Genomic DNA, 57,102 nt, shown 5'->3' with positions numbered 1-57,102 from the left:
AGCATCAGTGTGCGGCCGTGGCCCCGGCCCCGGTGGGCGGCGTCCGCCTCGACGTCGTACACGAAGGCCCGGTCGTCGGTCAGCCACAGCCAGAGGGTGCCGACCCTCGTGCCCTCGTGCTCCAGAACGCTGCACAGGTTGTTCGGGGAGGCGACACCCTGCGGGAGACAGCGCTGGTAGTCCAGGGCGGCCTTCGCGTACGCCTCCGCCTCGGGCATGCCGCGGGCGATCCAGTCCTGGGCGTAGCCCTCCAGCCCGGCTTCCTTCCAGGGCCCGTACTCGGCCTCCGTCATGGGCCTGCCCCTGCTGCCCTCGGGCAGTTCGGGCGCGGTCCCGCCGAGGGCCTTGCTCATGTTCCGGTTGCGCAGGACGTACCCGAGCGTCTGGGCCAGCCGCAGGGCGGGCTCGGCGTCGGCCGGTACGGACACCTCGATCCGCCGGCAGCCCCAGCCGCGGGCCACCTCCTCGGCGGCGAGCGCCGCGACGGTGGCCCGGCCCCGCCGCCGGTCCGGTTCGTCGATGCGCAGGTCCAGGATGCGCGCGGCCGTCGAGCCGGGGTCGGGGCGGGTGCCGAGGTGTATCTCGCCGACGGGACGGCTGTTGACACACACCTGGTAGCGACGTGAGCGCGTTCCGTCGGCGGCCTGTTGAAGCGGCTCGATGGGCCGCAGGGTGGTGGTCATCAGCAGTGTTCTACCCGCCGCGAGGCGTGGAGTCCGCTGAATATCGTCAGCATTCTCGGGACCGCGTGAACGGGTCCCGATCACGGATCCAGGTCGTCGCCGGACCGCTCGTCGAAGACACGCATCGCCTTGGCCGTCACCGGGCCCGGGGCGGCCGACAGCTCGCGGGCGTCGACACGGTGCACGGCCTGTACATCGCGCAGGCTCGACGTCAGGAAGATCTCGTCGGCGCGGTCCAGGACGTCCAGCGGCAGGTCGGTCTCGCGGGCGCCGGTCCACTCGACGACGAGGGCGCGGGTGATGCCCGCGAGGCAACCGGAGGCGACCGGCGGTGTGTGGAGCTCCCCGTCGAGGACGACGAAGACGTTGGAGCCCGTGCCCTCGCAGAGCTGCCCCACGGTGTTGGCGAACAGCGCCTCGGTGGCGCCCTGTTCGTGGGCGCGGGCGAGGGCGACGACGTTCTCGGCGTACGAGGTGGTCTTCAGGCCGGTGAGGGCGCCGCGCTCGTTGCGGGTCCACGGGACGGTGATCGCGGCGGTGGAGTCCGCCCGCCGGGCGGTCTCGCCGAGGGCGACGACGAGCGTCGGGCCGTGGTCGCCGCGGTCGGAGCCGAGCGGGGAGAGGCCGCCGGTGTAGGTGATGCGCAGCCGGCCGAGCGCGACCGGTTCGGCCTCCAGGACTGCGGAGCAGGCGCGGCGCACCTCGTCGAGGTCGGGCTCGGGCAGACCGAGTCCGCGGGCCGAGAGGGCCAGCCGGTCGAGGTGGCGGGTCAGCGCGAACGGCCGGCCCCCGACCGCCTTCACGGTCTCGAAGACGCCGTCGCCCACGGTCAGTCCGTGGTCGAGGACGGAGACACGGGCGGAGTCGGTGTCCTGCAGTCCGCCGTCGAGCCAGATCTTCACGTAAGGGTCCTCCCACTCGCCTCGTACGTCCCCGACGCTACCGCGAGCAGCCGGGCGGCCTTCAGCTCGGTCTCGCGCCATTCCGCCTCGGGGTCCGACCCCCAGGTGATGCCGGCGCCGGTGCCGAAGCGCAGTTCGCCCGCCGCCCGGTCGATCCAGAAGGTGCGGATGCCGACGGCCAGCTCGGCGGTGCCCCGGTCGGCGTCGACCCAGCCGACTCCCCCGCAGTACGGGCCGCGCGGCGCGGTCTCCAGGGCGTCGATGATCCGCAGGGCGCTCGACTTGGGCGCCCCGGTGACGGAGCCGGGCGGGAAGGCGGCGGCGAGCAGTTCGGGCCAGCCTGCGTGCTCGCGCAGTTCACCGCGCACCAACGACACCAGGTGCACCAGCCCCGGGTGCTTCTCCACGGCGCAGAGGTCGGGGACGGTCACGGTGCCGGTGGCGCAGACCTGCCCGACGTCGTTGCGGACGAGGTCGACGATCATGACGTTCTCGGCGTAGTCCTTCTCCAGGAGGTCCGCCTCGGTCGCTCCGGTGCCCTTGATCGGACCGGATTCGACGAGCCTGCCGTCGCGGCGCAGAAAGAGTTCGGGGGAGGCAGTGGCGATCTCGACACCGTGCGCCGGGAGGCGAATCGTTCCTGCAAAGGGGGCCGGGTTGCCGCGGGCCAGCAGCGCGGTCAGGGCGTCCACATCCGCGTCCGGTGCGACGGGCGCCGAGAGCACCCGGCAGAGGTTCGCCTGGTACACCTCGCCGGCGGCGATGTGCTCACGGATGCGGCGTACACCCGCCGTGTACGCGGCGCGGTCGAGCGAGGACGTCCAGTCGTCGACGCGCGGCCCGCGCCACTCCCCCGGCGCGGGGGCGGGCGCGGGCGCGCGACGTACGTCACTGAAGCGCGCGCACACCAGACCACCCTCGTAGTCCGCGCAGACGGCCCAGAAGCCGGAGGAGTCCAGGGCGGCGGCGTCGCTGGTCACATCGGTGAGACCGGTGGCCACGAGGTTGCCGAAGCGGGCGAGCGGAGAGAGGGCGGGCACGCAGTCGAGTCTAGGACGGGTGCCTCGCGGGCGGGCCCGGCCGGGTCCCGGACTGGACGCAGCGCAGCACGCTGCACAAACGCGTTTTTGTACTGGCCCCGGAATCCGCTAGAGTTCAACTCGTCGCCGGGACGCGGAAGCGAAACGGAAACGACAAGCGGACGTAGCTCAGTTGGTAGAGCGCAACCTTGCCAAGGTTGAGGTCGCCAGTTCGAACCTGGTCGTCCGCTCGCAGGAACGTGGGGGATCTTCACGAACCCCCGCACTCCTGGTGGAGTGGCCGAGAGGCGAGGCAACGGCCTGCAAAGCCGTCTACACGGGTTCAAATCCCGTCTCCACCTCCAAGGACGATTAGCTCAGCGGGAGAGCGCTTCCCTGACACGGAAGAGGTCACTGGTTCAATCCCAGTATCGTCCACTGAGGCCTGTCGGCCTCTGGAGCCGTACGGCTTCGCCCCGCGCGATTAGCTCAGCGGGAGAGCGCTTCCCTGACACGGAAGAGGTCACTGGTTCAATCCCAGTATCGCGCACGCAAGATCCACAGCCTCGGCTGTGATCCCGAGGACGATTAGCTCAGCGGGAGAGCGCTTCCCTGACACGGAAGAGGTCACTGGTTCAATCCCAGTATCGTCCACACACACCGAGCCCCCGGCCGTCTTGTACGGCCGGGGCTTCGTCGTGCGAGCACTCGTCGTGCGAGCGAAGGGCGCGGGTGCGCCCCGCGCGCCTCAACTGGAGAACAGCATGTGACCGAAGCCTCGGTTGTGGTGACCCCCGTGGTGGCCGCCGTGGCGCCCACCATGGTGGCCGCCGTGCGGGGCGCCCCAGGCCGGGGCGTTGTGGCCGCCGCCCGCCGGGTACTGCGGAGCGGCCGGCGGCGGGGGGACGCCCGGGCCACCGGCCCACTGGCCCTCCAGGCGGGTCAGCGCCTCCAACTCACCGTAGTCGAGGAAGATCCCGCGACAGCCGCTGCACTGCTCGATCTGGACGCCACTGCGGTTGTAGGTATGCATCGGCGCATGGCACTTCGGACACTGCATGTGCATGGTTCGGCTCAACTCCTCGCCGTTCGATCCTGCTTCGCGATACGCCAGGACAGACATCGTCCGGCTGCGGTCGGTTGCACCCTACTTCGGGAAAGGCTCCACCAACTCCGGCGGGATGCTTCCTATTCGGTCACATGCGTCCACAACGGACTGCTGCGCGTCGTCGAGGGGGTGACCGGCAGCGGTGGACTTCGCGATCGCCAGGGCCGCGGTCTGCACGGTCAGTGCGCGGGCCGGTACGTCCAGTGAGGGCCAGGGGTCCCCCTGCGGGGGGACCGCGGGGCCGTCGGCCCGCTGGTACGCGGTGAGGAAGCGGGTCCAGTCGTCGGGGTGCAGGAGGCCGCAGGCGAACCAGGCCGCCGGGCGGGCGAGGTCCCAGGTGGGGACTCCCACGCCCAGGTCGTCGACGTCGATGAGGCGCCAGGGGCCGGTGGTCGCGGGGTGGCGGACCAGTTGCCCGAGGTGTAGATCGCCGTGGCAGAGGGTGGTCGTGTCCGGCATGGGTGCCTCGTTCCTCGCCCAGGCGGGGAGGGTGCGCCAGGCGCGGAGGATCGATGGCGTGGCGGGGTGGTGGGGTGCCGTGGCTTCGAGGCGGGCGATGGCCGGGCGGCCTTGACCGGGCCGCGCATGGGCGGCAGGCCCGGGGTGGGGTCTGCCGGTGGAGGCGGGCGAGGAGGGTGGCCGCCTCCACCCAGGGGCGGCCTCCCGGGGTGTCGGGGTCGACTGGGGTGCCGTACGGCCAGAACGTGACGAGGCGGCCGTGGAGGTGGGGGTTGGATCGAGGGGCGCCAGGAGGGTGTCGGGGTGGGCGGCGGCGACGGTCAGGCGGAGGGCCAGCCGGGTGGGGTCGGTGTTGGGGGGCGTGGGCCTTGGCGACGGTGTTCGCGTGGCGGACGACCGTGCCGTCTGCGCGTGCCGCGAGGACCGTGTCGGGGTGGGCGCAGGGGTGGGGTGGGGTGGGTCGCGCGTCGCACCTTGGCCCTGAGGGCGGGGAGTACGTCGGCGTCGGCGTCGGTTGTGGCGGTCATGGGTCCCCTGCGGATGTCGTACGGCGCTGCGGGTGAGCGTACGTCCGGGTGCGGGGTGGTGGGGCGGGGAGGTCCCGCTGCTCGGCGGTCACGAGGCGCCGCCTGCGCCCACCCGTGCCGCCCCAGCGGCACGATTGCCCGCAGGAGGGTGGAGTGGGGTGGGGTGGGAAAGGCAGGGGCCGCAGGGCCGCAGGGGCCGCAGGGCCGCAGGGCCGCAGGGCAAGCTTGGTCGTACGGGACCGTAAGCCGACGGGAGAGCGAGGCCGGCGGGGAGCGCGACGGGGGTTGGTTTTGGGTAGGACAACGCCCGCGCAGCTCCCCAGCTGCGCGGGCGTTTATTTGCCGTCCGCCGCACCCCCGTCCCCACGGGGTTTCATGGGTGGATGTCCCCGCCCGGACCGCTCTTCCGGGCCTGGGGTCGCCGCTCAGCGCCCCAGCATCACGCCCACGGACGACGCTTGTGTGACCACTGCTTCCCAGCCGCCGAAGGCGTACACGAGCAGGGCCGCCAGGGGGAGGACCATCGCGGTCGCGACCAAGGGGTGGCGACGACCCGCGCGGCGGTCGGCGGTGAACACCCTGCGCTCCCGTGCGCGGATCGCGGTCCGCGGTGCCGTGTGGGCCATGGTCCCTCCTCTGACTTCTCGTAGGTCTTGCTCTGTCGTTGGCAGCGGCGGGTGTCTGAACCTCGGGGGACGAGTGCTGCACCCGCCGCTTGACCTCAAATCTAGGCGCGCGGCCCGTCCGGGTCGTCATGCCCTCGTACCGATTGCCGGGCCTCCCCGAGGATGAGCGGTGGCCTGCGACGTACTCCCCAGGGTGGAGACGGGGTCCTAGGTCTCGGGGTCTTCCCGGAAGGGACGTCCGGTCTGCCCGCTGTTGTCACTCTGTCGTCACGCGGTCGTCACGCCGTTCGCTCCGAGCCGTCCTCCCGGGGCACCGGCTGTTCGACGAGGGCCAGGACCCTGTTGGCCATGAACCTGGCCGTTCGTACGACAGAGCCGATGGGGGTCCCCCCGCGCGAGCGAAGCCGAGCGTGGGGGAGGGTGACTTCGCTCACTTCCACTACACCTCTGCGTACCGCCGTCTCCACCCGGCGGCCCGCCCTGCTCGCGATCACCTCGTAGGTGCGCGTCGTGTCCCCGGCGTCGACGACTATCTCCACACGGTCACCCTTCACGGGTTCAATCCCCCTTCTGTGGTGGGTGGTTGGGATCACAGGCAGCCCAACACCGGCCCGAACTCCTGTTCCCTGACCACCCTTCAAGTTTCCCACCCGGCACTGACAATCGATCGGGTCGTGAGGGCGCGGCCTCTGCGCACGCCCGGCCCTGGAAACGTAAGCTGTGGCTCGTCAGACGGAACGGGCAGCGGGGATGAACATGGCGATGATGCGCCTGAGGCGCGAGGACCCGCGCGTCGTCGGCTCGTTCAGGATCCACAGACGGCTCGGCGCGGGCGGAATGGGCGTCGTCTACCTGGGCTCCGACCGGCGTGGACAGCGCGTCGCGCTCAAGGTGATCCGGCCGGATCTGGCGGAGGACCAGGAGTTCCGCTCGCGGTTCGCGCGCGAGGTGTCGGCGGCGCGGCGGATCAGGGGCGGGTGCACCGCCCGGCTGGTCGCCGCCGATCTGGAGGCGGACCGTCCGTGGTTCGCCACGCAGTACGTGCCGGGGCCGTCGCTGCACGACAAGGTCGCCGAGGAGGGGCCCATGTCGGCCGCCGACGTGGCCGCCGTCGGTGCCGCCCTCTCCGAGGGGCTCGTGGCCGTGCACGAGGCCGGGGTCGTGCACCGGGATCTGAAGCCGTCCAACATCCTGCTGTCCCCGAAGGGACCGCGGATCATCGACTTCGGCATCGCCTGGGCGACCGGGGCGTCCACTCTGACCCATGTCGGCACGGCCGTCGGGTCGCCCGGGTTCCTCGCGCCCGAGCAGGTGCGCGGGGCCGCGGTCACACCGGCCACGGACGTCTTCTCCCTCGGGGCCACCCTCGCCTACGCGGCGACCTCCGACTCACCCTTCGGACACGGCAGTTCGGAGGTCATGCTCTACCGGGTGGTGCACGAGGAACCGCAGCTGCGCGGCGTGCCCGACGCGCTCGCCCCGCTGGTCCGCGCCTGTCTGGCGAAGGACCCGGACGAGCGGCCCAGCACCCTGCAACTGTCGCTGCGGCTCAAGGAGATCGCCGCACGCGAGGCGCAGGGGCTGGCCGATGTCCGCCCGCCCGCGCCGCGCGGCGATCCGGACCGGCCCGCGGGGCGGCTCACGGAGCAGTACGTAGACCAGCGGACGTTGCGGCAGCCGCCGGAGACCCGTCGGGCGCAGCCGGGTGCGGCGGGTACGCCGTCGTCGCGGACCGGGAGTGGCTCCCGGACGGGCGGGGGCGGCGGTGCACGCACCGGTGGCGGCTCGCGGTCGGGGGCGCGGCCCCTGCCGTCGCGCAACACCGCCGGGTCGTCGCGCAACACCTCCGGGTCGGGGAAGCGGCCCGCGCCGCGCAGTGGTGCGGGGCGGCCGGGGCCGCGGACCAACGGGACCGGGCGGCGGCCTGCCAATCCCCGGCTGCTGCGGCAGCGGCTCTTCGTCTTCGTCGTGGTGACGTTGCTGGCCGCGCTCGGGATCGCCACGGCCCAGGGGTGCCAGGGGCCGTCGCGGGGCCTCGGGGACAACGGTCTCCGGCCCGAGCGGGCGGTTGTGGAGTCGGGCGGCAGTTGAGAGGCGCTCCGGGCGGTCGGAAGACCGAGCTCGGAGCTGCTGTTCGGTTGTTCGCCGCGGGTGCGTGGGCGCTGGTCGGGCGGTTCCCCGCGCCCCTTACGGGGCCGGGTGTGGGCGGCCCGTCGCCACCGCGTAGAAGGCGACCGCCGCCGCCGCGCCCACGTTGAGGGAGTCGACCCCGTGGGCCATCGGGATGCGGACCCATTCGTCGGCGGACATCAGGGCCTTGGTGGAGAGGCCGTCGCCCTCGGCGCCGAGCATCAGGGCCACGCGGTCCATACGGTGCGGGGCAGCCTCGTCCAGGGACTTCGCCTTCTCGTCCGGGGTGAGGGCGAGGAGGGCGAAACCGGCGTCGCGTACGGCGTCGAGGCCCTTGGGCCAGGTGTCGAGACGGGCGTACGGGACCGAGAAGACCGCGCCCATGGAGACCTTGACGCTACGGCGGTAGAGCGGGTCGGCACAGTCCGGGGAGAGCAGGACCGCGTCCATGCCGAGGGCGGCGGCGGAGCGGAAGATCGCGCCGATGTTGGTGTGGTCGTTGACCGACTCCATGATCACGACCCGGCGGGTGGCCCCCAGGAGCTGGTCGGCCGTCGGCAGCGGCTTGCGCTGCATGGAGGCGAGGGCGCCCCGGTGCACGTGGTAGCCGGTGACCTGTTCGGCGAGCTCGGGGCTGACCGCATAGACGGGGGCCGGGAGTTCGTCGATGACGTCGCGCATGACGTCGACCCACTTCGCGGAGAGCAGCATCGAGCGCATCTCGTAGCCGGCTTCCTTGGCCCGTCTGATGACCTTCTCGCCCTCGGCGATGAACAGGCCCTCGGCGGGTTCGCGTCTGCGGCGCAGCTCCACGTCGGTCAGGCCGGTGTAGTCACGCAGGCGCGGGTCGTCGGGGTCCTCAACGGTGATGAGATCGGCCACAGGGTGATACTGCCTTGTCCTGGGTGTGGTGCCAACGGCTCGGGACGGATGGGTTACCGGTGGTTACAATTCCGCTCCCCTTGCTCCGGGGGGTCTGCCGGGATTACGCGTGTGTCCCGGGGCCCACCTTCACCACCTCGCCGATGACGATGACCGCCGGCGGCTTGACCTCTGTCGTCCGCACGGTCTCGGCGACGGTGGCGAGGGTCGCGTCGACCCGGCGCTGGGCGGCCGTGGTGCCCTCCTGGATCAGGGCGACCGGGGTGTCCGGGGACTTGCCGTTCGCCACCAGGGTCTCCGCGATCCGGCCGATCTTGTCGACGCCCATGAGGATCACGAGGGTGCCGGTGAGGCGTGCCAGGGCCGGCCAGTCCACCAGGGAGCGCTCGTCGTCGGGGGCCACATGGCCGCTGACCACGGTGAACTCATGGGCGACGCCCCGGTGGGTGACCGGGATGCCGGCCGCGCTCGGGACGGAGATCGAGCTGGAGATGCCGGGGACGACCGTACACGGGATGCCGGCCTCGGCGAGGGCCTGGAGTTCCTCCATGCCGCGACCGAAGACGTACGGGTCGCCACCCTTGAGGCGGACGACCGACTTGCCCTGCTTCGCGTGTTCGATCAGCGCGTTGTTGATGGCCTCCTGCGCCATGAAGCGGCCGTACGGGATCTTCGCCGCGTCGATCACCTCGACGTGGGGCGGGAGTTCGGCGAGGAGGTCGCGGGGGCCGAGGCGGTCGGCGATGACGACATCGGCCTCGGCGAGGAGGCGGCGTCCGCGCACGGTGATCAGGTCCGGGTCACCGGGACCACCGCCGACGAGGGAGACGCCGGGGGTGCGGGTGCGGTGGTGGGGGCGACGAGGGTGCCGTCGCGCAGGCCCTCGACGACCGCGTCACGGATGGCGGCGGTGTGGCGAGGGTCGCGGCCCTCGGCGCGGGCGGTGAGGACGGCGACCGTGACGCCCTCGCTGTGGCCGGTCGCCGGGGTCCAGGCGGTGGCCTCCTCGGCGCTGTCGGAGCGCACGCACCAGATGCGGTGGCGCTCCGCCTCGGCGGACGCGCGGGCGTTCGCCTCCGGGTCGCCGGTGGCGATCAGGACGTACCAGGCCTCGGCGAGGTCGCCCTCCGCGTAGCGGCGCTTCTCCCAGGTCAGCTCGCCCGCGTCCACCATCGCCTCCACGGAGGGTGTCGCGCTCGGCGAGACGAGGACGATGTCGGCGCCGGCCGCGATGAGGGCGGGCAGACGGCGCTGGGCGACCTGGCCGCCGCCGATGACGACCACTCGGCGGCCGGCGAGGCGGAGGCCTACGGGGTAGGCGGGGTGTTCGGCCATGAGGGTGCGGCTCCCTGCGGGGCTTTGTGCGGGTGAGGTGCGCTGCGGCTTTGGAGCGCCTCTGACGTGCGGAATTCTAGAGTGCGGGTCTGGTGGGCGGCTTGCTGGGCCGGTGGCTGAGCCCGTTGCCGACTGAACGTCCGTGGGTGGTCGTGCCCACCCTCCCCCACTCTCGGCTTCGCTCGAGCGGGAGGCGCCCCCGTCGCCCCAGCGGAACGGCTGCCCACGACCACGGCCCTGCTGAGAACGAACCCGGCGCCCACTCGTCCTCTACTTCTCGGTCACCCCCGCCGAGTCGAACGTCGCCACCTCGTGCATCGCTCGTGCCGCGCTCTGGACCACCGGGAGGGCCAGGAGGGCGCCGGTGCCCTCGCCGAGGCGGAGGTCGAGGTCGACCAGGGGGCGCAGGCCCAGTTTCTGAAGGGCGGCCACATGGCCCGGCTCGGCACTGCGGTGGCCCGCGATGCACGCGGCGAGGACCTCGGGGGCGATGGCGCGGGCCACCAGGGCGGCGGCACCGGCGCTGACGCCGTCGAGGATCACCGGTGTACGGAGGGAGGCGCCGCCGAGGAGGAGGCCGACGATGGCGGCGTGTTCGAAGCCGCCGATGGCCGCCAGGACGCCGATGGGGTCGGCGGGATCCGGCTGGTGGAGTTCGATGGCACGGCGGACGACCTCGGTCTTGCGGGCGAGGGTCTCGTCGTTGATGCCGGTGCCCCGGCCGGTGACCTCGGCGGGGTCGGCGCCGGTGAAGACGGCGATCAGGGCGGCGGAGGCCGTGGTGTTGGCGATGCCCATCTCACCCGTGAGCAGCGCCTTGTTGCCGGCCGCCACCAGATCACGGGCCGTCTCGATGCCCACCTCGATGGCCTGCTTGGCCTCCTCGCGGGTCATCGCGGGGCCGGTGGTCATGTCGGACGTACCGGCGCGGACCTTGCGCGGCAGCAGCCCCGGGGTGGCCGGGAGGTCGCTCGCCACGCCCACGTCCACGACGCAGACCTCGGCGCCCACCTGGGCGGCGAAGGCGTTGCAGACCGCTCCCCCGCCGAGGAAGTTGGCGACCATCTGGGCCGTCACCTCCTGGGGCCAGGGGGTGACGCCCTGGGCGTGGACGCCGTGGTCGCCCGCGAAGATCGCGACGGCCGCGGGCTCCGGGATCGGCGGCGGGCACTGGCGGGACAGCCCGGCCAGCTGGGCGGAGATGATCTCCAGCATGCCGAGGGCGCCGGCCGGCTTGGTCATGCGCTTCTGCCGCTCCCACGCCTCGCCGAGCGCCTTGGCGTCCAACGGGCGGATACCGGCGACGGTCTCGGCGAGGAGGTCGTGCGGCTCGGCGCCGGGCAGGGCGCGGCGGCCGTACGTCTCCTCGTGGACGACCCAGGACAGCGGGCGGCGCTTGGCCCAGCCCGCCTGCATCAGCTCGGGCTCCTCCGGGAACTCGTCGACGTACCCGACGCACAGGTACGCCACGACCTCCAGGTGTTCGGGCAGGCCGAGGGCGCGGACCATCTCGCGCTCGTCGAAGAAGCTGACCCAGCCGACGCCGAGGCCCTCCGCGCGGGCCGCGAGCCACAGGTTCTCGACCGCGAGCGCGGAGGAGTAGGGCGCCATCTGCGGCTGGGTGTGGCGGCCCAGGGTGTGGCGGCCGCCGCGGGTCGGGTCGGCGGTGACGACGATGTTGACCGGGGTGTCGAGGATCGCCTCGATCTTCAGTTCCTTGAACTGCTTCGCCCGGCCCTTGGGCAGCGACTTGGCGTACGCCTCGCGCTGGCGCTGGGCGAGTTCGTGCATGGTGCGGCGGGTCTCGGCCGACCGGATGACCACGAAGTCCCAGGGCTGCGAGTGGCCTACGGAGGGGGCGGTGTGGGCGGCCTCCAGGACACGGAGCAGCACGTCGTGCGGGATGGGGTCGGCGCGGAAGCCGTTGCGGATGTCGCGGCGCTCCCGCATGACCTTCAGGACGGCCTCGCGCTCGGCGTCGTCGTAGGGGGGCGCGGCCGGACCCGTGGGTTGCCGCACTTCGTCCCTCACGTCTTCGGGTGCTTCTTCCACCGGGGCCGCGCTCTCTTCGGCTGCTGATTCCACTGCTGCTGCCTCCGGCGCCGTCGGTTCGTCGTCCTCCAGGCCGGCGGCCCTGGTGTCGAGGTCCTCGGCGCTCTGGACGACGTCCGGGTGGGCGTCGGCCGCCGCGAGCGGCTGCGGTACGACGATCGTCTCGGCCTCGGAGTCCCGGGGGGCGGGGACCCTGGCAGCCACGGGCTCGCCCTCCGTCTCCGGTGCGCCCTCAGTCGTCGCTGTCTGCGGCTCGGGCGCGGCCGTCTGTCCCTCGGCGGCCGGGAACTCGGCAGCGGCGGGCGTCGGGCCGGCGGCCTCGGGGAGCGGGGAAGCACCAGCGCCTCGGTCTCGGGCGCAGGCTCCTGGGAGCTCACCGCGAGGGCCGGGGCGTCGGCCTCGGGCTCGGCCGGGGCTGGATGACGGCGCCCTGCGGGCGTCGATCCCGGAGGCCGGTGCCGCCTGGGCGTCTGCGGCGAGCGGCTCGGCGGCCGACGGGTCGGCGGAGGCCGGGTCCACGGATGCGGGGCGGGGCGGCCGTGGGCTCGGCGTGGTCGGCGGGAGGCGGGACCTCGCCGGTCGACTCGTCGGCGGGGCGGGGTCTTGGGCGTCCGCGTCGTCGGTCGGCTGGACCGCCGCGTCCGCTTCCGTGGCCCCCGGCTCGGCTGTGGCGTCGGAGGTGAGGGGCTGCGCGGGCTCCGACTGCGGGACGGTCACGGCGGCCTGGGCCGCCACGGCCAGGTCCTGGCTCGGGTCCTGGTCCTGGTCCTGGCCTTGGTCCTGGCCTTGGTCCTGGGTCTGGCCTTGGGCCGGGTCCTGTTCCTGGTTCGCCGGGTTCGCGGCGGGTGCGTCCGGCTCGGTGACCTGCGGGTCCTGACCTGTGGGGTGCGGGCCCGGCTGGTCGGTCTCCGTCGGCTGGGGCTCCTCGGCGGCCGGGGTCTGCGCCGACTGCGCGGGGTCCTGCGCGGGCTCGGTGTCCGGGGCCGTGTTCGGGGACGTGTTCGGCGGGACCTCGGCGGTCTGCTCGGTCGAGGATGCGGCGGCGTTCTCCTCATCCGGGGCGACGGTCGCGGTCTGCGGGTCCGGGGCCTCGGTGGAGGCCTGCTCGTCGGGCTCGGCAGTCGGCGTCTGCTGCTGCTCGGGTGCGGTGGCGGGCTGCTCGGGGGCCGCTGCCTCCGTCGGTGGCATCGCCGGGTCGGCGGTCACGGCTTCGGGCTGCGACGGCACGGGCGCCTCTGCGGGCCGGTCCTCGGCGGAAGCGTCGACCGGGGCGGCGGCCTCCGTCTCCGGTGCGGCCTGGGGGGCGTCCTGTGCCTCGTCGGCGGTCTGTGCCGCGATCGGCTCGGGGTCCTGGGCGGCCGGGGGGAAAGGCGTCGCGTCCGGTGCCTGTGCGGCCTCGATGGCAGCGGCGGCCTCCTCGGCGGCCGGGGCCTCGGCGACCTGGGTTTCGGGAGCCTGGGCCTCGGGAGTCATCGCGGCCGGCTCGGGCTGCGGCGTCGCGGCCTGCGGAGGCTGCGCGGGCTCCGCGACGGCCTCGGCCCCGGCCGCGCCTTCGGCCGTCTCCGCAGCCGTGGGCTCGACGGCGGCCTCGGGGGCGGGAATCTGGTGCTGGTCGGCGGCCGGTGCCTCGGCGGATTCCGGGGCCTGGGCGGGCTCGACGGCTCTGGGTGACTCGGCCACCTGCGTGGCCTCGGCCTCAGCCGTCGCCTGGGCCGCCTGCGGAACCTCGACGGCCGTGGCGGCGGCATCGGCGGCCGGAGCCTCGACGTGGGCGGCCGGCGCATCAGCCGTCTCCGGCACCTGCTCCTCGACGGTCTCCGGCGCTTCCGTGGCCTCGGGGGCCTGGAGGTGTGCCGCGACCGGCGTCCCGACCGCCTCCGGGGTGCGGAACTGGGCGACCGCGGCCTCCTGGGCCAGGGCGTAGGCGGCGTCCTGCGCCTGGTGGAGGGCCTCGAGGTCCTGGATCTCCTCGTCGACCGCCGCGCCCTGCGGGGCCTCCGCCGCCGAGGGCGCCTCGGCCACGGCCACGGAGAGGGGCGTCTCCTGCGGAACGACCGTCTCTGCAGCCGCTCCCCCTTCGGCGACTCCCCGCGCGGGAGCGGCCTGGGCGGGGGCGCCCACCCACTGCGACACGGGCTGCTGTGGCCCGTCGAGGTACTCCGGACCGGTGGTGGAGGGACTGGCGTGGCGTGCGGCGCCCGGCGGTACGGGAGCGCCGGCCGGGCCCCGGTCGGCGAGGGAGCGGACCGGGCTGGCGGAGGCGTCGGGGGTCGGCGGGCCGAGGTGCAGCGGGCGGCGGGCCACCGGCGGCTGCGGGACGGGCGTCGCGACGGGGGTGCGGACGGCACTGAGGTCGTGCGCGCCACTGTCGCGGCCGGACATCTCGTGCGGGCCCGGCTCGTGGACGACCTGGACGACGGGCTCGGGGGCGGGCGGCGGCATCTCGTTGCCCCACGCGCCCTGGGCGCCCGGCAGCAGAAGGTCCTCGTCCTCGGCGGCGGTCTCGGAGAGGTAGGTGTACGCACCCGGCGCGGGGACGCCCGGCTGCTCCACCATGCCTGCGCTCTCCGGCAGTCCCTCGCCCGGGACCTGGCCGGTGTCGGTCATGCGTACCCCTCGCCCATCGGTTAGTGCCTCCATGCCAGCTGGCCCGGGAACGGCGCACCTACCGCCCCACTGTGGAGAACGAGCGTGCGTGCCCAGCGGCACGTGACGACCCGCCTGCATGTCGACAAAGCCATTGAAGGGCCATTGTCCCGGTCGTCCCCCCGTCGCGACAGCTTGATCCGCGACGGTCCGCTGTGGACTGCGCCACGTTGCGCGTCCTCCCCGTTGCGCCTTACCACACACGCTCCCAAACCGGGCGCGCTTTTAGGACATTGACCGACGAAGTGCCGGGTGTCGAAGTGCGGTACGACAGTCGGCCAGCCTACCGCGCCGGTACGACAACCGGATCACAGGGAACGTTCGGGCAGGGCCGCGCTGAGCAGGAACGCGACGCTCCGTTCCCTCTCCGTCCAGGCCCTTGTATCGAGTTCGACGGACTGGACGAACTCGCAGCGGACCTCGTACCCGTGCTCGGTCAGGTCGCGTCCGACGCGTTCGGCGGCGGGACGGGTGAGCGCGTGGGTGACGATGCGCTGGGGGCGGCGGTCCGCGACGGCGGAGACGACCGCCGCTCCCCCGCCGCCGACGCGGACGACATCGGGTTCGGGCAGGTTCTCCAGGACGTGCGGGGCGGCGCCGTGGACCACTTGGAGCTGGACGCCGAAGCGGCGGGCGGCGAGGGTCGTACGGCCGCAGGCCTCGGGGTCGTGGTCGACGGCGATGACGGCGGCCCCGCTGCGGGCGGCCTCGGTGGCGAAGGCGCCGCTGCCGGAGCCGATGTCCCAGACGAGGTCGCCCACGCGCGGGCCCAGGCGGGCGAGTTGGGAGGAGCGCAGCAGTTCCGCCTCGCCCTCGCCCGGAGCGGCGCCGTAGACGTGGGACGGCAGCGCCCAGCCGCGCGGCCCGGTGGCGGGGTCGCGGCCCGCCAGCCAGCCGCCGCCCTCGGCCGCGGTGGCGGGGCCGCCGATGGCGATGACGAGGTTGGGGTCGCGCCAGGTGCGGTCGACGGCCTTGTCGGAGCTGAGGACGGTGACCCGCTCGCGTTCCGTGCCGAGTTCCTCGCAGACCACGAAGGTGCGGTGAACTCCTTCGAGCAGCAGGCCCAGTTCGGCGGGTCCGGCGCCGGGCGAGGTGAGGACGGCGACCTTGGCGTGGGCGCGGCACACGTTGACCGCGCGGCGCAGCGTACGGCGGTGGGCGACGACCACCTGGGCGTCGTCCCAGGGCATGCCCGCGCGGGCGAAGGCGGCGGCCACCGAGGAGACGCCGGGGACGACCTCGACCTCCAGGCCGAACTCGGGGGACCTGAGGGTGCGGACGACGCCGAAGAAGCCCGGGTCGCCGTCGGCGAGGACGACGGCGGTGCCCCGGTGGCCGGCGATGCGGCGGGCGGCGAGGGCGACACTGCCGAGGCGGATGCGTTCGGCGGCGGGGGCACCTCGGGCAGGGCGAGGTGGTGGGCCGCGCCGGCGACCAGCGTGGCGGCGGCGAGGGCGGAGCGCGCCGCGGCGGTCAGGGGGGAGCCGTCCCAGCCGATCACCGTGACCCGGTCGGCCATCGTCGTCAGTCTCCAGAGGGTCTTCGCAGGTCGTCGGTCAGCCCGCTCGGGGTCCCGTGAGGGTACCTGGTGACGGGGTGGGCCCCGGCGGCCGGGCGGCGGCCTCGCGCTTGCCCGTGGGTTGTTCAGTTCCAGTCCGAGTAGGAGCCGAAACCACCGCTGCCGGCCAGTTCCTCGCTGACGCCCTCGATGTCCTCGGGGAGCAGGCTCCAGACGATGAAGTCCGTGCGGATCTCGGTCCAGCCGTCCTCGGGGGTGCGGGTCCGCGCTATGCAGGCGTTGCGCAGCACTCCCTCGCTGATACAGCCGATCTTCTGCGCGACCTGCTGGGAAGCGGTGTTGTCGGCGGCGGTGCGCAGCTCGATGCGTTCGAACTTCTGCTCGCGGAACAGCCATTGGGCGGTGGCGAGGGCGGCTTCGGAGGCGTAGCCCTCGCCGCGTGCCCAGGGGGCGACGACGTACGAAAGCTCCGTGGCCCGCACGTGCCAGTCCGTCCCGGTCAGTTGGATGACGCCGACCAGCCGCTGGGTGAGGAACTCGGTCACCGCGAGGCCGAGGCCGCGTCCGGATGTGCGTTCGATGGGCGCGTAGTCGGCGATCCAGGTACGCGCCTCACGTTCGGTGAAGGGTTGCGGGATGTCGGTCCAGGCCATCACCTGTTCGTCGTTCATCATCTCGGTGAACGCCTGGATGTCGTCCTCGTCGAACGGGCGCAGAACCAACCGATCCGTGCTGATGGAGATGTCGGGAAAGGTGCTCGTCATGCGCCGCTCCGTAACCTTCGAAAACTTTGAGAGCCTGCTGAACTGCCCAGCATGCAGCATGAAAGCACTGAATCGCACCACAGGGCCCTCCCCCACCGCCTAAAGGGCGTGGGGGGACCCCCACCCCGTGAGGGAGCGGACCCCATGCGTGGCGATACGCCGTATACGTACGGTCGGAATATGTGCGGACCGGCGGACGGTCAGAAGGACGGGATGACGGAGCCGTTGCTCCACTTGTCCTCGATGAACTTCCTGACCTCGTCCGAGGTGAGGAGCTTGGCCAGCTTCTCGACGCGCGGGTCGTCCTCGTGGCCCTCCTTGACGGCGAGGAAGTTGCCGTTGGGGTTGTCCTTGGCCGGCTCGACGGCGAGGGCGTCGTCGGCGGGCGAGAGGTCGGCCTCCAGGGCGTAGTTCCCGTTGATCACCGCGGCGTCGACGTCGTCCAGGGAGCGCGGGGTCTGGGCCGCCTCCAGCTCCTTGAACTTGAGCCTCTTCGGGTTCTCGGTGATGTCGGCGGGGGTCGCGTCGGTGCCCACGCCGTCCTTGAGCGTGATGATCCCGGCGGAGTCGAGGAGCTTGAGGGCACGCGCCTCGTTGACCGTGTCGTTCGGCACGGCGACGGTCGCGCCGCTCTTGAGGTCGTCCTTGCTCTTGACCTTGTTCGAGTAGAGACCGAGCGGCTCCAGGTGCACGGTGACGACGGGCTCGATGTGGGTGCCCTGCTTCGTGTTGAAGTCGTCGAGGTACGGCTGGTTCTGGAAGTAGTTGGCGTCCACGGAGCCGTCCTCGGTCGCCGTGTTCGGCAGGACGTAGTCGGTGAACTCCTTGACCTCCAGGTCGAGGCCCGCGTCCTTCGCCAGGTTGTCCTTGACGAAGTTCAGGATCTCGGCGTGCGGGGTGGGGCTGGCGGCGACGACCAGCGGGCCGCTCGTGTCGGACGCGCCGTCGGTCTTGTCCGCGCCGCAGGCGGTGAGTCCGAGGGTGAGGGCTCCGGCGGCGAGCACGGCGGTGGTGAGCTTGGCGGTGGTGAGCTTGGCGGTGGTGAGCTTGGCGGTGGTGAGCTTGGCGGTGTTACGCACGAAAAGTGCCTTTCCTTTTGGGTGGAGCGGTCCCGTCTTGGGTGGGACGGGAAAACTGTGGGTGGCCGAGGAACGTGTTCAGACCTTGGTGGCCTCGGGCGCGGTGGGCCGGGCCTTGGCCCTCAGCAGCCGGAGTACCGGTGCGGGGCCGGACCGTCCGCCACGGCGGTGCAGGGCGCGGGCGGCGTGGTCGCCCGCGAACTGGATGGCGGAGATGACGACCGCGAGGACCGTCACGGTGATCCACATCAGTTCGGTCTCGAAGCGCTGGTAGCCGTAGCGGATGGCGATGTCGCCGAGGCCGCCCGCGCCGACGGTGCCGGCCATGGCCGAGTAGCCGATGAGGGCGACGACGGTCGTGGTGGCGGAGGAGATCAGCGAGGGCAGGGACTCGGGGACGAGGACGCTGCGGACGACGGTCCAGGCGTTGCCGCCCATGGCCTGTACGGCCTCGACGAGCCCGTGGTCCACTTCGCGGACGGACGTCTCGACGAGGCGTGCGAAGAACGGGATCGCGCCGATGGCGAGCGGCACGATGGCGGCCTCGCGGCCGATGGTCGAGCCGGTGACCCAGCGGGTGAAGCCCATCAGCGCGACCATCAGGATGATGAACGGCATCGAGCGGGCGATGTTCACGATCTGCCCGATGACCTTGTTGGCGAGGACGTGTCGCAGCAGGCCGCCGCGGTCGGTGAGGACCAGCAGGATGCCGAGCGGGAGTCCGCCGACGACCGCGATGAGGGTGGACCAGCCGACCATGTAGAGGGTGTCCCAACACGCCTGCTCCAGCAGGGGTCGCATCTCGGACCAGGTCACTTGGCACCTTCCTTCGCGGGCGTGGACGTCGGCACGGAGGTCGGGCCGGTCGTCGGTGCGGTCGTGCGGGTGTCCCGGCCGATCACGTCGATCTGGAGGCCCTTCTCGCGCAGGAAGCCGACGGGAACAACGTTGTCCTCGTAGCGGCCGGGCAGTTCGATGCGCATCCGGCCGATCTGGAGGCCGCCGACGGTGTCGATGGCGGCGCCGAGGATCGAGATGTCGATGTTGTACGTACGGGACAGCTGGGAGATGACCGGCTGGGTGGCGGTCTCGCCCTGGAAGGTGACGTCGAGGACCGTGCGGTCGTCGCCGGTGGCCTCGCCGCCTACCGGGAAGAGCGCGGCGGCCAGTTCGGACCCGGGGGTGGCGAGCAGTTCGCTGACCGTGCCGGACTCGACGATGCGCCCCTTCTCCATCAGGGCGGCGGAGTCGCAGACGCTCTTGACGACGTCCATCTCGTGCGTGATGAGCAGGACGGTCAGGCCCAGCTGCCGGTTCAGGTCGCGCAGCAGCGTCAGGATGGAGCGGGTGGTCTCCGGGTCGAGGGCGCTGGTGGCCTCGTCGGAGAGGAGCACCTTCGGGTCCCCGGCCAGGGCGCGGGCGATGCCGACGCGCTGCTTCTGGCCGCCGGAGAGCTGGGCCGGGTAGGCCGTGGCCTTGTCGGCGAGGCCCACGAGGTCGAGCAGTTCCAGGGCCTTGCGGGAGCGCTCCCGGCCCGAGCTGCCCAGGATCTCGAGCGGCAGCTCGACGTTCCCCTGGACGGTGCGGGAGGAGAGCAGGTTGAAGTGCTGGAAGACCATGCCGATCCGGCTGCGCGCCTGCCGGAGCTGCCGTCCGGCGCGGGGGCCGCGGCCGGCCAGGGCGGTGAGGTCCTGGCCCGCGACGGTCACGGTTCCGGAGGTGGGGCGTTCGAGGAGGTTGACGCAGCGGATGAGCGAGGACTTACCGGCGCCGGACTGGCCGATGACGCCGTACACCTCGCCCTCGCGGACATGCAGATCGACGCCGTCGAGGGCGGTGACCTCGCGGCCACGACCTCGGTCGGCCCGATAGATCTTCGTCAGGCCCGATGTGGTGATCACTGGATTTCCGTCACTGTCGAGTGCGCGGGCGTGGGTGTGCCCGGGCACGGGTGCAAGCGGTCAGGGACGCGACACGGTTCTCGCGGTGGCGAGGGAACCGGAGGAGAACGGGTGCGCGGGGAGGCTCTGTTCCCTCACGCGCAGCGGCGTGCGGGGCCTTCTAGAAGGCGCACATTCGACACATACAACGAGCACCGGGCGTCATCGTCGCCTCGGTCGCAAGGGTGCGGCAGCTCGTCGTGGTCATGAGATCAGTAAAGCAGATGTATGTAGCAGGTGAGAGAGGGCTGTCCGCATGGCGGACGGAGATATGGCACGTTTCCGCAGGTGAGAGCCGAGACTGTCCACCGTGTGGGCATCCGGCGTTGTGGCCAAGGCCACGATGCGCGGTTCGGGGGCTTCCCGGTCCGGGGCCGGGCGCGGCGGGGGTTTTGGGCCGTAATAGGGTCGCGGCATGCTTGTTGCCCTGACGGTGACGACCGCCGTCGCCGCGCTCCTGCTCGCCGCGTGGTGCGGCTGGGCCGCGTATCGCGATCAGCCGACCAAGGACTGGCACTTCATCGGCATGGCCGTGGTGTCGGTGCTGGCCCTCCTCCAGCTGGTCGTCGGGATCGTGCAGCTGGCGCGCGGGGAGAAGCCGGAGCAGGGGACCACGATCTTCGTCTCCTACCTCCTCGGGGCGTTCGCCTGTGTCCCCGTGACCGGGTTCATGTCCTTGGCGGAGCGCACCCGCTGGGGCAGTGCGACCGTCGCGGCCGGGGGCGTGGTGCTCGCCGTGCTGCAGGTGCGGCTCTATGACATCTGGGGAGGCTGACGTGACCGCCACCGACGAGGTGCCGCAGCGGGAGAGGCCGACGCGCCTCATCGGCGGGCCGGGGATGCTGCTGGTGTGGCTGTACGGCGTGATGGTCGTCGGGGCCGTCTCGCGGTCCGTCGTGCAGATCTCGACGGAGTTCGAGCACGCGCCGCTCGCCTACTCGCTGTCCGCGCTCGCCGGTGTCGTGTACGGGTTCATCACGTACTCGCTGGTGCGGGGCGGTGAGTTCGCCCGCAAGGCCGCGCGGCTGTGCTGCGCGGCCGAGCTGCTGGGTGTGCTGGTCGTGGGCACCTGGACGATGGTCGAACCCTCCGCCTTCCCGGACGCGACCGTCTGGTCCGACTTCGGCATGGGGTACCTGTTCATTCCCGTACTGCTGCCCATCACCGCGATGTACTGGCTCACGAAGGGCGCGCGGGCGCCCCGATAGGGGCGCGGGGAGCTGCGCGACGAGCGACCACGGACCGGGTGCCGCCACAGGGACCTGACGTGGCACACTCCACCGGGCGGGGCGCCCCGTCACGCCGTCGTGGCGTACGCCTCCGCCGGCTTCTCCAGCACCACCATCGGCACGCCGTCCGTGCCCTGGCTGGTGCCGACCGTCTCATAGCCCACCCGGCGGTACAACCGGAGGTTGCCCTCGCTGCGGTGGCCCGCGCTGAGGCGGAACCTGGTCGCGCCGCGCTCCTCGGCGAGGGCCGCCTCGGCGGCGCGCAGGAGCCTGGCGCCGATGCCGTGGCCCTGGAGGCGCGGGTGGACGCAGAGTTTGCCGATGGCGGCGGTGCCGTCGGCGTCGAGGGCGCCGCGCACGGAGCCGATCACCTCGTCCCCGAGCCTGGCCACGAAGACACAGTCCGAGGCGACCTCCGCGCGGACGGAGTCGAGGCTCTCGACGAGCGGATCGATGCGGTAGTTGCCGTACAGTGCCGCCTCGCTCTGGAAGCACAGGTACTGCAGCCTGAAGATCTGCTCGGCGTCCTGCTCGGTCGCCACCGAGATGGTCACGCTCATGCCCATGTGTGCACGCCTCCCGCTCACCTGCTCACCCGATGTCCTTCACTCCTATCCCCGTGGTTCGCGTGCCGCAACCTCCGCCGTGAGCAATCGCCGAAGACATCCCAGACATCGGGAACGTTCCGGACCGAGGCTGCCCTGTGAGATACCCAACTCGCCCGCGATCTCACGGTAGGTGAGGTCCTTCGGAGACAGCAGGGCGGCGAGCAGCCGGGGGCAGCGGCCGGGGAGCCGGCGCACGGCCGCGTGCAGCGCGCGGCGGCGGGCCGCAGTCAGCGCCTGCTGCTCGGGGCCCGGCGCGTGCTCGTCCGGAGGCTCGGCGGCGTAGGGCCGTTCGAGCCGGGCCGTGCGGCGGCTGAGACGGGCCTCGAAGCGGACGGCGCTGCGCAGCCAGCTCTCCGGATCCTCGGGTGGGCCGTCGGCGTCGAGCCGTTCCAGCAGGCGCAGCCAGACCGCCTGCTCCAGGTCTCCCGCCTCGGCCCCGGCCGCGTACGCCTCCGCCGAGACCTCCGCGACCAGCAGCGGGCGGAGGCCGGCAAGCATGTCGTGTGTCATATGCCCCGGGACGCCGCCGCCCCGGCAGGGGTTGCCGGGGCGGACGGGAGTCACCCCAATCGGGGCTCCGGGCTCGACCGTTGACGTTCGAACCGATGTGCCGTGCGGTCAGTCGCCGACGAAGTCCGCGTGGGCCAGCAGCCCGGTGTCCGGGTTGTCGGTGAAGATGCCGTCGATACCGGTGTCGAAGTACACCTTGAGCGCGCCGAAGGAGTCTCCGTAGGCGTTGGGGTCCGTGCCCTTGCGGAAGTTGGCGGGCAGGAAGGTGTTCTCGTTGCGCAGCGTGTAGGGGTGCAGGATCAGCTTCTCGGCGTGCGCGTCGGCGACGAGGGTGGTCGGCGTGGTCAGGTTGCCGCCCGAGTCGCGCGGGATGATCAGGTCGAGGGTGGGGCCGATGCCGTTCGCGAACGAGGCGATCCAGGCGAGTCCGGCCGGCTTGACCAGGTCGGCGACGGTGCGCGGGTCGCCGGCCTCGACGAAGTCCCAGGGGCGGGTGGCGGCGCCGGAGAGCAGGACGACGAGCGGGCTGTCGACCAGCCGGTTCAGCCGCTGGATGCTGCTCGGCTCGAAGGACTGCAGGAAGACGGGCGAGTTCTTCCGGTGCCGGTCGTACTTGCGCAGCAGCTTGGCGAGCGGCTCCTCCAGACCGAGACCGAGCTTGCGGAAGTAGGTGGGGTGCTTGGTCTCGACGTGCAGCCAGACGCGACTGCCGCGCTTCCTGCCCTCCTTCTCGGCCCAGCGCAGCACCTCCTCGAAGGAGGGGATCTCCCAGCGGCCGTCGTAGAGGGTGTTCTCCTGGCGGTTGCCCGGGATGCGTTCCTTGGCGCGCAGCGTCTTCAGCTCGGCGAGGGTGAAGTCCTCGGTGAACCAGCCGGTGTAGGTGACGCCGTCGACGACCTTGGTGGCCTTCCGGCCGGCGAACTCGGGGTGCGCGGCGACATCGGTCGTCCCGGTGATGTCGTTCTCGTGACGGCATACGAGATGGCCGTCCTTGGTGGGCACCAGGTCCTGCTCGATGACGTGCGCGCCCATGTCCAGGGCGAGCTGGTACGAGCCGAGCGTGTGCTCCGGCCGGTAGCCACTGGCTCCGCGGTGCGCGATGATCGTCGGCACCGGCAGGCTCCGGTAGCCGCCGCCCGAGTGGCCGGCCGCCTTGGCCTCCGGCGCCGCCTCGTCGGCTCTCGCCGCGGCCGGCAGTCCGAGCACCGCTCCGCCCGCGCCGAGCACCGCGGCACCGAGCAGCGCCCGTCGGCCCGTTGTGCGGCCCTGTTCGTTCGCGCCCTTCGCGTCCTGCGACTGCCGCGACTCCTGCGTCCCCATGACCGGCTCCTCCACCGTGATGCCCTGCACCTGTCAAAGCGGGACGATCGTAGGTGTCATGAGGTGACCGTTGGGAGACCTGGGACCGAACACGCGGAAGACGCCTTGTGTCGCACGGGAGGCGCAACTTGACAGAGTGTCGGTTCGGTGACGCGATGTCCGTCACATGGCGCGCCCGGGTGACATCCCGCCATCACGGCGTCACCGCAGGTAAAACAGCGTCAACAGTTGGTATCCACTCGGTGAACCCGACGTGCGCCGCCCCGTGGGCCGGGAGTATCGTCCTCACCTGCACAGACTTGTACCGGAACGCTTGACATGGGAGGGCCCGTTGTCCCGCTTCGTGCTCATCAAGGCAGTGCTCGGACCGATCATGCGCCTGATGTTCCGCCCCCGGGTGGAGGGCGCGGAGCACATTCCGGGCGACGGCCCGGTGATCCTCGCCGGGAACCACCTCACCTTCATCGACTCCATGGTCCTGCCGCTGGTCTGCGACCGGCAGGTGTTCTTCATCGGCAAGGACGAGTACGTCACCGGCAAGGGGATCAAGGGCCGACTGATGGCCTGGTTCTTCACCGGGGTCGGCATGATCCCCGTCGACCGCGACGGCGGCCGGGGCGGGGTCGCCGCCCTGATGACCGGGCGGCGGATCCTGGACGAGGGCAAGGTGTTCGGCATCTACCCCGAGGGGACGCGGTCGCCCGACGGTCGGCTGTACCGGGGCCGGACCGGGATCGCCCGGCTGACGCTGATGACCGGGGCGCCGGTGGTTCCCTTCGCGATGATCGGGACGGACAAGCTCCAGCCGGGCGGGGCGGGGTTGCCCCGGCCGGGGCGGGTCACCGTGCGGTTCGGTGAGGCGATGGAGTTCTCTCGGTACGAGGGGATGGATCGGGACCGGTATGTGCTGCGGGCGGTGACCGACTCGGTGATGGCTGAGGTCATGCGGTTGTCGGGGCAGGAGTACGTGGATATGTACGCATCAAAGGCCAAGGAAGCGGCCTAGCTCCGCTGAGGGCCAGGACTTCGGTTGTTGGTTCAGTGCGGGTCGGTGGGGGCTGGTCGCGCAGTTCCCCGCGCCCCTGGGTCTGCTGGGGCTAGGCGGGGGTCTCCAGGTGTTGGTTGCGTAGCATGAACCATGCCGCCACCGCTGTGGTCAGGAGGACCGCCGCGCCCGCGCCCGACGCGATCGTGAGGCCGTCCACGAAGGAGTCCCTCGCGGAGGACAGCAGGGCCTCGGCCTTGTCCGACGGCATTGCCGCCGCGGCCTCGACCGCGCCGCCCAATGACTCGTGCGCACCTTCGGGAGTGCCCGCGGGCGCCGGGAAACCGCGGTAGACGCCGGTCACGATCGAGCCCAGGACCGCGATGCCCAGGGCCGCGCCCAGCTCGTACGCCGTCTCGGAGACCGCCGAGGCCGAGCCCGCCTGCTCCTTGGGGACGCTGGAGAGGATGACGTCGGCGGTGACGGTGAAGGAGAAGCCGGCGCCGATGCCGACGAACAGCAGGGCGGCGCCGATCAGCGGGTAGCCGGTGGCGCGGTCGGCCAGGGTGAGCAGGGCGAGGGCCAGACCGATGGCGGCGAGGCCCCCCGCCACCACGGAACGGACGGAGAAACGGCGGGCCGCCGCTCCGGCGACCAGGCCCGCGGCCACCGCTCCGATCGCCGCCGGAAGCTCGGCGAGACCCGCCTCCAACGGGCCCCGGCCCTGGACAAGTTGCAGGAACTGGGAGAGGAAGAAGACCAGCCCGGACAGGCCGAGGATGGTCAGCAGGTCGGCGAGGACGGCCCCGGAGAAGCCCCGGTTGCGGAACAGGCGCATGTCCAGCAGCGGGTGCGGCAGCGTGAGCTGACGGCGCACGAAGAAGAACAGCCCGGCGACACCGAGGAGGCCGGCGGCGAGTGCGATGCCGTCGACGCCGTGGGTGGCGGTCTCCTTCACCGCGTACACCACACCGATCATGCCGACCAGCGACAGGCCGACGCTGGGCATGTCCCACGGGCCCGGGTTCGGGTGGCGCGACTCGGGGAGCAGCTTGATGCCGACGAGGACGAGCACGGCCATCACGGGCAGGTTGATGAGGAAGACCGAGCCCCACCAGAAGTGTTCGAGCAGAAAACCACCGACGACCGGTCCGACAGCCGTACCGGCGGAGGCCGTGGCGCCCCAGACGCCGATCGCGAGGCTGCGCTCACGCGGATCGTGGAAGAGGTTGCGGATCAGGGCGAGGGTGGCGGGCATCAGCGTCGCGCCCGCGACTCCGAGCAGCGCCCGCGCGACGATCATCGTCTCGGGCGTCGTCGCGTAGGCGTTGAGCACGGATATCGCGCCGAACGCCGTGGCGCCGATCAGCAGCAGCTTCTTGCGGCCGATGCGGTCGCCGAGGCTGCCTGCCGAGACGAGCAGGCCCGCGATGACGAAGGAGTAGATGTCGCCGATCCACAGGAGTTGGATGCCCGAGGGCTTCAGATCCTCGCTGATGTAGGGGGTCGCGAGACCGAGGACGGTCGCGTCGACGGCCACCAGCAGCACGGCGAGCACTAGGACGGCGAGCGCGAGCCAGCGGCCCGGCCTCTTCTCCGCCTCGACGGTGCGGGCCGGCCGCAGGGTGCTGGTCATGATTCCTCTCTCGGTGGTTCGGGGTGACGCAGGGCGCCGCCGAGCAGCAGCTCGGTGATCATGAAGGTGAAGTCGTTGGCGGCCACGCGGCCTTCGGAGACCGCCCAGGCGCCGGAGGCCAGCAGGCCGTAAAGAGCCTCGGTGAGCCAGGCCGGTGTGAGGTCGATGCGGAACTCACCGGCCGCCTGGCCGCGTTTGAAGAGGGCCGCGACACGGTCGTCGATCCGGGCCCAGCCCTCGTGCTGCCCCTCCCCCTCGAACAGCTGGTTCTCGGTGTAGAGGAAGGCGAGCAGGCCCGCGGCGGGTTCGATCTCGCGCACGAGCCGGCGTACGGCGTCGCGCGCCGGGCCCTCGTCGAGGCGCGCCGCGTCCAGCGCGGCCTCGCACTCCTCGATGCCGAGCGCCTCCAGCGCCCGTACGAGCGCGTCGCGCCCGGCGAAGTGGCGGTGCAGCGTGGCTCGGCTGATCCCGGCGGCCTTGGCCACCTCGTCCATGGTCGCGGTGGACTTGCGGGTCAGCAGGGCGGCTGCGCTGCGCAGCACGTGTTCACGATCGACGGCCATGAGACAACCATAACCCACGTGAGACATCCATGTCTCACGGCGGGCATGAGCGTCTCACGGCCGGGGTGGTGCAGAGGGTTCTCCCCGCGCCGGAGCGACCGTGGTCAGTGCCAGGGGAGGCTGCCGCGCTTCTCCCAGTACGTCCGCGGGTCCTCGGCGAGGTCCGTGAGGCGGGTCAGCTGGTCGTCGTCGAGGTCGACGACCGCCGCGTGCAGGTTGGAGGCGAGCTGGTTGGTGGTGGCGGCGCCGGAGAGGACGACTCCGGCCCACGGCTGCCGCAGGACCACCGCCAGGGCGACCGCGTCGCAGCCGAGGCCCGTCCGCTCGGCGACGGCCTTGAGGGCGTCCGGGGCGTGCGGACCGGCCAGTCGGCCGTTGGCCATGCCCTCCTTGACGATCACGGTCAGACCGGCATCGTGCGCCTCGGCGAGGGCGGGGGCGGCGGAGGTCTCCAGCGCGTTGTACGTCGACTGGACGGTACGGAAGAGGGGTTCGCCGTCGACGGTCACGGTGAGGGCGGTGCGGATGGCGTCCGCCTGGGCCGGGCCGCTGGTGGAGAAGCCGATGGTGACGCCCTCGGCGGCGGCCTCCGCCAGTTTGGCGTGAAGCTCCTTGTCGGTGAGGGCCGGGCTGTCCGGGGTCACCGAGTGGATCTGGTAGAGGTCGAGGCGGTCGCCGAGCAGGGCGGCGGTCTCGGCGCGCTGGCGCTCGTACGTCGCGAGGGTGTGGTCCTTGACCTCGTGCTTCTCGGCGTCGGTGGTCCAGTCGGCGGTGTAGGTGTAGCCCCACTTGCTGCCGATGACCACGTCGCCGAGGCCCGGGCGGGTGCGGAGCCAGTCGGCGAGGAACTCCTCGGAGAGGCCGTAGGAGCGGGCCGCGTCGAAGTAGCGGACGCCCTGGGCGTAGGCGGCGTCGAGCAGTTCGTGGGTGCGGGTGCGGAGGGCCTCGACGGTGCGGGTCACTCCGAGGTCGGCGTCGCGGCCGAGGTTGATGTAGCCGGGGCGGGCGACTGCGGCGAGGCCGAAACCGATGTGGCAGGTGGGGGTGGTGGCTGCGGCCAGTCGGGCGAAGGGCATCGCGGGCTCCGTTCGGGTCGGCTCCTTGCGGTTCCTGAGCAAACGTAACCCGTGATGACCTTCGTGGTGCGGTGCGGGGCTTCCGGGAGTTTTCGCCCCCGCCGCCCCTACCGTCCCTCCCCCACTCTCGGCTTCGCTCGAGCGGGAGGTGCCCTAGGGGGTGTTTCGAAAGTCCTGTGCGGTGCCCGCGGTGCCCGCGGTGTCCGGTGCGTGCTCTCGGCGTGCCGGACGAAAGCCCTCGTACTGGACGTACTTGGGGTTTCGGCCGGTGCGGCGAGAGTGCGTGCCGGGCGCCGTGGGTGCTGTGCGGGACTTTCGAAACATCCCCTAACCTTGTTCTTTTTCTTTCGGTCTCGAACGGTGTCTCGAACTGGGTCGCTCACCTGGGGATTCGCCGGACGTGGGGGCGGCCTTCGTCTGATCCTGTGCTCCGACCAAGGTGCACGTGACCACGACGAAGGCCGTGAGGGTGAGTCTGCTGCGTGATGCTGTCCGGAGTGAAGCGTTCGCGGAAGCGTCACGCTTCCGGGGCGAGTTCTACGAGTGTCTGACGGCTCGGCGCGACGAGTTGTTCGAACTCACCGACGCGGTGCTGTGTGCGGAGGGGGCGGTGAAGTCCCCGGTGGATCTGACGCTGCTGCCCGAGCATCGTCGTGGGCACGGCGCGATGTACGGCGGACTGAACCACGGACGGATCGATGTCGGCCGGCTGCGGACCGTGCTGGCCGGGCTGTCGCTGCCGCGTTTCGACGGCGGGCGCCTGGTCCTGGCGGTCGACGTGTCGCCGTGGCTTCGCTCGGACGCGCCGTGCTCGGCCGAGCGGCTGTTCTGCCACGTATACGGCCGCGCGAAGACGGCGTCACAGTTCATTCCGGGCTGGCCCTATTCCTTCGTGGCCGTGCTGGAGCCGGGCGCCACGTCCTGGACCGCGATCCTGGACGCGGTCCGGCTCGGCCCGGCGGACGACGCGACCGCCATCACCGCCGCCCAGCTGCGGGGCGTCGTGGAGCGGCTCGTCACCGCTGGCCAGTGGCAGACCGGGGACCCGCATATCGTGATCGTCAGCGACGCCGGCTATGACGTCACCCGCCTGGCGTGGGTCCTGCGTGACCTGCCCGTCGAGCTGGTCGGCAGGGTCCGGTCCGACCGCGTCATGCGGTTGCCGAAGCCGTCCCGCCGGCCGGGGACGAATGGCCGGCCGCCCAAGCACGGCCCGGAGTTCCGCTTCACCAGGCCGGAGACCTGGCCCGAGCCCGCGATCACCACCGTCACCGACACCAGCAACTACGGCAAGGCCGAGACTCAGGCATGGGACCGAGTCCACCCAAGGCTCACCCACCGCTCGTCCTGGCTCGACCACGACGGTGAACTACCCCTGGTTGAGGGCACGTTGATTCGACTGAAGGTCGAGCACCTGTCAAAGGAACGAGACGCGCCGCCGGTGTGGTTATGGTCCTCGAAGACCGGCGCCACCCCGGACGATGTGGACCGTTTCTGGCAGGCATTTCTCCGTCGATTCGATCTGGAGCACACCTTCCGCTTCGCAAAACAGACCCTCGGCTGGACCACCCCGAAGCTCCGTACTCCCGAGGCGGCGGACCGCTGGACCTGGATCCTGATCGTCGCTCACACCCAGCTCCGGCTCGCCCGACCGCTCGCTACGGACCTCCGCCCTGGGAGAAACCCACCACCCCGGACCGGCTCAGCCCGGCCCGGGTCCGCCGGGGTTCAGGAACATCCGCGCTCACCTCGCCTGCCCGGCCCGCGTTCCCAAACCCCAAGGCGCCGGCCCCGGACGCCCACCCGGCGCCAAGAACAGACACCGGGCACCCCGCTACGACGTCGGCAAGACCGTCAAACGCCCCGAGACCCTCAAGGCCATCGGCAAGCCCGGAAGATCTTGGTAGATAAAGAACAAGCTAACCCAGGGGCTGCGCCCCTTCGACCCCATCGCGCCCGCGCGGGTGGGTGGGGGTGGTTACTTGCCGGTTGGCTGTGGCCCACGCGTGCTGGGCCGTCACGTTCTGCTTGATGTCCGCCAGTTGGATCGCCACCGCGCTCGGGGCCGTGCCTCCGCGGCCGTTGCGGGAGGCCAGGGCGCCCGGGACGTTCAGGACGGTACGGACCTCGGGGGTGAGGTGGGCGGAGATCTTGGCGAACTGGTCGTCCGTCAGGTCGTTCAGTTCCTTGTTCTCGGCCTCGGCGGCCTTGACGCACTCACCGGCGACCTCGTGGGCGACCCGGAAGGGGACGCCCTGCTTGACGAGCCACTCAGCGACGTCGGTGGCCAGGGAGAAGCCGGCCGGGGCCAGCTCCTCCATGCGCTCACGGTGGACGGTGAGGGTGGCCATCATGCCGGTGAAGGCGGGGAGCAGGACCTCCAGCTGGTCGATCGAGTCGAAGACCGGCTCCTTGTCCTCCTGGAGGTCGCGGTTGTAGGCGAGGGGCAGCGCCTTGAGCGTGGCCATGAGGCCCGTCAGGTTGCCGATCAGCCGGCCGGACTTGCCCCGGGCCAGCTCCGCGATGTCCGGGTTCTTCTTCTGCGGCATGATCGACGAGCCCGTCGAGAACGCGTCGTGGAGGGTCACGAAGGAGAACTCCTTCGTGTTCCAGATGATGACCTCCTCGGCGATCCGGGAGAGGTTCACGCCGATCATCGCGGTGATGAAGGCGAACTCGGCGACGAAGTCGCGGGACGCGGTGCCGTCGATGGAGTTCGCGGAGCTGCCGTGCTCGAAGCCCAGGTCCTTGGCGACCGCCTCGGGGTCCAGGCCGAGGCTGCTTCCAGCGAGGGCGCCCGAGCCGTACGGGGAGACGGCCGTGCGCTCGTCCCACTGCCGCAGCCGCTCGGCGTCCCGGGAGAGCGACTGGACGTGCGCGAGGACGTGGTGGGCGAAGAGGACCGGCTGGGCGTGCTGGAGGTGGGTACGGCCGGGCATGGCCACGTCCGGGTGGGCCTCCGCCAGGCCGATCAGGGCGTCCTGGAGGTCGGCGATCAGACCGCCGATCGTGCGGGCGTGGTCCCGCAGGTACATCCGGAAGAGGGTCGCGACCTGGTCGTTCCGGGAGCGTCCGGCGCGCAGCTTGCCGCCCAGGTCCGGGCCGAGGCGCTCCAGGAGACCGCGCTCCAGGGCGGTGTGCACGTCCTCGTCGGCGACGGTGCCGACGAAGTCGCCCGACGCCACGTCCGCTTCGAGCTGGTCCAGGCCGGCGATCATCCGGGACAGCTCGTCCTCGGTGAGCAGGCCCGCCTTGTGCAGCACGCGCGCGTGGGCGCGGGAGCCCGCGATGTCGTACGGGGCCAGCCGCCAGTCGAAGTGGACGGAGGCGGACAGCTTCGCCAGGGCCTCGGCGGGTCCGTCGGCGAAACGGGCGCCCCAGAGCCGTACGTCACCGCTGTTGCTGCTCACTCGCGTTGCTCCTAGATCTCCGCTTACTGCCTTCACTGCCATGCATGAGTATGCAGAACTCTGCATGGATCGTCAATCTGAGAGAAGTTTGAGAGACGCCGAGAAACGTTTGAACAAACGAAACCGCTTTCACGTAACTCACACCGGACGCAGGCGCCGCGTTCGTATACACCGACCACACCCGACCCGAGTGAGGCATCCGCATGTCCAGGGCTCTTCCGAAGTACAACAAGCGTCGCGTAGGGATCATCGGCGGCGCCACCGCGGTCGTGCTCTCCGGAGCGGTCATCGCGGGTTCCGCCCTCGCCGGCGAGGGTGCCAACAACGAGGACGCCGCGGGGAACGCCTCGCCCGGCACCATCACCTGCCCGGCCGTCGCGGGCGAACTCCCGGCGATCCCGGCCTCCGCGCAGGCCGAGGTCGACCGCAACCTCGCCCTCCTCGACACCCAGATCCAGGAAGCCAACCAGCGCCTCATCGACACCGTCGGCCAGGGCGGCGCCAACTTCGTCAACAACGCCATCCTCGGCCCGCTCGAGGACAAGCGCATCGCCACACTCAACCGCATCGAGACCGCCATCGGCCGCGCCGCCGCCAAGCCCGAGGGCCTCGAAGCCCTCGCACCCTGCCAGCTCAACCAGGGCGGTGCCGCAGGCGCCGGTGAGGAGGCCGGTGCGGGCGAGGGTGCCGGTGCGGGCGAGGGTGCCGCCGACGCGGGCAACGCGGGTGGCCCCGGCACCATCACCTGCCCGGCCGTCGCGGGCGAACTCCCGGCGATCCCGGCCTCCGCGCAGGCCGAGGTCGACCGCAACCTCGCCCTCCTCGACACCCAGATCCAGGAAGCCAACCAGCGCCTCATCGACACCGTCGGCCAGGGCGGCGCCAACTTCGTCAACAACGCCATCCTCGGCCCGCTCGAGGACAAGCGCATCGCCACACTCAACCGCATCGAGACCGCCATCGGCCGCGCCGCCGCCAAGCCCGAGGGCCTCGAAGCCCTCGCACCCTGCCAGCTCAACCAGGGCGGTGCCGCAGGCGCCGGTGAGGAGGCCGACGCCGGAGCCGGCGAGGAGGCCGGTGCGGGTGCCGAGGCGGGCGCAGGCGAGGACGCGGGCAACGCGGGTGCCGCCGGCACCATCACCTGCCCGGCCGTCGCGGGCGAACTCCCGGCGATCCCGGCCTCCGCGCAGGCCGAGGTCGACCGCAACCTCGCCCTCCTCGACACCCAGATCCAGGAAGCCAACCAGCGCCTCATCGACACCGTCGGCCAGGGCGGCGCCAACTTCGTCAACAACGCCATCCTCGGCCCGCTCGAGGACAAGCGCATCGCCACACTCAACCGCATCGAGACCGCCATCGGCCGCGCCGCCGCCAAGCCCGAGGGCCTCGAAGCCCTCGCACCCTGCCAGCTCAACCAGTAGTCCGGACGAGCGGGCGGTCCGCCACGTCGGCGGGCCGGAGCTCCGCCGGTCGCACGAGGGGGTCCGAGCCGAGGGGCCGGTCGCGATGAGCCGTCCGCGACGGGCCCCCTCACTCGGCGAGTGACCTCCTGCGCCCCTCGTGGGCGACAAGGGCCGTGTCCGCCCCGCGCGCCGGCCGGGGCGGACACGGAAGACCCTGATTCCGGGTGGATCTCCTTGGGAGGCCCACCCGGAATCCGTGCTCCCGGCCCCAATTCGTTAGACAGGCAAAGCTTTTCCGTCGATAATCGTTAGACATGGGAAAGACTTATGAGCGCATCGACGGCCGCCTGCGGACGTTCATCGAGGCACAGCCGCTGTTCTTCACCGCCACGGCGCCCCTGTCCGCCGACGGCACGATCAATCTCTCCCCCAAGGGCCTGAAGGGCTCGTTCGTCATCCTCGACGAACGGACCGTCGCCTACCTGGACTTCGCCGGCTCCCACGCGGAGACGATCGCGCACCTGCGCGAGAACGGCCGGATCACCTTGATGTGGTGCGCCTTCCAGGGCCCGCCCAGCATCGTGCGCGTACACGGCACGGGCGAGGCCGTCTTCCGCGACGACCCGCGCTTCGCCGGACTCCTCGCCCGCTTCCCCGACATCGACCCGACCCCGCACGGCCTGCGCGCGATCATCGTGGTCCGCGCCGAGCACATACGCGACAGCTGCGGCTACGCCGTGCCGTTCATGGCGTACGAGGACGAACGCGACCTGCACGGGCGGCGCTTCGCCCGCGAGGACGACGAGTCGCTCAGCGCCTACTTCGGCTCCAAGGAACACATCGCGACCAGCATGGACGGCCTGCCGGGGCTGCCGCTGCCGCCGTCCGTCGTCTGACGGCAGGGGAGACGGGCGCGCCTCCCGGGGCGATCGTTCCGCAAGACAGTTGTTCACACGGTTGAACACACGGCACTCGCTGCACGTACGTGTGGGCCAAGGGTCCAGCCCACCACGGAGGAACCGTGTCCACGATCGCCGGAGGTCGCGCCGCGCGCCGCCAGACGATGCGCCGCATCCGACCTCGCCGCTCCCCCGCCGTCCCGCTGCTGATCGTTTTCTATGCGGGCGTGGCCGCGGTGGTGTGGCTGTGGTGGGACAACACGCCCTCCATCGCGGACCAGGGCAGCAAGATGGTCAACGCCGGGCGGATCACCGGTCTGCTCGGCGGCTACATGATGGCCCTGGTGGTGCTCCAGATGGCCCGGGTGCCCGCGCTGGAACGCCGGGTGGGCTCCGACCGGGTCGCCCGCTGGCACGCGATGACCGGCCGCTACACGCTCTGCCTGGTCGTCGCGCACGTCGTCCTGACGATGTACGGATACGCGCTGCAGGCCGGTCTCACCCACACCGCGATCCTGCAGCAGACCATCGATTCCATCAACCAGCTGCCCGACATGGGCAAGGCCGCCATCGGCACCGGTCTGCTGGTGCTCATCGGGCTGATGTCGATCGGCCCGGTGCGCAAGCGGATCCCGTACGACTTCTGGTACCACACGCACCTGCTGACCTACGCGGCCACGTTCCTGACGTTCTGGCACCAGATCTCCACCGGCAACGAGTTCGCCGTCACACCCGCCGCGAAGACCGGTTGGTACGCGCTGTACGGGTCGGTGACCGCGCTGGTGCTGTGGTACCGGATCATCACGCCGATCCGGCTCAACATGCGGCACCGGCTGCGGGTCGAGGCGGTCATCGAGGAGTCGCCCGGCATCGTCTCCGTGCTGATGAGCGGGCGCAAGCTGCACCGGATGGGCGCGGAGGCCGGGCAGTTCTTCCGCTGGCGGTTCCTCGCCCCCGGCATGCGGTTCAGCTCCCACCCGTACTCGCTGTCGGCGGCGCCCCGTCCCAACATGCTGCGGATCACGGTCAAGGCGATCGGCGACCACAGCTCGGCCCTGCGCGACCTGGAGCCCGGCACCCGGGTGTGGGCCGAGGGCCCGTACGGGGCGCTGACGGCCGGCAAGCGCAGCCGGGGCAAGGTGCTGCTGGTGGCCGGCGGTGTGGGCATCACGCCGATGCGGGCCCTTTTCGAGACACTGCCCGGCGCGGCCGGTGACCTGACCCTGCTCTACCGGGCCAACACCACCCAGGACCTGGCCCTGTGGGACGAGCTGGCGCTGATCGCCGAGGAGCGCGGCGCCCGGCTGATGTACGCGGTGAACAGCCCCGACGGCGAGCGCCCTGACATCTCCCCTGACTCGCTGCGCCGCAAGATCCCGGACATCGAGAGCCACGACGTGTTCCTGTGCGGGCCGCCCGGTTTCGCCCAGGGCGTCTACGAGGCCCTGCGCGGCGCGGGTGTTCCGACCCGGCGTATCCACCACGAGTCGTTCGAGATGTGAGCGGCGGGGCCGCTCGCCGCGTATCCCCATCCGACCGACCGTTCCAGCCGCCGGTCGCCACCACCTGCCCCACCCCGACTTCTGGCCATGGTTTCCCGCGGGTTCGCCCGACGGGTCTCCCCCGCGAGACTTCACACTTCAGGAGCTGAAGGAGCGATGAAGAAGAGCCACCCCATCCGGCGGACCCTGCTCGCCACCGCCGCCACCGTGTCCGGCATCGTGCTGCTGCTGTCGCTGAAGCCGGCCTCCGACCCGGCCGGTTCGGTCCAGGCGGGAGCGGCAGGGGGCGCTCCTTCGGCACAGGGCGGGGTGGCGGCCGGCGCGCAGACCCTCACGGGCACCGCCGTCCAGACCGACTACGGGCCGGTACAGGTCCGGATCACCGTCAACGGCGGCAAGATCACCGATGCCGAGACGGTGCAGCAGCCCAGCGGCGGCCGCTCCACGCAGATCAGCTCCGACGCGATCCCGAAGCTCAACCAGGCGGCCGTGGCCGCGGGCAGCGCCGAGATCGACGCGGTCTCGGGCGCGACCTACACCAGCGCCGGCTACAAGGAGTCCCTCCAGTCCGCACTGGACCAGGCCGGCAACGCGCAGGACTCGGGCGCCCAGGTGCTCACGGGGACCACCGTGCAGACCGACTACGGGCCGGTACAGGTCCGGATCACGGTCAGCGGCGGCAAGATCACAGGCGCCGAGGCGATCCAGGCGCCGAGCGGCGGCCGCTCCACCCAGATCACCGGCGACTCTGTGCCGAAGCTCAACCAGGCGGCCGTGGCGGTCGGCAGCGCCGAGATCGACGCGGTCTCGGGCGCGACCTACACCAGCGCCGGCTACAAGGAGTCCCTCCAGTCCGCACTGGACCAGGTCGGCAACGCGCAGGGCTCCGGGTCCGAGGTCGAGGCAGGCGGCTCGCAGGACGCGGGTGGCGGCGCCGAGGACGGCGGGGGCTCCGGGGCCGGGCAGGCGACGGGCACCCAGGTGCTCACCGGTTCCACGATCCAGACGGACTACGGCCCGGTCCAGGTCCGTGTCACGGTCACCGACGGCAAGATCACGAATGCCGAGGCGCTGCAGCAGCCCAGCGGCGGCCGTTCGACCCAGATCAGCGGCACCGCCATCCCCGAGCTCAACCAGAACGCCGTCTCGGCAGGGAGCGCTGACATCGATGCTGTCTCAGGCGCCACGTACACCAGCGGTGGCTACAAGCAGTCCCTCCAGTCCGCACTGGACCAGGCCGGCTGATCCGATGGCCGAACCCGCCGGGGCCCCCGCGCCCTCCCCGCTGCGCCACGCCGAGGAGGTCATGGGCACCGTCTTCTCCTTCGACGTCCGAGGAGGCGAGCCCACGGCGGTCCGGGCCGCGCTCGCGGAAGCGGTGGCCGGACTCCACGCCGTCGACGAGGTGTTCAGCACCTATCGCGAGCACAGCCAGATCTCCCGGCTCGCCCGGGGCGAGGTGACGATCGAGGAGTGCGACGCCGAGGTCGCCGAGGTGCTCCACCTGTGCGCCGAGGCCGAGCGGGTGAGCGACGGCTGGTTCAGCGCGACGTACGAGGGCCGTTTCGATCCGACCGGCCTCGTGAAGGGGTGGGCCACCGAGCGGGCCGCGCTGCGGCTGGTCACGGCCGGGGCGGTCGGGGTGAGCGTGAACGGGGGCGGCGACGTGCAGCTGTGCGGTGTCCCCGGACCGGACCGGCCGTGGCGCGTGGGCGTCGCCGATCCCCTCCGGCCCGGGGGGCTGGCCGCGGTCGTCACGGCCGCCGGTGCGGATCGCCTGGCCGTCGCCACGTCCGGTACGGCGGAGCGGGGCGCTCATATCGTCGACCCCCGCACGGGCAAGTCCGCCGTGACCGACCTGGTCTCGGTGACGGTCGTGGCCCCCAGCCTCACCTGGGCGGACTGCTGGGCCACGGCGGCGTTCGCGATGGGCTCCAGGGAGGGCCTGGCGTGGCTGGAGTCGCTGGAGGACGCGGAAGCTCTGCTGATCACGGCGGGGGACGAGGTCCGCTGCACGAGAGGGTTGGCAGCGCGCCTGGGCTGAGCAGAGGTGGGGCGGGCGGGTCGAAAGGCGGGCGCAGCCCGTCCTTTCAGGGGCGCGGGGAACTGCGCGACCGCCACGACGGGCCCGCGGTCGGCGTCCCCGCGAAACACACCCGTCGCCCGTCCCCGCGCAACGCCCCCTTCAGTGACCGTTCCCGTTCTGGGCCAGCCGCAGCAAATGGTCGGCCAGGGCCTGCCCGCCCACCGGATCCCGGCTGATCAGCAGCAACGTGTCGTCGCCCGCGATCGTGCCCAGGATGTCGTGCAGTTCGGCCTGGTCGATGGCCGAGGCCAGGAACTGGGCCGCGCCCGGCGGCGTGCGGAGCACGACCAGGTTCGCGGAGGCCTCGGCTGAGATCAGCAGCTCCGCGGAGAGCCGCCGCATCCGCTCCTCCTTCGCCGACTCCCCCAGCGGAGCCCGAGGCGTACGGAACCCGCCCTCGCTCGGCACCGCGTAGATGAGGTCGCCGTCGGTGTTGCGGATCTTCACCGCGTTCAGCTCGTCCAGATCCCGGCTGAGCGTCGCCTGCGTGACGCTCAGCCCGTCGTCGGACAGCAGCTTCGCCAACTGGCTCTGCGACCGCACCGGTTGCCGGTTGAGGATGTCGACGATCCGCCGGTGGCGGGCGGTACGGGTCTGCGGCACCGCGGGCCCCGCCTGGTCGTGCTCCTGCGCCTGGCTCATCGTCGTCTCATTCTCCGGCTCGTCCGTCCCCACTGGCTTCGTGTGCCGCCCGCGCCGCGTCGAGGATGCCGGGCAGGGCCTGGAGGAGGGCGTCCACCTCGGCGTCACCGATGTTGAGCGCGGGCATCAGCCGTACGACATCGGGGGCGGGCGCGTTCACCAGGAAACCGGCGTCCTGAGCGGCCTGTTGCGCCAGGGGCGCGAGGGGCTCGGTGAGCACGATACCCAGCAGGAGGCCCGCGCCACGGACATGGTCGATCATCGGGTCGCCGAGGGACTCGATCCCGTCGCGCAGCTTCTCGCTCTGCCGCTTGACGTTCTCCAGCAGCCCTTCCGCCCGGATGGTCTCCAGGACGGCGAGGCCGGCGGCGCAGGCGACCGGGTTGCCGCCGAAGGTGGTCCCGTGCTGGCCGGGCTGGAGCAGCTCGGCGGCCCGCCCGAAGGCGACGGTCGCACCCAGCGGCAGTCCGCCGCCGAGGCCCTTGGCGAGGGTGACGACGTCCGGCAGGACGCCCTCGTGGGCCTGGTACTCGAACCAGTGTCCGGTCCGGCCGACGCCGGTCTGCACCTCGTCGAGGACCAGCAGCGAGCCGGTGGCGGCCGTGATGGCCCGCGCGGCCTTCAGATAGCCGGGCGGCGGGACGACGACGCCCTTCTCACCCTGGACGGGTTCGATGATGACGAGCGCGGTCTCCTCGGTCACGGCCGCGGCGAGGGCCTGCGCGTCGCCGTAGGGGACGTGGGTGACGTCACCGGGCAGCGGGTGGAAGCCGGTCTGCTTGCCGGGCTGGCCGGTGAGGGCGAGGGCGCCCATGGTCCGGCCGTGGAAGCCGCCCTCGGTGGCGACCATGTGGGTCCGCCCGGTCAGCCGGCCGATCTTGAACGCGCCCTCGTTGGCCTCGGCGCCCGAGTTGCAGAAGAAGACCTTGCCGTCGCGGCCGAAGTGCTCCAGGAGCCGTTCGGCGAGGGCGACGGGCGGCTCGGCGACGAACAGGTTGGAGACATGGCCGAGGGAGGCGATCTGGGTGCCGACCGCCTCGACGATCGCCGGGTGGGCGTGGCCGAGCGCGTTGACCGCGATACCGCCGACGTAGTCGACGTACTCCTTGCCGTCGGCGTCCCACACCCGGCTGCCCGCGCCGCGGACCAGGGAGAGCTTCGGGGTGCCGTAGTTGTTCATCAGCGAGCCCCGCCACCGCTGGGCCAGCTCCTCGTTGGCGGTCATTCGGCGTCCCCCTCTTCTTCCGCATCCGGCACGACCATCGTGCCGATGCCCTCGTCGGTGAAGATCTCCAGCAGGATCGAGTGCTGGACCCGGCCGTCGATGACGCGCGCGGTCCGGACGCCGCCCCGGACGGCGTGCAGGCAGCCCTGCATCTTCGGCACCATGCCGGAGGACAACTCCGGCAGCAGCTTCTCCAGTTGGGAAGCGGTGAGGCGGCTGATCACCTCGTCGCTGTTGGGCCAGTCCTCGTAGAGGCCCTCGACGTCGGTGAGGACCATGAGGGTCTCGGCGCCCAGCGCAGCAGCGAGTGCCGCAGCCGCCGTATCAGCATTGACGTTGTAGACATGCCCCATGTCACCTTCGTCCTGGCTACGGGCGATCGAGGAGACGACCGGGATGCGGCCGTCGGCGAGGAGTGCCTCGATCGCGCCCGTGTCGATCGAGGTGATCTCGCCCACCCGTCCGATGTCGACCAGTTCGCCGTCGATCTCGGGCTGGTGCTTCGTGGCGGTGATGGTGTGCGCGTCCTCGCCGGTCAGTCCGACGGCGAGCGGCCCGTGCTGATTGAGCAGTCCGACCAGCTCGCGCTGCACCTGTCCGGCGAGCACCATGCGTACGACGTCCATGGCGTCCTCGGTGGTGACGCGCAGGCCGGCCTTGAACTCGCTGACGATGCCGTGCCGGTCGAGGGCGGCGCTGATCTGCGGGCCGCCGCCGTGCACGACGACCGGCTTGATGCCGGCGTGGTGCAGGAAGACGACGTCCTGGGCGAACGCGGCTTTCAGGTCCTCGTCGATCATGGCGTTGCCGCCGAACTTGATGACGACGGTCTTGCCGTTGTGCCGGACCAGCCAGGGCAGCGCCTCGATGAGGATCTGGGCCTTGGGAAGGGCGGTGTGCTTCCGCGCGGGTGTGTTGCTCATGAGGAGTACGCGCTGTTCTCGTGGACGTAGTCGGCGGTGAGGTCGTTGGTCCAGATCGTGGCCGTCTCGGACCCGGCGGCGAGGTCGGCGACGATGTGCACCTCGCGGTAGCGCATGTCGACGTTGTCGCGGTCCTCGCCGACACCGCCGTTCTTGCAGACCCAGACGCCGTTGATGGCGACGTTGAGGTGGTCCGGCTCGAAGGCGGCGGACGTGGTGCCGATGGCGGACAGGACACGGCCCCAGTTGGGGTCCTCGCCGTGGATGGCGCACTTGAGGAGGTTGTTGCGGGCGATGGAGCGGCCCACCTCGACGGCGTCGTCCTCGGTCGCCGCGTTCACGACCTCGACCTTGATGTCCTTGCTGGCGCCCTCGGCGTCCCGGATGAGCTGCTGACCGAGGTCGTCGCAGACCTGGCGTACGACTTCGGCGAACTCCGCGTACTCCGGGGTGACTTCGGCGGCGCCGGAGGCGAGCAGGAGGACGGTGTCGTTGGTGGACATGCAGCCGTCGGAGTCGACCCGGTCGAAGGTCGTCCGCGTGGCTGCGCGCAGGGCCCTGTCGAGGACGTCGCTCTCCAGGTCCGCGTCGGTGGTGAGCACGACGAGCATGGTGGCGAGGCCGGGGGCGAGCATGCCCGCGCCCTTGGCCATGCCGCCGACGGTCCAGCCGTCCTTGGTGACGACGGACGTCTTGTGCACCGTGTCGGTGGTCTTGATGGCGATGGCGGCCTTCTCGCCGCCGTGCGGGCTGAGCTGGGCGACGGCCTTGTCGACGCCCCGCTTCAGCTTGTCCATGGGCAGGAGGACGCCGATGAGGCCGGTGGAGCAGACCGCGACCATCCCGGGCGCGTGACCGCCCAGGTCGTCGAGCCCCGCCGAGTTGAGGGAGTCGGCCACCTTCTCGGCGGTCGCGTGCGTGTCCTGGAAGCCCTTCGGACCCGTACAGGCGTTGGCGCCACCGGAGTTGAGGACGACCGCGGAGACCTCGCCGCCCTTCAGCACCTGCTCGGACCAGAGCACCGGCGCGGCCTTCACACGGTTGGAGGTGAAGACACCCGCGGCGGCGAGGCGGGGCCCGTTGTTGACCACGAGGGCCAGGTCCGGGTTGCCGTTCTCCTTGATCCCGGCGGCGATGCCCGCCGCCGTGAACCCCTTGGCTGCCGTCACGCTCACTGCGTCTCCTCGTTCGCCCCGCCGCGGAAGCGGCTGATGTCACTGTCGCCCGTGCAGCGCAGCGGTGCGGCCATCGCCGTCGTCTGCGGCCCGATGGCTGCACGTGCGTCGCTCACGGTGCGACGCCGATCGTGGAAAGCCCCGTCGTCTCGTGGAGTCCGAGGGCGATGTTCATGCTCTGCAGGGCGCCACCGGCGGTGCCCTTGGTGAGGTTGTCGATGGCGCTGATCGCGATGATCCTGCCCGCGGCCTCGTCGTACGCGACCTGCACCGCTACGGCGTTGGAACCGTAGACGGACGCCGTGGCGGGCCACTGCCCCTCGGGGAGCAGGTGGACGAACGGCTCGTCGGCGAAGGCCTTCTCGTACGCGGCGCGCACGGACTCGGCGGTGACGCCGGGCCTCGCCTTCGCGCTGCACGTGGCGAGGATGCCGCGCGGCATCGGTGCGAGGGTCGGTGTGAAGGACACGGTGACCGGCTCGCCCGCGACACCGCCGAGGTTCTGCATCACCTCGGGTGTGTGCCGGTGGCCGCCGCCGACGCCGTAGGGGGTCATCGACCCCATGACCTCGCTGCCCAGCAGATGCGCCTTGGGCGCCTTGCCCGCGCCGGATGTGCCGGAGGCGGCGACGATCACGGCCTCGTTCTCGGCGAGACCCGCCGCGTAGGCCGGGAACAGGGCCAGGGTGACGGCCGTGGGGTAGCAACCGGGTACCGCGATGCGCTTGGACCCCTCCAGCGCGGCGCGGGCACCCGGTAGTTCGGGGAGGCCGTAGGGCCAGGTGCCGGCGTGGGGCGAGCCGTAGAACCTCTCCCAGTCGGACGCGTCCTTCAGCCGGAAGTCGGCGCCCATGTCGACCACGAGGACCTCCGGGCCGAGCCGCTCGGCCACGGCCGCGGACTGCCCGTGCGGAAGCGCGAGGAAGACCACGTCGTGGCCCGTCAGCACCTCGGCGGTGGTCTCCTGGAGCACCCGGTCGGCCAGCGGCAGCAGGTGCGGCTGGAGCGCGCCCAGGCGCTGGCCGGCGTTGGAGTTGCCGGTCAGTGCACCGATCTCGACCTCGGGGTGGGCGAGCAGCAGGCGCAGCACTTCGCCGCCCGCATAACCACTCGCTCCCGCCACCGCCACGCGTACCGCCATGGAACCCTCCTCTTGGATGGCATGACTATACGTTTCGTTGCACGTTTATGCAATCTTGTCTCCGCCGCGTGCGAGGGTCGGCTGTGACCGAGCATTTTTGTTGACACATGGAGAGCGCTAGGGTGCGTTTCAGAAGTGGATCTTGATGTGTCAAGATCCACTTCTGAAACGCACCCTAGTAGGACTCCGTCAGGTTGCTGTGACGTGCGGGAACGCAGACCCCGCGACTGTCGGCTCGGCGAACCGCCGGGTGGGCTCGCTCAGGTCGACGCTGTGGCCCTTGCCGCCGGTCGGCGAGACCGGCGGCAAGGTCCGCGAACAACCCTGACCGGGAGCGGTACCTTCAGCTGCTCGCAGTGATCAACGGCTGGTCGCCCCCGGAAACCTGGCACCGGTACTCGACTGGTTCATCCAGGCCTTGCGTGCCCGGATATCGGGGTAGCGGCCCGGTCGCGACGCGGCGTGGCCGGGCCGGTTCACGTCACGCTGCCTTCGCCTGGACGGCGGGTTCTGGGCTGGGCCGCGCCCTGGCGGCAACTTCCGAGTGGCGGCGCGGCCGCCGGTACCGCGGGAGGCGATGCCGCGCGGCTTGACGTCGACCGGCCCGCCGCAGCCGCCGGACTCCACCCGATATTACGCTGTACGGCAGCCAGGACGGTGTCGACATCCTGCTCAGCCACCAGGAGGCACAGGCCACAGACGGCTCGGCCCTCTGCTTCCCGAGTGAGGCAGGGGGCCGAGCCGTCTCCGCCGTCAGGCGAGTGGCGGAAGCTGTTCGCCCTGGACGGCCTGGAGGTCGATCCCGACGCGGAACGTGGTGCCGATGGCGGCCATGACGACCTGGACGGCCTAGACGACCTGGACGACCTGGTTGTAGTTCATCGCGAAGTCCTCGCGCGGCAGTTCCACGGTGGCCCGGAACGCGGCCCGTGGGCAGCCCCACCGGTCGGGACCGGTGCCGAGGCGGCCAGGCCAACGACCCGGGCCTTGTTTGTTTCCTGACCGCCGACACCGACGCCGGCGCGGAGGCCGACGGCCCGGCGCGCACGCCACGGGTGGGTGGCGTTGCTGCCAGGCCGTCAGTCACTCACGCGGTCTCACTTCCCATGCAAAGCCCTGCGGCGGCGTCCGCGAAGTACCAGCACACCGCCGGCGACGATGACCAGCAGGCCACCGATGGCGCTGTACGTGACAGCGGTGCTCGCCCCGGTGGAAGCCAGGGGGCCGGACGTGTTGCTGCTGCTCGGGGACGGCCGGCCGACGGGTGCGCCGTTCTCCGCCTGCGCACGGCTGCCGGTCGTGCCGGCGGCGGAGACGAGCGGCGCGGCGGCGGTCGGCGTGGGGGCGGGCGACGGCTTGTCAGCGCCGGCGGTCCCCGACGCGGGCTTCAGCTGAAGAGTCGTGATCGAGTACGGCGGCAGCTTCTGTGCGCCCGCCGTGCCCCGCTTCGCCGTCGTCAGGGAGGTGTCTCCCTTGGCATACGAAACGGTCGTGACCGCCCCTGCGGCCGGGGTGAATCCGGCGTACGAGAGCGACACCTGCGCCGCGTCCTTCGGGCTCTTGTTGATCAGCATGACGTTCAGACCGCCCTTGCTGCTCCGCACCGCGTGCACGGCGACCGACGAGTTGCGCGAGGACGACTTGACCATGGTGTCGCCAGGCTTCGCCAGTGCGGTCAGCGAGCGGATGCCCCAGTAGGTGGGGAAGGGCGTGTCGCGCGCCGGTTCGCACTTCCCCCCGGCGCAGGTTCCGGCGGAGAGAATGCCCCCGTCCTGGTAGTCGGTCTCGCCGTGGACGGTGGTGGGTGCCTCGCCCGAGCCGTTGTGCAGGTTCCACCAGTCCACGTGGGTGGCACCCTGCTCGAACCAGGTCATGTAGGTGTCCGGCGCGAACAGGGCCGCGGCCTGGCTGGTCAAGGCGGGTGAGCCTACGGCGTCGGTCTCGGTGACCGCGATCTCCACCGAAGCGGCGTTCGAGCCCGCGTACTTGGCGATCAGCGAGCGCAGCGAGGACCTGACACCGGCGATCTGGGAGGGGGTGTTCAGCAGGTCGGCCGTGGTGGTGCCGCCCGGATACCAGTGGACGATGACGAAGTCGATCGAGCGTCCCGCGATGGAGAGCACCGTGTTGTTCCAGTCGGCGGTGTCACCGGGAGCCTTCTCCGCATCCGGCCAGAAGCCGGGGGTGGTGAGCACCGCTCCGATCTTCACCTTCGGGTCCACGGCCTTCATCGCCTTCGAGTAGGCGACGAGGTTCTTCCCGTACTCCTTCGGGCTCTTGTCGGCGTGGTTGTCGGTTTCCCACCCCTTGCCGTCGCCGTAGTGCCCGTTGCCGTAGACCTCGTTGCCGATCTCCCAGTACTTCACGCCGTAACCCTTGTCGACGTTGGCGTACTTGACCCAGTCGGCGGCCTCCTTGGGGGTGCCGGAACCGTAGTTCGCGGTCAGGATCGGCTGGGCGCCGACCTTCTTCGCGATGGCCATGAAGTGGTCGAAGTCGGTGTTGGAGGGGATCCAGCCCTTGCCGTCGCCGTAGGTGTGGGTCTTCCAGTGGTAGTCGTCCGCGCCGGAGCCGCCGGGATAGCGCAGCTGCCGAACTCCCGCGGCCTTCATCAGCGATGTCGCCTTGGCGCTCCCCATGTGCTCGTCGCCGTAGCCCGTGTTGAGGCCGAAACCGCTGCTGGGCACGGTGCCCAAGGAGGTACCGGCATCCACACGGATGCCGACGGTCGGCGCGGCGCCCGCGCTGGGCGCCAGGGCGCCGACACCGGCCGAGGCGGCGAGCACCGCCACCGCCCCCACGACAAGATGCCGGAGCATCCGGCTACGGCGGCGGGGCGTGCGACCCCGAGGCATCGGCTGCTCGGCGGATCTCGGGTCGTCTGGTGACACGTAGTGCTCCGATCGGGTGTTGACACAGAGGGCGTAGCGCCGCTGACCACGGCTCGCCCTCGTCGGTACACCCGTAAGTGGCCACTCAGAGCGGAAAGGTTGCCATCTCAATCATTTTTTGCCGAGACGCGGTCGCACCGTCTCACCGGACCCGGTGACCCCGTGACCCGGTGCCCCGGTGACACGCCAGGGCTCCCTTTCCACCTCGACGGCGCGAACCATCACATGCTTCCGGCCGCACACAAAGACAGACGGCGGCCGCCGCCACCGCGACGGCCCTGTTCTCGTATAGCTACCGCCAGGTGGTGTAGCGCTGAGTAACTACTTGGGGCTGCGGTCGCGCTGCTGAAGGGCGGCGAAGTCGGCGTGTGCTGTCTCGACGGCCTCGGGGTACGCCTGGGTCTTCTCCTGTTCGGCGAGGGCCCGGTAGATGCTGGCGACGGACGGGCTCTGTCCCTTGCGCTCCCCACCAACGTGTGGATCAACCAGCCGGACGACCGACGCCGCCGCCCAGTGATCACCTCGGACGCCGGCGACCCCGGCTCACTCGAGGAACCCTGAAACCGACCGACTCACCAGGCTCGACACGTTCCGCGTCTCGTGGTCGACCAGGACGAGGCCGCCACCATCCGGGTTCTCCGCGTGCACGGGCGGGCTCGGCCTTGCGCCGAGCCCGCCGCTCCAACTCCACCCGTTCCTGATCGCTCGCTGTGACGCTCACCCGGTTCGGCGTACGTCGTTGCCCGCGAGCGTCAGGAACACCGGAGCCGGACCTGTGTCGCGCCACCGGCTAGCGCTGCAGTGTCAGCACGCCCGGCCGGTACGGCAGGGTGCCGTAGTCCCCGCCGTCGGTGCTGGGGTCGCGCCCCTGGTAGAGGAACTCCAGGTTGCAGGGGTCGATGGTCTTGGTCTGGTCGGGGTTGGTGCGAACCACATCGCCGTGGCTGATGTCCCTGGTCCAGGCCGTGCCGCTGTTGGCACTGCCGGCGAAGGGGCTGGTCACGGTGTTGGCCTGCGGTGACGGTGTCCACGTGCCGTTGAGGCTGGTGGCCGTGAACGAGCGGAAGTAGCGACCATACCCCGTGTAGTTCTGGGCCTCGACGATCATGAGGTACTGGTTCTGGCCCTGGACCTTGTAGACCTCCGGCGCCTCGAACAGGTTGAGCGCCGTGTCGCTCATGATCTTCGTGAACGAACCGAAGGTGCCCGGGAAGTTGCCGATGGGCATGCTGGCGCGGTAGATGCCGCCCTCGTCGTCGGCGAAGAACATGTACATGTTCGCGTCGTCGCCGATGAGGGTCACGTCGAGGGGGCCACTCTTCCGGCGCGTGCCGTCGGGATCCACAACGTCCGGGAGGGTGGTCGTGAAGAGATCCTGCTGCGGGCCCCAGCCGTTGGGGTTGGTGGGGTCGGTCGAGGTGCGGTAGGAGAAGCTGTAGGGCCAACCCCCGTTGTAGGCGAGCACCCAGATGTTCTTCGGGGCGAAGTAGAACAGCGTCGGCGCGATGCCGTCGAAGGGAATCTTGTTCTGGGTGGCGGTGGCCATGTCGGACCAGTTCGTGAAGGGGCTGAAGGTCGTCAATCCCCAGCGCCCATTCTCACCGGCGACGGTGTCGTGCGTCGTGGCATAGACGACGTGCTTGCCGTTGTGGACGACGCTGGTGAAGTCCTTGAGCGAGGCCCACCCCGCCTTCGGCTCCGCCAGCGGACCCGTCGAGGTCCAGCGGTAGGTCGACGGAAGAGCACACGCGTTGCTCGCCCCGGACAGGCCGGTCCACTGCTGGTTGGTGCCGCCGTGGCACGACCAGATCTGCACTCCCGTGCCGTTGGCCTTGCCCCAGCCCGAGACCTCCAGGCACAGCCCGGACCGCACGCCGACGATCGTGCCGTCGGGGTTCACCCGCCATTGCTGGTTGTCACTGCCGTTGCAGGTCCAGATCTGCACCGGGGTCCCGGACGTGGTGGCGCCGCCCCGGACATCCAGGCACTTGTTGCCGTACACGGTCAGCTGGTCACTGTCCGTCAGCGTCCACTGCTGGTTGGTTCCGCCGTGGCAGTCCCAGATGTGCACGTTTCCGCCGTCGGTCTGGCTGAAGCCCTCCACATCGAGGCAGCGGCCGGAGTCAACACCGCGCACGTCGCTGGTGGTGGCCGCCTGGGCCGGGCTGGCGACGAGCAGCGCCGCCAATGCGGCCAGGGCCGCGACCGCGGCGGCGAGCACCGCGGACGGGCGTCTGAGGCTGAAACTACGTTTGTGCATAAGGACCTCGTCATCCTTGAGCAAGCGACTCCGGTTCGGCCCGTCAGGGGCTGTCCGGGGGCGGGTGTGATGCGACCCCCGCTGTCCGATATGTCGAACAAGGGTCGAAGTGTCGAGCAAACTGGATAATAGGGTTCCGGTGATCAGCGTCAATACCTCTCGCACAATTCGTTCGGGCGGAAACGTTCGCAGGCTGAAACCAGGCGGCTTCAAGTTCCGCCCGGCGCGCTGGCGTCCAGGGGCCCGGGTGGGGTGAACCACTGATCCCAGCAGAAGGAGAAGGCTCAGTTGACCAGGGTCTGGTGGCGGCGGATGGTGCGGTCGGAGCGGACTTGGAAGTCGGCCCAGCCCAGTTCGTCCTTGATCTGCTTGTAGCTCTGCTCGATCCACGGCCGCAGGCCGTAGAGGCGCACGATCTCGGCCAGGTCGGCGGGCGGGTGCGGGCCGGTGGCGGCGTGGGGTGCGTGGGGGTGGGGCAGGTTGGCGGCCAGGTACCAGGTGGCCTTCTCCGGCAGGGCGGCCGGATCGGTGGTGGCCACGACCAGGCGGCAGGGTGAGTCGGGGCCGTAGCCGCCCAGGCGGGCATCAGCGGCCCACCTCTCACTGCGCCCGTCGCGCAAGTGACGCTCAACGGGCGTCCAGTCGCCTGGATGTCTGGCATCACGCCAGGTCAGGGCATGCGCGGCCTCGATGGGGGTGTGCGGCTGGTCGGCCTGAGCCCAGGTACCGCGGTGCGGCTCGAGCGCGACCACGTAGGCCAGGCCGGCCGCGCGCAGTGCGAGATCCCAGTCGTCGCTGACTTCAGTAGGCGTAGTCGGCGACCACCGCCCGGCAGGAAAAGCCAGCCTCCTTCCCGCGGGCCGCGAGGGCAGCGGCCAGCTGGGGTTTCGTGCGGAAAGCCGGATCGGACCGGCCGCGGGCGGAGTGATGGGCAGGGGTGCAGGGAGTCGCGTGCAGCGGGTAGTACACGCGGCCGTCGGTCCACACCGTGGTCACCGTGACGATGCCGTTGTCGGTCTTGCCGTACCGGCCCAGCCACTGCCGGCCCACATTCGCGGTCGCGGTGCCGTCCTTGCGGTCCCCGGAGTCGTCGATCACGATGACCCCGCCGTCGTGCGGAGCGGTCGCCGGCTCCTTGCGCAGCAGTTCAAGCCGCCGGTCGTTGATCTGCTCGGCCTCCCAGGGCGACTCGGACAGGAAGAACTGCAGCCGCTGCACCCCCGGCTTCCCCGCACCGGCCACTGGCTCCGCCCCTGCCAGGCAGGTGATCGTCCTGTTCGGCTCTCGCGGCGCCAGCAGCCCGGTCAGATACTCACGCAACCCTCGCCGCTGGGCCAGGCTGAAGAAGAGGTCGTCGAACTGGGCCGCGTAGTCCTCCAGCGGCCCCGGCGCAGGCGGACACGGACGGCGAGCAGTTATCTTCAGCCCCCAGCACGGCAGTTGGCCCCTATCACCGGCCTACGACCAACCCGACCCGTCGTCAACCCACACCACCGCCGGATTTAACGAACTACCGGTAACTGCGGGTGCGGACGCCGACGATCCCCGCGGTGCTGGTCGGTGGCGTGGTGCCGGTCGGCAAGGTAGGCAGCCACCGCCCGGTCCGGGCGTCGCCGTCAACAGCCCCCGGCACACGCCTGATCGCCGCCGAGGACGGTGATACGCCGCCACCCGAGCAGGTGACGGCCCACAGCGAAGGCCCGTGAACGGCCCACCCGAGGCCCACGCACCCCGCTCGGCGAGTCTCGACGCTCCCCGCACCGCAGACGACCGCCGCGGGCACACGCCGACCGGACCGGCGTCAGTGAGTGCCACAGGCCCCGCCGCGAGCGCGGGTCGGACACCGAGCCGAACCAGAGGCTCAGGTCAGCGGCCTGGTCGGGGTCCGTAATGATCACCAAGTCCGCACCCGCACCGCTACCTGCCCCTCATGCCAAAGACCCGTACAACCACGGAACTTGAAGCCGCCTGGTTTCAGCCTGCGAACGTTTCCGCCCGAACGAATTGTGCGAGAGGTATTGACGCTGATCACCGGAACCCTATTATCCAGTTTGCTCGACACTTCGACCCTTGTTCGACATATCGGACAGCGGGGGTCGCATCACACCCGCCCCCGGACAGCCCCTGACGGGCCGAACCGGAGTCGCTTGCTCAAGGATGACGAGGTCCTTATGCACAAACGTAGTTTCAGCCTCAGACGCCCGTCCGCGGTGCTCGCCGCCGCGGTCGCGGCCCTGGCCGCATTGGCGGCGCTGCTCGTCGCCAGCCCGGCCCAGGCGGCCACCACCAGCGACGTGCGCGGTGTTGACTCCGGCCGCTGCCTCGATGTGGAGGGCTTCAGCCAGACCGACGGCGGAAACGTGCACATCTGGGACTGCCACGGCGGAACCAACCAGCAGTGGACGCTGACGGACAGTGACCAGCTGACCGTGTACGGCAACAAGTGCCTGGATGTCCGGGGCGGCGCCACCACGTCCGGGACCCCGGTGCAGATCTGGACCTGCAACGGCAGTGACAACCAGCAATGGCGGGTGAACCCCGACGGCACGATCGTCGGCGTGCGGTCCGGGCTGTGCCTGGAGGTCTCGGGCTGGGGCAAGGCCAACGGCACGGGAGTGCAGATCTGGTCGTGCCACGGCGGCACCAACCAGCAGTGGACCGGCCTGTCCGGGGCGAGCAACGCGTGTGCTCTTCCGTCGACCTACCGCTGGACCTCGACGGGTCCGCTGGCGGAGCCGGCGAACGGGCAGTCCGCGGTGAAGGACTTCGCCACCGTGAAGTACAACGGCAGGCACGTGGTCTACGCGACCACCGCCAACGAAAGCGGGTGGGGCTCGACGATGTTCAGTCCCTTCACGAACTGGTCGGACATGGGGGCGGCCACCCAGACCAAGACGAACCACACCGCGGTGGCGCCCGAACTGTTCTACCTCTCGACCAAGAACATCTGGGTGATGGTGTACCAGTGGCCGGCGTTCCTCTACAGCACGTCCAGCGACCCCACCGACCCCAACAGCTGGTCCGCCCCGCAGTCGCTGTTCACCGGCACCCTTCCCCCGAACCCCGATCCGAACAAGGAAGACGCCCCGCTCGACGCGACCCTGATCGCCGACAACCAGAACATGTACATGTTCTTCGCCGGTGACAACGGCAAGATCTACCGGACGAGCATGCCGCTCGCGAACTTCCCCAGCAGCTTCGGCTCCTCGTACACGACGGTCATGAGCGACGAAACGGACCTTCTGTTCGAGGCGCCGGAGGTCTACAAGGTCCAGGGCCGGAACCAGTACCTCATGATCGTTGAGGCGTCGGGTACCAACCGCTACTTCCGCTCGTTCACCGCCTCCAGCCTGGACGGCCCGTGGACCGTCCAGGCCGGCAGCGAGAGCAGCCCCTTCGCGGGCCAGGCCAACAGCGGTTCCGACTGGGCCCAGGGCGTCAGCCACGGTGACCTGATCCGCAACAACCCCGACCAGACCATGACCATCGACCCCTGCAACCTGCAGTTCCTCTACCAGGGCCTCCTCAAGGACGTCCCGCCGGGCACCAAGTACATGCAACTGCCGTACCGGCCGGGCCTGCTCACCCTGCAGCGCTGACCCGCCTGATCCACGGTGATCGCGATGGGGTGCGGTCCGCCGACGTGGACGAGCTGTCCACGACGTGGGCGACTCCACCTGCTGACCGATACTCACCGCCTTGAGGAACCCCAGCCGCGCGTCGGCTGGGGTTCCTCTCGTTCGTGGACTCTCATCGTGGGTACGTTTCTGACCGTGCACATCGACCAGCGAAATCTCTTCAATGGGGACCGTCGGGAGGCCAACGTCCTGGCCAGCATCTTTGACGGAGATCAGAACCGGCTCGTCGTCCACGCGCTGGCCTGACGAATCCTTCGGACTCAGCGCCGGGTCCAGATGAAGAGGGCAGCAAGGTGGAGTGCGGCCTGGTATGCGATGACGAGCTTGTCCGTCCGCATTGCGAGGCCGCGCCACTGCTTGAGTCGGGAGATGCACCGCTCGACGGGTATTGCGCTCCTTGTATGTCTCGGCGTCGAAGCCGGGCGGGCGGCCTCCGGCGCGGCCTCGCCGCAGACGGTGGCCGATCTGGTCGGCGGGCTGCGGGATGACCGCGCGGATGCCGCGTCGCCGGAGGTGGCGACGCATCGCACGGGAAGAGTAGGCGCGATCCGCGAGCACGACCGCAGGGCGGGTTCTTGGCCTGCCGAGTCCGCTCCGCGGGATCCGGATTCCGGCCATGACCGCCTCGAAGGCCGGGGCATCACCGGCCTGGCCCGCGGTGACGTGGAGGGACAGAGGCCGTGCCCGGCTGTCACTGACCAGGTGGACCTTCGTGCTCAAGCCACCGCGGGAGCGTCCGAGTGCGTGGCCCTCGGGCTCGGACCGACGGGGCGCCCCCTTTTCCTGGCTCCGGCCGAATGCTGGTGAGCCCGGCAGACGGTGGAGTCCACCGAGACGGTCCAGCCCACGTCGTCATCGGCGTCCGCCGCTGCAAGGACCGCCGCGAGGACCCGTTCCCATGTGCCGTCCATTGCCCACCTGATCAGGCGTTTGTGGGCGGTCTGAAAGGGCCCGAGCTCTTCTGGCAGGTCGCGCCAGGGTGAGCAGGTGCGGTACTTCCACGCGATGGCTTCCAGGGTCCGGCGGTGGTTGGCCCATCGTCGTCCACGGGTCGGATCGGCCGGCATCAGCGGCTCGATCCGGTCCCACATCGCATCGGTGATCACTAATCGGACTGACAGATCCTTGGGTAGCGCGGGGGCGCTTTCGGGGCGCTCGGAGGGGTAGAGCTGGTCCATGCTTCCCTCGGGCAGGTAGCGGCAGGGGAAGGCGATCCATTCGTCGTGCAGTTCGAAGAGCACGGCGGTGACCAGCCGCAGGAGTGCATCGTCGTTGGGGAAGACCTGGACGACGTCGGTGCGGCGCTTGACCTCGCGGTTGATCCGCTCCAGCGGGTTGGTGGACTGGATCTTCTTCCAATGTCGCTCCGGGAAGGCGGCGAAGGCGGTCAGGTCGTCCTTCGCCTCCAGCAGCATGTCTTTGACCTCGGGGAACTGTGTGCCGAGCATGTCGGCGACGGTGTCGAGCTGGGTGCGGACCGCATCCGCGGTGGGCTGGGCGAAGATCGTGCGGATCGTGGCGGCGGCCATCTCGGCCGCTTCCTTGTCGATCGCGCTGAACACGTTGCGCAGGAAGTGAACCCTGCAGCGCTGGTAGGCGGCCCCGAGCATGACCTTGCGGATGGCTTCGACCAACCCCAGGTGGTGGTCGCCGATGACGAGCCGGACCCCGGTCAGACCGCGTTCGCGCAGGTGACGCAGGAACTCGGTCCAGAACACCTCGGTCTCGCTGTCGCCGACCATTACACCCAGTACCTCCCGGCCGCCGTCCTCGGTGATCCCGGTGGCGATCACCACGGCGCGGGACACGATCTGGTGCTCGACCCGCGCCTTGCAGTAGGTCGCGTCCAGATAGACGTACGGGAAGCGGACGTGGTCCAGGGGCCGGGCACGGAACGCGGTCAGCTGACCGTCCAGGTCCTGGCAGATCCGCGAGACCTCGCTCTTGGAGATCCCGGTGTCCGCGCCGAGGGCCTTGACCAGGTCGTCGACCGACCGCGTGGAAACGCCGTGGACGTAGGCCTCCATGATGACCGCATACAGGGCCTGGTCGATGCGGCGGCGCCGCTCCAGCAGCGCGGGGAAGAAGCTCCCCGACCGCAGCTTGGGGATCGCGAGGTCCAGGTCGCCGGCCTGGGTGCTGATCGTCTTGTCGCGGTGGCCGTTGCGAAGCGCGGTGCGCGTGCTCCCTAACCGTGATCGGCTACACCACGTCAAGGGACGCCATCCACCCTGACCGGCGACCGCAAACGCCAGAACGCCTCAGTGTTCATCTGGACGTTGGTCACGCGAGGCGAGCACCTCTTCGCTCCCCGCCCGCTCGAAGCCGCACAACCCACCGAAATCCAGCAACGATGGGCCGCACGACGGTACGCCACATGGTTCCAGTTCTCCCGTCCCGATCCACTGCGTCACTACGCGGACCTTCGCCGACTTCTCACCAACTATGCGCAGCGACTCGCCCGGGACATCGACTCAGGTGCTGTCTAGATCACCAACATCAGCACCCTCGGTAGTCACGCACAGTGAGCATCTATGCCCTTGAGGTGCCAACTATCCCTCTCGGGATGTGCCAACAAGAATTCTCCAAGTCGACCTGACCTGCACGGCTCCCACCAGGATGCGTCAACTAGAAATCTCGGTCACATCGACGAGAGCGGGCGCATAAGATCGCCGGCATGGCGCTGCGCCCCGTTCAAGTGAACATCAAGGCTCTCGACGCCGGGGCGGTCGGACGGTTCTGGGCGGAGGCGCTCGGCTGGACCGCCTACAGCCCCGGCGTGACCACCTATGTCGGGCCCGCCGGCGGTCTGGTCTGGCCGCACCCGGTCGCGGTCGGCATCGACGTCGTTCCCGTCCCCGAAGGCAAGACGGCGACGAAGAACCGTACGCATCTCGATCTCGCCACCGCTTCCGAGGCGCACCAGGCGGAGCTGGTCGCGCGGCTGCGGGCACTCGGCGCGACGCCCGTCGACGTGGGCCAGGGCGACGTCCCGTGGACCGTCCTCGCCGACCCCGAGGGCAACGAGTTCTGTGTGCTGGAGCCCCGGGAGGTCTACCGGGACACCGGCCCGGTCGCCGCGGTGGTCGTCGACTGCGCGCATCCGCGGGCCATGGCCAGGTTCTGGGGCGGGGCGACGGACTGGGCCGTGCACGAGGCGACCGACGACCAGGCCGTGCTGCGCTCCGCGCAAGGGGTCGGCCCCTACCTGGAGTTCCTCCGCACGCCCGCCACCGCTCCCGTCCCGGACCGTGTCCATCTCGACCTGCTGCCGTACCCCGGTGACGACAAGGCGGCCGAGGTGGCCCGGCTGCGCGCCCTCGGCGCCACCGACCTGGACGTCGGTCAGGGCGAGGTCCCATGGACGTGCCTGGCCGACCCGGAGGGCCACGAGTTCTGCGTCCTCGCGCCGTCCTGACGCGGGGCCGCGATCGCCCCGGACCCGTCACCCCGCCACCCCGGCACCTCGCTGACGGGGCCCTCCCTCTCAGGAGGCCTGGCCGTCGGTCGCCCTCCTGGTCAGTACCTCCATCACGGCGAGCGGCAGGGACGGGTTGGCGGCCGCGGCTTCCGCCACCGGGGCGGCGGGGTCGGAGAGCAGCTCGACGACCACCTCCGGCGGGAGCGCCGGGTGGCGGGCGGCGAGGGGCCGGAACCGTTCGTCCGCCAGGCAGGGCAGGAGCGCGGGGGTCGTCGCCCGGGGTGCCGGGCGATCTCGCGCAGCGCCTTCCGCACCGGCGGCCGGTGCCGTGCCACGCGCTCCAGGACGGCCGGGGTGGCGTCCGGATTGGCCGCCGTGCCGGTGAGGACCTGGACGCTGTGCCGGTCGACCATGGCGTGCAGCCGGGCCTCGGTGAGACCCGGGTGCGCGGCGACGGCCGCGACCACCTTGGCGTCGGGATCGTCGGCCAGCGCGTCACGAATGCCGTCCGGCAGATCACGCCGTCGTGCCAGGAGCGCGCGTACGGCGGCGTGCGGCGACCGGGCCAGCTCCTGGACTTCGGCGGCCGTGGCGGAGGCGATCCGTGGCAGTGGCGTGGCACCGATCCGGGTGGTGGCGGTCAGGTCCGCGAGGACGTCGAGCGGCACGCGTGGGTTGTGCGCGAGCGCGCGCCGCACGTCGGGCGAGCTGTCGTCGGCCAGCGCGCGGATCAGGGTGTCGTCGATCGCGGGGTTCGCGGCGAGGTAGGCGCGCACACCGGGCGTGGGGTCCACGGCCAGCCGCGCGTACGCCTGCGGAGGCAGGCCGGGGCGGGCCGCGAGCGCCCTGCGCAGCAGCATGGAGGGGTGGTCGGCGAAGCCCGCTGCCGCGTCCGCCGGTGTGGCCGGGTTCTCCAGGGCCGCCCGCAGGATGTCGAGGGCGGTGGACTCGTGGGAGCCGTCGCAGGAGGCGCCCGGCCGCAACTCGCAGTCGGGCCGCGGGCAGTCCGGGCTGTGTGCGAACGGCGGCTCCTCCCGGTCGCAGACCAGGCAGTGCCGGGCCACAGGCAGCGCCTCGCCGCCGACGAGGGCGGCCAGCACCTCCGGTGGCGTCGCCTCGTTGGCCGCCACCGCGCGGCGGACCTCGGCGTGTGGATGCCGGGCGAGCCGCGCGGCCACGTCCGGCTCGCCCCACAGGGCCAGCTCCACGACGACCCCTACGTCCGGGTCCGCGGCGAGGGTCTCCACCACGTCCGGCGGCAGTCCCGGGCAGGCGGCCAGCCGCTCCCGGTGTGCGACGACCGGGGACGCGGCGAGGAGGCGGGCCCACGCGGGGTCGCCGGCGCGTTCGTCCAGCAGGGCGAGGGCGACGCGTGGCTGTGCCGTGGGGTCGACGTCGGCGGCGGTCAGCAGGCCCTCGTACGCCAGCAGCGCACCGTTGGCCTCGTCCCGCGCGGCCAGCGTGATCGCCTGGGCCCGGCCCAGGTCGTCGCGGCGGGCGAGTTCGTCGTCGATGTCGGGGTCCGCGAGCGCGATCAGCCCGTCGACCAGCGCGACCGGCAGCGCCGGATTGCCGGCGAGCCCGCACAGGAGAGGATCCACAGGGGGCATCCTGCCCCGGGCTCCCACCGCGCGGCTCCTGGTTTGACCGCCGCGGGGCCTGGTTTGACCGCCGCACGGCTCCTCCCCTTACCGCCACACGGCCCCTGGCATCACCGCCGCGCGGCTGTTGTGGTGCCTCGGCAGTCCACGTCCGCCCGCCGCGTCGCGACCCTAGCGTCGGTCGTCCGCCTGGGCCGCCCGCTCGGCGTTGCGCTTCTTGATGCGGGCGCCCTCCTTGCGGACCTCGGCCTGGGTGGCGCGCTCCTTCTGCAGCCACTCGGGGCTGTCCTGCTTCAGGGCCTCGATCTGCTCGGTGGTGAGGGGCTCGGTGACTCCGCCGCGCGTCAGTCCCGCGATGGAGACGCCCAGCTTCTCGGCGACCACCGGGCGGGGGTGGGGGCCGTTGCGGCGCAGTTCCTCCAGCCAGGCCGGCGGGTTCGTCTGGAGCGCGCTCAGCTCGGCGCGCGAGACGACGCCCTCCTGGAACTCGGCGGGCGTGGCCTGGAGGTACACACCCAGCTTCTTCGCCGCGGTGGCGGGCTTCATGGTCTGGGTGGTCTGGTGCGACGTCATGGGGTCAAGGGTATCGAGCGCGTGCGCGACCTCCGACCACACCGCTGCTCGGCGCCGGGAGCACCGCTGCCCGGCGGCGAGGACCGGGCCCGTCGCGCCGCCCGTTAGCCTGGTCACGTGACAGGCTCGGAAGCACCCTCCTCGCTCCCTTCGTTCCGGCTCGCCTACGTCCCGGGGGTGACGCCCGCCAAGTGGGTGCGGATCTGGAACGAGCGGTTGCCCGACATCCCCCTGACCCTCCTCCAGGTGTCCGCCGCCGAGGCGTTCGGTGTGCTGCGGGACGGCGGGGCCGACGCCGGTTTCGTACGGCTGCCGGTGGACGGCACCGACCTCAGCGCGATCCCCCTCTACACCGAGACCACAGTGGTCGTGGTGCCCAAGGACCACGTCGTCGCGGCGGTCGAGGAGGTGACCACCGAGGACCTGGCGGACGAGGTCGTGCTGCATCCCCTGGACGACACCCTCGACTGGGAACGCCCGCCGGGAGAGCCCGCGTTCGAGCGTCCCTCCACCACGGCGGACGCGATCGAGCTGGTGGCGGCCGGGATCGGGCTGCTCGTCGTGCCCCAGTCGCTGGCCCGGCTCCACCACCGCAGGGACCTCACCTACCGGCCCGTCACGGACGCCCCCGAGTCCCGTGTCGCCCTGTCCTGGCCCCAGGACGCGACCACCGACATGGTCGAGGACTTCATCGGCATCGTCCGGGGACGCACG

Annotated in this window: 41 protein-coding genes, 5 tRNA genes and 9 pseudogenes (2 of these 55 cut by a window edge); 19 read left to right on the top strand and 36 right to left on the bottom strand. The window is 71.1% G+C overall.

What is annotated here, in order from left to right; all coding sequences use genetic code 11:
• The 3 genes from E4N62_RS28010 to E4N62_RS28000 all read right to left on the bottom strand — a co-directional run.
• On the bottom strand, positions 1–683 hold the 5' portion of the coding sequence (locus tag E4N62_RS28010) for a GNAT family N-acetyltransferase (RefSeq protein WP_230219133.1). Its footprint begins 142 nt before the window's first position; only the first 683 of its 825 coding nucleotides appear in the window; its start codon is at positions 681–683; its stop codon lies off the left edge, out of view.
• A gap of 80 nt (positions 684–763) precedes the next feature.
• On the bottom strand, positions 764–1,585 hold the full coding sequence (locus tag E4N62_RS28005; RefSeq protein ID WP_184896296.1) for an aminotransferase class IV: 822 nt from the start codon (positions 1,583–1,585) through the stop codon (positions 764–766).
• Positions 1,582–2,625, bottom strand: a complete 1,044-nt coding sequence (locus E4N62_RS28000) for a chorismate-binding protein (RefSeq protein ID WP_230219131.1) — start codon at positions 2,623–2,625, stop codon at positions 1,582–1,584. Before E4N62_RS28000 ends, E4N62_RS28005 begins: the two co-directional genes overlap by 4 nt.
• 157 nt (positions 2,626–2,782) lie before the next feature.
• Between E4N62_RS28000 and E4N62_RS27995 the strand changes: the two genes are divergently transcribed.
• The 5 genes from E4N62_RS27995 to E4N62_RS27975 all read left to right on the top strand — a co-directional run bounded on the left by E4N62_RS27995 (position 2,783) and on the right by E4N62_RS27975 (position 3,258).
• Positions 2,783–2,855: transfer RNA gene (locus E4N62_RS27995), tRNA-Gly, on the top strand.
• Positions 2,856–2,895: 40 nt separating this feature from the next.
• A tRNA-Cys gene (locus tag E4N62_RS27990) sits at positions 2,896–2,969 on the top strand.
• Between the two features lies 1 nt (position 2,970).
• Positions 2,971–3,042 (top strand) — tRNA-Val (locus E4N62_RS27985).
• 40 nt (positions 3,043–3,082) lie between these two features.
• Positions 3,083–3,154 (top strand) — tRNA-Val (locus E4N62_RS27980).
• Between the two features lie 32 nt (positions 3,155–3,186).
• Positions 3,187–3,258: transfer RNA gene (locus E4N62_RS27975), tRNA-Val, on the top strand.
• 94 nt (positions 3,259–3,352) lie between these two features.
• Here E4N62_RS27975 and E4N62_RS27970 read toward each other — a convergent pair.
• The 4 genes and pseudogenes from E4N62_RS27970 to E4N62_RS27955 all read right to left on the bottom strand — a co-directional run bounded on the left by E4N62_RS27970 (position 3,353) and on the right by E4N62_RS27955 (position 5,878).
• Entirely contained in the window at positions 3,353–3,664 is a 312-nt protein-coding gene (locus E4N62_RS27970; protein ID WP_230220225.1) for a zf-TFIIB domain-containing protein, read from the bottom strand.
• An 87-nt stretch (positions 3,665–3,751) separates the two neighbouring features.
• A pseudogene (locus tag E4N62_RS27965) lies at positions 3,752–4,698 on the bottom strand (aminoglycoside phosphotransferase family protein).
• Between the two features lie 425 nt (positions 4,699–5,123).
• Positions 5,124–5,324, bottom strand: a complete 201-nt coding sequence (locus tag E4N62_RS27960; protein WP_230219129.1) for a hypothetical protein — start codon at positions 5,322–5,324, stop codon at positions 5,124–5,126.
• Positions 5,325–5,602: 278 nt separating this feature from the next.
• The gene (locus E4N62_RS27955) at positions 5,603–5,878 is read right to left on the bottom strand and encodes a hypothetical protein (RefSeq protein WP_230219122.1); all 276 of its coding nucleotides are present in this window, start codon (positions 5,876–5,878) and stop codon (positions 5,603–5,605) included.
• A gap of 196 nt (positions 5,879–6,074) precedes the next feature.
• Between E4N62_RS27955 and E4N62_RS27950 the strand changes: the two genes are divergently transcribed.
• Positions 6,075–7,415: a serine/threonine-protein kinase gene (locus E4N62_RS27950; RefSeq protein WP_230220223.1), complete on the top strand. Its 1,341-nt coding sequence runs from the start codon at positions 6,075–6,077 to the stop codon at positions 7,413–7,415.
• Positions 7,416–7,511: 96 nt separating this feature from the next.
• Here the strand turns inward: E4N62_RS27950 and E4N62_RS27945 are convergent, their stop codons facing one another.
• The 8 genes and pseudogenes from E4N62_RS27945 to E4N62_RS27910 form a co-directional block, all read right to left on the bottom strand.
• Positions 7,512–8,336 carry an RNA methyltransferase gene (locus E4N62_RS27945; RefSeq protein WP_230219120.1) on the bottom strand — a complete coding sequence of 275 codons (825 nt, stop codon included), beginning with the start codon at positions 8,334–8,336 and terminating at the stop codon, positions 7,512–7,514.
• Positions 8,337–8,439: 103 nt separating this feature from the next.
• Positions 8,440–9,671: pseudogene (cobA, locus tag E4N62_RS27940) on the bottom strand (uroporphyrinogen-III C-methyltransferase).
• A gap of 270 nt (positions 9,672–9,941) precedes the next feature.
• A complete protein-coding gene (gene cobT, locus E4N62_RS27935; protein ID WP_230219118.1) occupies positions 9,942–14,330 on the bottom strand; it encodes a nicotinate-nucleotide--dimethylbenzimidazole phosphoribosyltransferase in 4,389 nt (1,462 codons plus the stop codon).
• Between the two features lie 347 nt (positions 14,331–14,677).
• Positions 14,678–15,888 (bottom strand): annotated as a pseudogene (gene cbiE, locus E4N62_RS27930) (precorrin-6y C5,15-methyltransferase (decarboxylating) subunit CbiE).
• Between the two features lie 125 nt (positions 15,889–16,013).
• Positions 16,014–16,652, bottom strand: coding sequence for a GNAT family N-acetyltransferase (locus tag E4N62_RS27925; RefSeq protein WP_230219115.1), 639 nt, complete (start codon positions 16,650–16,652; stop codon positions 16,014–16,016).
• Positions 16,653–16,852: 200 nt separating this feature from the next.
• Positions 16,853–17,731 carry a MetQ/NlpA family ABC transporter substrate-binding protein gene (locus tag E4N62_RS27920; protein WP_230219113.1) on the bottom strand — a complete coding sequence of 293 codons (879 nt, stop codon included), beginning with the start codon at positions 17,729–17,731 and terminating at the stop codon, positions 16,853–16,855.
• A 78-nt stretch (positions 17,732–17,809) separates the two neighbouring features.
• Positions 17,810–18,547, bottom strand: a complete 738-nt coding sequence (locus tag E4N62_RS27915) for a methionine ABC transporter permease (RefSeq protein WP_230219108.1) — start codon at positions 18,545–18,547, stop codon at positions 17,810–17,812.
• Positions 18,544–19,632: a methionine ABC transporter ATP-binding protein gene (locus E4N62_RS27910; RefSeq protein WP_230219107.1), complete on the bottom strand. Its 1,089-nt coding sequence runs from the start codon at positions 19,630–19,632 to the stop codon at positions 18,544–18,546. The genes E4N62_RS27915 and E4N62_RS27910 overlap by 4 nt, the downstream gene beginning before the upstream one ends.
• Positions 19,633–20,086: 454 nt before the next feature.
• Between E4N62_RS27910 and E4N62_RS27905 the strand changes: the two genes are divergently transcribed.
• Together E4N62_RS27905 and E4N62_RS27900 are read left to right on the top strand one after the other, a co-directional pair.
• Positions 20,087–20,446, top strand: coding sequence for a hypothetical protein (locus E4N62_RS27905; RefSeq protein ID WP_230219106.1), 360 nt, complete (start codon positions 20,087–20,089; stop codon positions 20,444–20,446).
• Positions 20,427–20,879 (top strand): hypothetical protein, encoded by a 453-nt coding sequence (locus E4N62_RS27900; RefSeq protein WP_230219105.1) that lies wholly within the window; start codon positions 20,427–20,429, stop codon positions 20,877–20,879. Before E4N62_RS27905 ends, E4N62_RS27900 begins: the two co-directional genes overlap by 20 nt.
• Positions 20,880–20,968: 89 nt before the next feature.
• Here the strand turns inward: E4N62_RS27900 and E4N62_RS27895 are convergent, their stop codons facing one another.
• The 3 genes from E4N62_RS27895 to E4N62_RS27885 form a co-directional block, all read right to left on the bottom strand.
• A complete protein-coding gene (locus tag E4N62_RS27895; protein ID WP_230219103.1) occupies positions 20,969–21,466 on the bottom strand; it encodes a GNAT family N-acetyltransferase in 498 nt (165 codons plus the stop codon).
• A gap of 45 nt (positions 21,467–21,511) precedes the next feature.
• Positions 21,512–22,018: an RNA polymerase sigma factor gene (locus tag E4N62_RS27890; protein ID WP_230219101.1), complete on the bottom strand. Its 507-nt coding sequence runs from the start codon at positions 22,016–22,018 to the stop codon at positions 21,512–21,514.
• Positions 22,019–22,126: 108 nt separating this feature from the next.
• Entirely contained in the window at positions 22,127–23,338 is a 1,212-nt protein-coding gene (locus tag E4N62_RS27885) for a glycerophosphodiester phosphodiesterase (protein WP_230219100.1), read from the bottom strand.
• A 331-nt stretch (positions 23,339–23,669) separates the two neighbouring features.
• Here E4N62_RS27885 and E4N62_RS27880 point away from each other — a divergent pair, with 331 nt between their 5' ends.
• The gene (locus tag E4N62_RS27880) at positions 23,670–24,344 is read left to right on the top strand and encodes a 1-acyl-sn-glycerol-3-phosphate acyltransferase (RefSeq protein WP_184896260.1); all 675 of its coding nucleotides are present in this window, start codon (positions 23,670–23,672) and stop codon (positions 24,342–24,344) included.
• 91 nt (positions 24,345–24,435) lie between these two features.
• On the opposite strand, the gene E4N62_RS27875 is transcribed toward E4N62_RS27880, so the two are convergent.
• From E4N62_RS27875 to E4N62_RS27865, 3 genes are all read right to left on the bottom strand, one after another.
• Complete coding sequence (locus E4N62_RS27875; protein WP_230219097.1) at positions 24,436–25,959, bottom strand: MFS transporter; 1,524 nt, start codon at positions 25,957–25,959, stop codon at positions 24,436–24,438.
• A complete protein-coding gene (locus E4N62_RS27870) occupies positions 25,956–26,522 on the bottom strand; it encodes a TetR/AcrR family transcriptional regulator (protein WP_230219096.1) in 567 nt (188 codons plus the stop codon). The genes E4N62_RS27875 and E4N62_RS27870 overlap by 4 nt, the downstream gene beginning before the upstream one ends.
• A gap of 104 nt (positions 26,523–26,626) precedes the next feature.
• A complete protein-coding gene (locus tag E4N62_RS27865; RefSeq protein ID WP_230219095.1) occupies positions 26,627–27,598 on the bottom strand; it encodes an aldo/keto reductase in 972 nt (323 codons plus the stop codon).
• Between the two features lie 469 nt (positions 27,599–28,067).
• Here E4N62_RS27865 and E4N62_RS27860 point away from each other — a divergent pair.
• Positions 28,068–29,505, top strand: a pseudogene (locus E4N62_RS27860) (NF041680 family putative transposase).
• 12 nt (positions 29,506–29,517) lie between these two features.
• Here E4N62_RS27860 and argH read toward each other — a convergent pair.
• On the bottom strand, positions 29,518–31,008 hold the full coding sequence (gene argH / locus E4N62_RS27855; RefSeq protein ID WP_230219094.1) for an argininosuccinate lyase: 1,491 nt from the start codon (positions 31,006–31,008) through the stop codon (positions 29,518–29,520).
• A gap of 203 nt (positions 31,009–31,211) precedes the next feature.
• Here argH and E4N62_RS27850 point away from each other — a divergent pair.
• The 5 genes and pseudogenes from E4N62_RS27850 to E4N62_RS27830 all read left to right on the top strand — a co-directional run.
• Positions 31,212–32,030 (top strand): annotated as a pseudogene (locus tag E4N62_RS27850) (hypothetical protein); the annotation flags it as partial.
• A 695-nt stretch (positions 32,031–32,725) separates the two neighbouring features.
• Positions 32,726–33,307 (top strand): pyridoxamine 5'-phosphate oxidase family protein, encoded by a 582-nt coding sequence (locus E4N62_RS27845; RefSeq protein ID WP_230219093.1) that lies wholly within the window; start codon positions 32,726–32,728, stop codon positions 33,305–33,307.
• Positions 33,308–33,474: 167 nt separating this feature from the next.
• Complete coding sequence (locus tag E4N62_RS27840) at positions 33,475–34,812, top strand: ferric reductase-like transmembrane domain-containing protein (protein ID WP_184898706.1); 1,338 nt, start codon at positions 33,475–33,477, stop codon at positions 34,810–34,812.
• A 156-nt stretch (positions 34,813–34,968) separates the two neighbouring features.
• Positions 34,969–36,057, top strand: coding sequence for an FMN-binding protein (locus E4N62_RS27835; protein ID WP_230219092.1), 1,089 nt, complete (start codon positions 34,969–34,971; stop codon positions 36,055–36,057).
• Positions 36,058–36,061: 4 nt separating this feature from the next.
• The gene (locus E4N62_RS27830) at positions 36,062–36,856 is read left to right on the top strand and encodes an FAD:protein FMN transferase (RefSeq protein ID WP_230219091.1); all 795 of its coding nucleotides are present in this window, start codon (positions 36,062–36,064) and stop codon (positions 36,854–36,856) included.
• A gap of 141 nt (positions 36,857–36,997) precedes the next feature.
• Here the strand turns inward: E4N62_RS27830 and E4N62_RS27825 are convergent, their stop codons facing one another.
• The 10 genes and pseudogenes from E4N62_RS27825 to E4N62_RS27780 all read right to left on the bottom strand — a co-directional run bounded on the left by E4N62_RS27825 (position 36,998) and on the right by E4N62_RS27780 (position 48,475).
• Positions 36,998–37,540, bottom strand: a complete 543-nt coding sequence (locus tag E4N62_RS27825) for an arginine repressor (protein ID WP_184896243.1) — start codon at positions 37,538–37,540, stop codon at positions 36,998–37,000.
• Between the two features lie 7 nt (positions 37,541–37,547).
• A complete protein-coding gene (locus tag E4N62_RS27820; RefSeq protein WP_230219090.1) occupies positions 37,548–38,765 on the bottom strand; it encodes an acetylornithine transaminase in 1,218 nt (405 codons plus the stop codon).
• A complete protein-coding gene (gene argB / locus E4N62_RS27815) occupies positions 38,762–39,688 on the bottom strand; it encodes an acetylglutamate kinase (protein ID WP_230219089.1) in 927 nt (308 codons plus the stop codon). Before argB ends, E4N62_RS27820 begins: the two co-directional genes overlap by 4 nt.
• Positions 39,685–40,863: a bifunctional glutamate N-acetyltransferase/amino-acid acetyltransferase ArgJ gene (gene argJ, locus E4N62_RS27810; protein ID WP_230219088.1), complete on the bottom strand. Its 1,179-nt coding sequence runs from the start codon at positions 40,861–40,863 to the stop codon at positions 39,685–39,687. Before argJ ends, argB begins: the two co-directional genes overlap by 4 nt.
• 112 nt (positions 40,864–40,975) lie before the next feature.
• Positions 40,976–42,004, bottom strand: a complete 1,029-nt coding sequence (gene argC, locus E4N62_RS27805; protein ID WP_230219087.1) for an N-acetyl-gamma-glutamyl-phosphate reductase — start codon at positions 42,002–42,004, stop codon at positions 40,976–40,978.
• A 753-nt stretch (positions 42,005–42,757) separates the two neighbouring features.
• Positions 42,758–42,967, bottom strand: a pseudogene (locus E4N62_RS27800) (hypothetical protein); the annotation flags it as partial.
• Between the two features lie 134 nt (positions 42,968–43,101).
• Entirely contained in the window at positions 43,102–44,823 is a 1,722-nt protein-coding gene (locus E4N62_RS27795; protein ID WP_230219083.1) for an LPXTG cell wall anchor domain-containing protein, read from the bottom strand.
• An 862-nt stretch (positions 44,824–45,685) separates the two neighbouring features.
• Positions 45,686–47,155, bottom strand: a complete 1,470-nt coding sequence (locus E4N62_RS27790; protein WP_230219082.1) for a non-reducing end alpha-L-arabinofuranosidase family hydrolase — start codon at positions 47,153–47,155, stop codon at positions 45,686–45,688.
• A gap of 284 nt (positions 47,156–47,439) precedes the next feature.
• Positions 47,440–47,907, bottom strand: coding sequence for a hypothetical protein (locus E4N62_RS27785; RefSeq protein WP_230219079.1), 468 nt, complete (start codon positions 47,905–47,907; stop codon positions 47,440–47,442).
• Positions 47,908–47,956: 49 nt separating this feature from the next.
• Positions 47,957–48,475: a transposase gene (locus E4N62_RS27780; protein ID WP_230219078.1), complete on the bottom strand. Its 519-nt coding sequence runs from the start codon at positions 48,473–48,475 to the stop codon at positions 47,957–47,959.
• An 851-nt stretch (positions 48,476–49,326) separates the two neighbouring features.
• On the opposite strand from E4N62_RS27780, the gene E4N62_RS27775 reads away from it, so the two are divergent.
• Both E4N62_RS27775 and E4N62_RS48195 read left to right on the top strand, forming a co-directional pair.
• Positions 49,327–50,754, top strand: coding sequence for a non-reducing end alpha-L-arabinofuranosidase family hydrolase (locus E4N62_RS27775; RefSeq protein WP_230219077.1), 1,428 nt, complete (start codon positions 49,327–49,329; stop codon positions 50,752–50,754).
• 156 nt (positions 50,755–50,910) lie between these two features.
• Positions 50,911–51,039 carry a hypothetical protein gene (locus tag E4N62_RS48195; RefSeq protein ID WP_268269892.1) on the top strand — a complete coding sequence of 43 codons (129 nt, stop codon included), beginning with the start codon at positions 50,911–50,913 and terminating at the stop codon, positions 51,037–51,039.
• A gap of 14 nt (positions 51,040–51,053) precedes the next feature.
• Here the strand turns inward: E4N62_RS48195 and E4N62_RS27770 are convergent.
• Together E4N62_RS27770 and E4N62_RS27765 are read right to left on the bottom strand one after the other, a co-directional pair.
• Positions 51,054–51,914 (bottom strand): annotated as a pseudogene (locus E4N62_RS27770) (IS5 family transposase).
• Between the two features lie 30 nt (positions 51,915–51,944).
• A pseudogene (locus E4N62_RS27765) lies at positions 51,945–52,976 on the bottom strand (IS256 family transposase); the annotation flags it as partial.
• A gap of 494 nt (positions 52,977–53,470) precedes the next feature.
• On the opposite strand from E4N62_RS27765, the gene E4N62_RS27760 reads away from it, so the two are divergent.
• Positions 53,471–54,211, top strand: a complete 741-nt coding sequence (locus tag E4N62_RS27760) for a VOC family protein (protein ID WP_230219076.1) — start codon at positions 53,471–53,473, stop codon at positions 54,209–54,211.
• A 69-nt stretch (positions 54,212–54,280) separates the two neighbouring features.
• Here the strand turns inward: E4N62_RS27760 and E4N62_RS27755 are convergent.
• A pseudogene (locus E4N62_RS27755) lies at positions 54,281–55,815 on the bottom strand (hypothetical protein).
• A 171-nt stretch (positions 55,816–55,986) separates the two neighbouring features.
• Positions 55,987–56,388 (bottom strand): DUF5997 family protein, encoded by a 402-nt coding sequence (locus E4N62_RS27750; protein ID WP_230219075.1) that lies wholly within the window; start codon positions 56,386–56,388, stop codon positions 55,987–55,989.
• A gap of 117 nt (positions 56,389–56,505) precedes the next feature.
• On the opposite strand from E4N62_RS27750, the gene E4N62_RS27745 reads away from it, so the two are divergent.
• A protein-coding gene (locus tag E4N62_RS27745) for a LysR family transcriptional regulator substrate-binding protein (protein ID WP_230219073.1) crosses the window boundary here: on the top strand, positions 56,506–57,102 show its 5' portion. The gene runs 183 nt beyond the window's last position; 597 of the gene's 780 nt are visible here — the first part of the coding sequence; it begins with the start codon at positions 56,506–56,508; its stop codon lies beyond the right edge, outside the window.

The organism is Streptomyces sp. MNU76 (assembly GCF_020982545.1).
Classification (GTDB): domain Bacteria; phylum Actinomycetota; class Actinomycetes; order Streptomycetales; family Streptomycetaceae; genus Streptomyces.
The sequence above is the reverse complement of the archived record's forward strand: the minus strand, read 5'-3'. Positions and strand labels throughout refer to the sequence as shown.

What these genes read in the sequence shown, in the direction of transcription:
- E4N62_RS27825 (WP_184896243.1), bottom strand. Translation starts at nt 37,540, where the DNA reads ATGAGCCAGGCGCAGGAGCACGACCAGGCGGGGCCCGCGGTGCCGCAG.
- E4N62_RS27895 (WP_230219103.1), bottom strand. Translation starts at nt 21,466, where the DNA reads ATGGGCATGAGCGTGACCATCTCGGTGGCGACCGAGCAGGACGCCGAG.
- E4N62_RS27950 (WP_230220223.1), top strand. Translation starts at nt 6,075, where the DNA reads ATGAACATGGCGATGATGCGCCTGAGGCGCGAGGACCCGCGCGTCGTC.
- E4N62_RS27830 (WP_230219091.1), top strand. Translation starts at nt 36,062, where the DNA reads ATGGCCGAACCCGCCGGGGCCCCCGCGCCCTCCCCGCTGCGCCACGCC.
- E4N62_RS27890 (WP_230219101.1), bottom strand. Translation starts at nt 22,018, where the DNA reads ATGACACACGACATGCTTGCCGGCCTCCGCCCGCTGCTGGTCGCGGAG.
- argB (WP_230219089.1), bottom strand. Translation starts at nt 39,688, where the DNA reads ATGAGCAACACACCCGCGCGGAAGCACACCGCCCTTCCCAAGGCCCAG.
- E4N62_RS27960 (WP_230219129.1), bottom strand. Translation starts at nt 5,324, where the DNA reads ATGGCCCACACGGCACCGCGGACCGCGATCCGCGCACGGGAGCGCAGG.
- E4N62_RS27840 (WP_184898706.1), top strand. Translation starts at nt 33,475, where the DNA reads ATGCGCCGCATCCGACCTCGCCGCTCCCCCGCCGTCCCGCTGCTGATC.
- E4N62_RS27870 (WP_230219096.1), bottom strand. Translation starts at nt 26,522, where the DNA reads ATGGCCGTCGATCGTGAACACGTGCTGCGCAGCGCAGCCGCCCTGCTG.
- E4N62_RS27885 (WP_230219100.1), bottom strand. Translation starts at nt 23,338, where the DNA reads ATGGGGACGCAGGAGTCGCGGCAGTCGCAGGACGCGAAGGGCGCGAAC.
- E4N62_RS27865 (WP_230219095.1), bottom strand. Translation starts at nt 27,598, where the DNA reads ATGCCCTTCGCCCGACTGGCCGCAGCCACCACCCCCACCTGCCACATC.
- E4N62_RS27790 (WP_230219082.1), bottom strand. Translation starts at nt 47,155, where the DNA reads ATGCACAAACGTAGTTTCAGCCTCAGACGCCCGTCCGCGGTGCTCGCC.
- E4N62_RS27820 (WP_230219090.1), bottom strand. Translation starts at nt 38,765, where the DNA reads ATGACCGCCAACGAGGAGCTGGCCCAGCGGTGGCGGGGCTCGCTGATG.
- E4N62_RS27905 (WP_230219106.1), top strand. Translation starts at nt 20,087, where the DNA reads ATGCTTGTTGCCCTGACGGTGACGACCGCCGTCGCCGCGCTCCTGCTC.
- E4N62_RS27760 (WP_230219076.1), top strand. Translation starts at nt 53,471, where the DNA reads ATGGCGCTGCGCCCCGTTCAAGTGAACATCAAGGCTCTCGACGCCGGG.
- E4N62_RS27775 (WP_230219077.1), top strand. Translation starts at nt 49,327, where the DNA reads ATGCACAAACGTAGTTTCAGCCTCAGACGCCCGTCCGCGGTGCTCGCC.
- E4N62_RS27835 (WP_230219092.1), top strand. Translation starts at nt 34,969, where the DNA reads ATGAAGAAGAGCCACCCCATCCGGCGGACCCTGCTCGCCACCGCCGCC.
- argC (WP_230219087.1), bottom strand. Translation starts at nt 42,004, where the DNA reads ATGGCGGTACGCGTGGCGGTGGCGGGAGCGAGTGGTTATGCGGGCGGC.
- E4N62_RS27875 (WP_230219097.1), bottom strand. Translation starts at nt 25,959, where the DNA reads ATGACCAGCACCCTGCGGCCGGCCCGCACCGTCGAGGCGGAGAAGAGG.
- E4N62_RS27795 (WP_230219083.1), bottom strand. Translation starts at nt 44,823, where the DNA reads ATGCTCCGGCATCTTGTCGTGGGGGCGGTGGCGGTGCTCGCCGCCTCG.
- E4N62_RS27900 (WP_230219105.1), top strand. Translation starts at nt 20,427, where the DNA reads ATGACATCTGGGGAGGCTGACGTGACCGCCACCGACGAGGTGCCGCAG.
- cobT (WP_230219118.1), bottom strand. Translation starts at nt 14,330, where the DNA reads ATGACCGACACCGGCCAGGTCCCGGGCGAGGGACTGCCGGAGAGCGCA.
- E4N62_RS27970 (WP_230220225.1), bottom strand. Translation starts at nt 3,664, where the DNA reads ATGCAGTGTCCGAAGTGCCATGCGCCGATGCATACCTACAACCGCAGT.
- E4N62_RS27845 (WP_230219093.1), top strand. Translation starts at nt 32,726, where the DNA reads ATGGGAAAGACTTATGAGCGCATCGACGGCCGCCTGCGGACGTTCATC.
- E4N62_RS27925 (WP_230219115.1), bottom strand. Translation starts at nt 16,652, where the DNA reads ATGACGAGCACCTTTCCCGACATCTCCATCAGCACGGATCGGTTGGTT.
- E4N62_RS27750 (WP_230219075.1), bottom strand. Translation starts at nt 56,388, where the DNA reads ATGACGTCGCACCAGACCACCCAGACCATGAAGCCCGCCACCGCGGCG.